This is a genomic window from Lentzea indica (assembly GCF_012184385.1).
Classification (GTDB): Bacteria; Actinomycetota; Actinomycetes; order Mycobacteriales; family Pseudonocardiaceae; genus Lentzea; species Lentzea indica.
Map to the genome: position 1 here is coordinate 1 of NZ_VSRL01000026.1, position 54,752 is coordinate 54,752.

The 54,752-nt window shown below is 68.2% G+C and carries 60 protein-coding genes and 5 pseudogenes (1 of these 65 running past the window's edge); 37 read left to right on the forward strand and 28 right to left on the reverse strand.

The features are described 5' to 3' along the window. Positions 1-69 precede the first annotated feature (69 nt). From FXN61_RS09875 to FXN61_RS09930, 12 genes and pseudogenes are all read left to right on the forward strand, one after another. Positions 70-447 carry an MFS transporter gene (locus FXN61_RS09875; protein WP_312877625.1) on the forward strand — a complete coding sequence of 126 codons (378 nt, stop codon included), beginning with the start codon at positions 70-72 and terminating at the stop codon, positions 445-447. Between the two features lie 64 nt (positions 448-511). Next, entirely contained in the window at positions 512-760 is a 249-nt protein-coding gene (locus FXN61_RS09880; protein ID WP_167972466.1) for a hypothetical protein, read from the forward strand. Positions 761-826: 66 nt separating this feature from the next. Then, the gene (locus FXN61_RS09885; protein ID WP_167972468.1) at positions 827-1,042 is read left to right on the forward strand and encodes a hypothetical protein; all 216 of its coding nucleotides are present in this window, start codon (positions 827-829) and stop codon (positions 1,040-1,042) included. A gap of 42 nt (positions 1,043-1,084) precedes the next feature. After that, positions 1,085-1,513 carry a hypothetical protein gene (locus FXN61_RS09890; RefSeq protein WP_167972470.1) on the forward strand — a complete coding sequence of 143 codons (429 nt, stop codon included), beginning with the start codon at positions 1,085-1,087 and terminating at the stop codon, positions 1,511-1,513. Positions 1,514-2,135: 622 nt separating this feature from the next. Next, on the forward strand, positions 2,136-2,237 hold the full coding sequence (gene kdpF / locus FXN61_RS09895) for a K(+)-transporting ATPase subunit F (protein WP_167972472.1): 102 nt from the start codon (positions 2,136-2,138) through the stop codon (positions 2,235-2,237). Next, positions 2,237-3,859, forward strand: a complete 1,623-nt coding sequence (kdpA, locus tag FXN61_RS09900) for a potassium-transporting ATPase subunit KdpA (protein ID WP_167972474.1) — start codon at positions 2,237-2,239, stop codon at positions 3,857-3,859. Before kdpF ends, kdpA begins: the two co-directional genes overlap by 1 nt. Beyond that, a complete protein-coding gene (gene kdpB, locus FXN61_RS09905) occupies positions 3,856-5,913 on the forward strand; it encodes a potassium-transporting ATPase subunit KdpB (protein ID WP_167972476.1) in 2,058 nt (685 codons plus the stop codon). The genes kdpA and kdpB overlap by 4 nt, the downstream gene beginning before the upstream one ends. Positions 5,914-5,919: 6 nt before the next feature. After that, positions 5,920-6,447, forward strand: coding sequence for a potassium-transporting ATPase subunit C (locus tag FXN61_RS09910; protein WP_167972478.1), 528 nt, complete (start codon positions 5,920-5,922; stop codon positions 6,445-6,447). Then, positions 6,425-8,997: pseudogene (locus tag FXN61_RS09915) on the forward strand (DUF4118 domain-containing protein). Before FXN61_RS09910 ends, FXN61_RS09915 begins: the two are co-directional and overlap by 23 nt. Continuing rightward, a complete protein-coding gene (locus FXN61_RS09920; protein WP_167972480.1) occupies positions 8,994-9,671 on the forward strand; it encodes a response regulator in 678 nt (225 codons plus the stop codon). Before FXN61_RS09915 ends, FXN61_RS09920 begins: the two are co-directional and overlap by 4 nt. Positions 9,672-9,759: 88 nt before the next feature. Beyond that, positions 9,760-9,996, forward strand: coding sequence for a hypothetical protein (locus FXN61_RS09925; RefSeq protein ID WP_167972483.1), 237 nt, complete (start codon positions 9,760-9,762; stop codon positions 9,994-9,996). After that, entirely contained in the window at positions 9,972-10,175 is a 204-nt protein-coding gene (locus FXN61_RS09930) for a hypothetical protein (RefSeq protein ID WP_167972485.1), read from the forward strand. Before FXN61_RS09925 ends, FXN61_RS09930 begins: the two co-directional genes overlap by 25 nt. A gap of 27 nt (positions 10,176-10,202) precedes the next feature. Here the strand turns inward: FXN61_RS09930 and FXN61_RS54190 are convergent, their stop codons facing one another. Then, on the reverse strand, positions 10,203-10,328 hold the full coding sequence (locus FXN61_RS54190; protein WP_281360395.1) for a hypothetical protein: 126 nt from the start codon (positions 10,326-10,328) through the stop codon (positions 10,203-10,205). A 16-nt stretch (positions 10,329-10,344) separates the two neighbouring features. Between FXN61_RS54190 and FXN61_RS09935 the strand changes: the two genes are divergently transcribed. Together FXN61_RS09935 and FXN61_RS51820 are read left to right on the forward strand one after the other, a co-directional pair. Next, complete coding sequence (locus tag FXN61_RS09935; RefSeq protein ID WP_167972487.1) at positions 10,345-10,806, forward strand: CBS domain-containing protein; 462 nt, start codon at positions 10,345-10,347, stop codon at positions 10,804-10,806. Then, positions 10,803-11,471: an SLC13 family permease gene (locus tag FXN61_RS51820; RefSeq protein WP_246291209.1), complete on the forward strand. Its 669-nt coding sequence runs from the start codon at positions 10,803-10,805 to the stop codon at positions 11,469-11,471. The genes FXN61_RS09935 and FXN61_RS51820 overlap by 4 nt, the downstream gene beginning before the upstream one ends. On the opposite strand, the pseudogene FXN61_RS51825 reads toward FXN61_RS51820, so the two are convergent. From FXN61_RS51825 to FXN61_RS09950, 3 genes and pseudogenes are all read right to left on the reverse strand, one after another. Then, positions 11,438-12,229 (reverse strand): annotated as a pseudogene (locus FXN61_RS51825) (TAXI family TRAP transporter solute-binding subunit); the annotation flags it as partial. The gene FXN61_RS51820 and the pseudogene FXN61_RS51825 overlap by 34 nt on opposite strands. Beyond that, a complete protein-coding gene (locus FXN61_RS09945) occupies positions 12,219-14,108 on the reverse strand; it encodes a TRAP transporter permease (RefSeq protein WP_167972563.1) in 1,890 nt (629 codons plus the stop codon). The pseudogene FXN61_RS51825 and the gene FXN61_RS09945, both read right to left, overlap by 11 nt. Before the next feature lie 113 nt (positions 14,109-14,221). Next, a complete protein-coding gene (locus tag FXN61_RS09950) occupies positions 14,222-14,482 on the reverse strand; it encodes a UBP-type zinc finger domain-containing protein (RefSeq protein WP_167972489.1) in 261 nt (86 codons plus the stop codon). Positions 14,483-14,511: 29 nt separating this feature from the next. Here FXN61_RS09950 and FXN61_RS09955 point away from each other — a divergent pair, with 29 nt between their 5' ends. Both FXN61_RS09955 and FXN61_RS09960 read left to right on the forward strand, forming a co-directional pair. Beyond that, positions 14,512-16,059 carry a Na+/H+ antiporter gene (locus tag FXN61_RS09955; protein WP_167972491.1) on the forward strand — a complete coding sequence of 516 codons (1,548 nt, stop codon included), beginning with the start codon at positions 14,512-14,514 and terminating at the stop codon, positions 16,057-16,059. Positions 16,060-16,125: 66 nt separating this feature from the next. Further along, entirely contained in the window at positions 16,126-17,208 is a 1,083-nt protein-coding gene (locus FXN61_RS09960; RefSeq protein ID WP_167972493.1) for a glycerophosphodiester phosphodiesterase, read from the forward strand. On the opposite strand, the gene FXN61_RS09965 is transcribed toward FXN61_RS09960, so the two are convergent. The 5 genes from FXN61_RS09965 to FXN61_RS09980 are packed head-to-tail and all read right to left on the reverse strand — an operon-like array spanning position 17,198 to position 20,708. Continuing rightward, positions 17,198-18,322, reverse strand: coding sequence for an LLM class flavin-dependent oxidoreductase (locus FXN61_RS09965; RefSeq protein WP_167972495.1), 1,125 nt, complete (start codon positions 18,320-18,322; stop codon positions 17,198-17,200). The genes FXN61_RS09960 and FXN61_RS09965 overlap by 11 nt on opposite strands. Next, on the reverse strand, positions 18,319-19,011 hold the full coding sequence (locus FXN61_RS09970) for an ABC transporter substrate-binding protein (RefSeq protein ID WP_376770618.1): 693 nt from the start codon (positions 19,009-19,011) through the stop codon (positions 18,319-18,321). The genes FXN61_RS09965 and FXN61_RS09970 overlap by 4 nt, the downstream gene beginning before the upstream one ends. After that, complete coding sequence (locus FXN61_RS56225; RefSeq protein ID WP_376770617.1) at positions 18,894-19,271, reverse strand: hypothetical protein; 378 nt, start codon at positions 19,269-19,271, stop codon at positions 18,894-18,896. The genes FXN61_RS09970 and FXN61_RS56225 overlap by 118 nt, the downstream gene beginning before the upstream one ends. Further along, a complete protein-coding gene (locus tag FXN61_RS09975) occupies positions 19,255-19,956 on the reverse strand; it encodes an ABC transporter ATP-binding protein (protein WP_167972497.1) in 702 nt (233 codons plus the stop codon). Before FXN61_RS09975 ends, FXN61_RS56225 begins: the two co-directional genes overlap by 17 nt. Further along, a complete protein-coding gene (locus FXN61_RS09980; protein ID WP_312877619.1) occupies positions 19,941-20,708 on the reverse strand; it encodes an ABC transporter permease subunit in 768 nt (255 codons plus the stop codon). The genes FXN61_RS09975 and FXN61_RS09980 overlap by 16 nt, the downstream gene beginning before the upstream one ends. Before the next feature lie 145 nt (positions 20,709-20,853). Between FXN61_RS09980 and FXN61_RS09985 the strand changes: the two genes are divergently transcribed. Further along, a complete protein-coding gene (locus FXN61_RS09985; protein ID WP_167972499.1) occupies positions 20,854-22,926 on the forward strand; it encodes a M48 family metalloprotease in 2,073 nt (690 codons plus the stop codon). 127 nt (positions 22,927-23,053) lie between these two features. Then, positions 23,054-23,293 (forward strand): hypothetical protein, encoded by a 240-nt coding sequence (locus FXN61_RS09990; protein WP_167972501.1) that lies wholly within the window; start codon positions 23,054-23,056, stop codon positions 23,291-23,293. Here FXN61_RS09990 and FXN61_RS09995 read toward each other — a convergent pair. Further along, on the reverse strand, positions 23,286-24,575 hold the full coding sequence (locus FXN61_RS09995) for an adenylosuccinate synthase (RefSeq protein WP_167972503.1): 1,290 nt from the start codon (positions 24,573-24,575) through the stop codon (positions 23,286-23,288). The two genes, FXN61_RS09990 and FXN61_RS09995, sit on opposite strands and share 8 nt — an antisense overlap. Positions 24,576-24,685: 110 nt before the next feature. Between FXN61_RS09995 and FXN61_RS10000 the strand changes: the two genes are divergently transcribed. The 3 genes from FXN61_RS10000 to FXN61_RS51830 all read left to right on the forward strand — a co-directional run bounded on the left by FXN61_RS10000 (position 24,686) and on the right by FXN61_RS51830 (position 26,279). Beyond that, a complete protein-coding gene (locus tag FXN61_RS10000; protein WP_188134880.1) occupies positions 24,686-25,294 on the forward strand; it encodes a hypothetical protein in 609 nt (202 codons plus the stop codon). A 104-nt stretch (positions 25,295-25,398) separates the two neighbouring features. Next, positions 25,399-26,028, forward strand: a complete 630-nt coding sequence (locus FXN61_RS10005) for an HNH endonuclease family protein (protein ID WP_223165380.1) — start codon at positions 25,399-25,401, stop codon at positions 26,026-26,028. Further along, entirely contained in the window at positions 26,028-26,279 is a 252-nt protein-coding gene (locus FXN61_RS51830; RefSeq protein WP_246291201.1) for a hypothetical protein, read from the forward strand. Before FXN61_RS10005 ends, FXN61_RS51830 begins: the two co-directional genes overlap by 1 nt. Here the strand turns inward: FXN61_RS51830 and FXN61_RS10010 are convergent. From FXN61_RS10010 to FXN61_RS10015, 3 genes and pseudogenes are all read right to left on the reverse strand, one after another. Then, positions 26,188-26,928 (reverse strand): hypothetical protein, encoded by a 741-nt coding sequence (locus FXN61_RS10010; protein ID WP_246291219.1) that lies wholly within the window; start codon positions 26,926-26,928, stop codon positions 26,188-26,190. The genes FXN61_RS51830 and FXN61_RS10010 overlap by 92 nt on opposite strands. A gap of 103 nt (positions 26,929-27,031) precedes the next feature. Further along, positions 27,032-27,349, reverse strand: a pseudogene (locus FXN61_RS51835) (FUSC family protein); the annotation flags it as partial. Positions 27,350-27,355: 6 nt separating this feature from the next. Continuing rightward, positions 27,356-27,766 (reverse strand): DUF3151 domain-containing protein, encoded by a 411-nt coding sequence (locus tag FXN61_RS10015; protein ID WP_167972509.1) that lies wholly within the window; start codon positions 27,764-27,766, stop codon positions 27,356-27,358. Positions 27,767-28,016: 250 nt separating this feature from the next. Between FXN61_RS10015 and FXN61_RS10020 the strand changes: the two genes are divergently transcribed. Continuing rightward, entirely contained in the window at positions 28,017-29,132 is a 1,116-nt protein-coding gene (locus FXN61_RS10020; RefSeq protein WP_167972511.1) for a hypothetical protein, read from the forward strand. Between the two features lie 50 nt (positions 29,133-29,182). Here FXN61_RS10020 and fbaA read toward each other — a convergent pair whose 3' ends face one another. Together fbaA and FXN61_RS10030 are read right to left on the reverse strand one after the other, a co-directional pair. Next, on the reverse strand, positions 29,183-30,217 hold the full coding sequence (fbaA, locus tag FXN61_RS10025) for a class II fructose-bisphosphate aldolase (RefSeq protein ID WP_167972513.1): 1,035 nt from the start codon (positions 30,215-30,217) through the stop codon (positions 29,183-29,185). 185 nt (positions 30,218-30,402) lie between these two features. Further along, positions 30,403-31,197 carry a TIGR03620 family F420-dependent LLM class oxidoreductase gene (locus FXN61_RS10030; RefSeq protein ID WP_167972515.1) on the reverse strand — a complete coding sequence of 265 codons (795 nt, stop codon included), beginning with the start codon at positions 31,195-31,197 and terminating at the stop codon, positions 30,403-30,405. Between the two features lie 36 nt (positions 31,198-31,233). Between FXN61_RS10030 and FXN61_RS10035 the strand changes: the two genes are divergently transcribed. Together FXN61_RS10035 and FXN61_RS10040 are read left to right on the forward strand one after the other, a co-directional pair. After that, complete coding sequence (locus FXN61_RS10035; protein WP_167972517.1) at positions 31,234-32,160, forward strand: aldo/keto reductase; 927 nt, start codon at positions 31,234-31,236, stop codon at positions 32,158-32,160. A 44-nt stretch (positions 32,161-32,204) separates the two neighbouring features. After that, positions 32,205-33,056: an SDR family oxidoreductase gene (locus FXN61_RS10040; RefSeq protein ID WP_167972519.1), complete on the forward strand. Its 852-nt coding sequence runs from the start codon at positions 32,205-32,207 to the stop codon at positions 33,054-33,056. Here the strand turns inward: FXN61_RS10040 and FXN61_RS10045 are convergent. Next, complete coding sequence (locus tag FXN61_RS10045; RefSeq protein ID WP_167972521.1) at positions 33,046-33,330, reverse strand: YciI family protein; 285 nt, start codon at positions 33,328-33,330, stop codon at positions 33,046-33,048. The two genes, FXN61_RS10040 and FXN61_RS10045, sit on opposite strands and share 11 nt — an antisense overlap. 40 nt (positions 33,331-33,370) lie before the next feature. Here FXN61_RS10045 and FXN61_RS10050 point away from each other — a divergent pair, with 40 nt between their 5' ends. From FXN61_RS10050 to FXN61_RS10090, 9 genes are all read left to right on the forward strand, one after another. Next, the gene (locus tag FXN61_RS10050; RefSeq protein ID WP_167972523.1) at positions 33,371-33,934 is read left to right on the forward strand and encodes a SigE family RNA polymerase sigma factor; all 564 of its coding nucleotides are present in this window, start codon (positions 33,371-33,373) and stop codon (positions 33,932-33,934) included. A 108-nt stretch (positions 33,935-34,042) separates the two neighbouring features. Continuing rightward, a complete protein-coding gene (locus tag FXN61_RS10055; RefSeq protein ID WP_312877620.1) occupies positions 34,043-34,954 on the forward strand; it encodes an ROK family protein in 912 nt (303 codons plus the stop codon). After that, positions 34,951-36,102, forward strand: coding sequence for an N-acetylglucosamine-6-phosphate deacetylase (nagA, locus tag FXN61_RS10060; RefSeq protein WP_167972525.1), 1,152 nt, complete (start codon positions 34,951-34,953; stop codon positions 36,100-36,102). Before FXN61_RS10055 ends, nagA begins: the two co-directional genes overlap by 4 nt. Before the next feature lie 4 nt (positions 36,103-36,106). Beyond that, positions 36,107-36,301 (forward strand): hypothetical protein, encoded by a 195-nt coding sequence (locus tag FXN61_RS10065; RefSeq protein ID WP_167972527.1) that lies wholly within the window; start codon positions 36,107-36,109, stop codon positions 36,299-36,301. Positions 36,302-36,369: 68 nt separating this feature from the next. After that, positions 36,370-37,005 carry a DedA family protein gene (locus FXN61_RS10070; RefSeq protein WP_167972569.1) on the forward strand — a complete coding sequence of 212 codons (636 nt, stop codon included), beginning with the start codon at positions 36,370-36,372 and terminating at the stop codon, positions 37,003-37,005. Positions 37,006-37,077: 72 nt separating this feature from the next. Continuing rightward, positions 37,078-38,364, forward strand: a complete 1,287-nt coding sequence (locus tag FXN61_RS10075) for an FAD-dependent oxidoreductase (RefSeq protein WP_167972528.1) — start codon at positions 37,078-37,080, stop codon at positions 38,362-38,364. Next, on the forward strand, positions 38,307-38,876 hold the full coding sequence (locus tag FXN61_RS54195) for a TetR/AcrR family transcriptional regulator (protein WP_167972530.1): 570 nt from the start codon (positions 38,307-38,309) through the stop codon (positions 38,874-38,876). Before FXN61_RS10075 ends, FXN61_RS54195 begins: the two co-directional genes overlap by 58 nt. A 38-nt stretch (positions 38,877-38,914) precedes the next feature. After that, the gene (locus FXN61_RS10085; RefSeq protein WP_246291203.1) at positions 38,915-40,060 is read left to right on the forward strand and encodes a glycoside hydrolase family 18 protein; all 1,146 of its coding nucleotides are present in this window, start codon (positions 38,915-38,917) and stop codon (positions 40,058-40,060) included. A 61-nt stretch (positions 40,061-40,121) separates the two neighbouring features. Then, complete coding sequence (locus FXN61_RS10090) at positions 40,122-41,534, forward strand: amidohydrolase family protein (protein ID WP_167972532.1); 1,413 nt, start codon at positions 40,122-40,124, stop codon at positions 41,532-41,534. On the opposite strand, the gene FXN61_RS10095 is transcribed toward FXN61_RS10090, so the two are convergent. Next, positions 41,531-42,907 (reverse strand): FAD-binding oxidoreductase, encoded by a 1,377-nt coding sequence (locus tag FXN61_RS10095; RefSeq protein WP_167972534.1) that lies wholly within the window; start codon positions 42,905-42,907, stop codon positions 41,531-41,533. The two genes, FXN61_RS10090 and FXN61_RS10095, sit on opposite strands and share 4 nt — an antisense overlap. Before the next feature lie 156 nt (positions 42,908-43,063). On the opposite strand from FXN61_RS10095, the gene FXN61_RS10100 reads away from it, so the two are divergent. After that, positions 43,064-43,732, forward strand: a complete 669-nt coding sequence (locus FXN61_RS10100; protein WP_167972536.1) for a DedA family protein — start codon at positions 43,064-43,066, stop codon at positions 43,730-43,732. On the opposite strand, the gene FXN61_RS10105 is transcribed toward FXN61_RS10100, so the two are convergent. Further along, positions 43,729-44,364: a nucleoside/nucleotide kinase family protein gene (locus FXN61_RS10105; RefSeq protein WP_167972538.1), complete on the reverse strand. Its 636-nt coding sequence runs from the start codon at positions 44,362-44,364 to the stop codon at positions 43,729-43,731. The two genes, FXN61_RS10100 and FXN61_RS10105, sit on opposite strands and share 4 nt — an antisense overlap. Beyond that, positions 44,328-45,218 carry a PfkB family carbohydrate kinase gene (locus FXN61_RS10110; RefSeq protein ID WP_312877621.1) on the reverse strand — a complete coding sequence of 297 codons (891 nt, stop codon included), beginning with the start codon at positions 45,216-45,218 and terminating at the stop codon, positions 44,328-44,330. Before FXN61_RS10110 ends, FXN61_RS10105 begins: the two co-directional genes overlap by 37 nt. Between FXN61_RS10110 and FXN61_RS10115 the strand changes: the two genes are divergently transcribed. After that, a complete protein-coding gene (locus FXN61_RS10115) occupies positions 45,208-46,185 on the forward strand; it encodes a LacI family DNA-binding transcriptional regulator (protein ID WP_167972540.1) in 978 nt (325 codons plus the stop codon). The genes FXN61_RS10110 and FXN61_RS10115 overlap by 11 nt on opposite strands. Then, positions 46,179-46,910, forward strand: coding sequence for a sugar phosphate isomerase/epimerase family protein (locus tag FXN61_RS10120; RefSeq protein ID WP_167972542.1), 732 nt, complete (start codon positions 46,179-46,181; stop codon positions 46,908-46,910). The genes FXN61_RS10115 and FXN61_RS10120 overlap by 7 nt, the downstream gene beginning before the upstream one ends. Here the strand turns inward: FXN61_RS10120 and FXN61_RS10125 are convergent. From FXN61_RS10125 to pyrE, 4 genes are read right to left on the reverse strand one after another with little or no spacing between them, the layout of a single operon-like run. Beyond that, on the reverse strand, positions 46,900-47,997 hold the full coding sequence (locus FXN61_RS10125; RefSeq protein WP_167972544.1) for a glycoside hydrolase family 76 protein: 1,098 nt from the start codon (positions 47,995-47,997) through the stop codon (positions 46,900-46,902). The two genes, FXN61_RS10120 and FXN61_RS10125, sit on opposite strands and share 11 nt — an antisense overlap. A 25-nt stretch (positions 47,998-48,022) precedes the next feature. After that, positions 48,023-48,688 carry a TrmH family RNA methyltransferase gene (locus FXN61_RS10130; protein ID WP_312877622.1) on the reverse strand — a complete coding sequence of 222 codons (666 nt, stop codon included), beginning with the start codon at positions 48,686-48,688 and terminating at the stop codon, positions 48,023-48,025. After that, entirely contained in the window at positions 48,660-49,028 is a 369-nt protein-coding gene (locus tag FXN61_RS10135) for a DUF2784 domain-containing protein (RefSeq protein WP_167972548.1), read from the reverse strand. The genes FXN61_RS10130 and FXN61_RS10135 overlap by 29 nt, the downstream gene beginning before the upstream one ends. 58 nt (positions 49,029-49,086) lie before the next feature. Beyond that, a complete protein-coding gene (gene pyrE, locus FXN61_RS10140) occupies positions 49,087-49,641 on the reverse strand; it encodes an orotate phosphoribosyltransferase (protein WP_167972575.1) in 555 nt (184 codons plus the stop codon). A 65-nt stretch (positions 49,642-49,706) separates the two neighbouring features. Here pyrE and FXN61_RS10145 point away from each other — a divergent pair, with 65 nt between their 5' ends. Next, positions 49,707-50,279: a hypothetical protein gene (locus FXN61_RS10145; protein ID WP_167972549.1), complete on the forward strand. Its 573-nt coding sequence runs from the start codon at positions 49,707-49,709 to the stop codon at positions 50,277-50,279. A 43-nt stretch (positions 50,280-50,322) separates the two neighbouring features. On the opposite strand, the gene FXN61_RS10150 is transcribed toward FXN61_RS10145, so the two are convergent. From FXN61_RS10150 to clpB, 5 genes and pseudogenes are all read right to left on the reverse strand, one after another. Then, positions 50,323-51,096, reverse strand: coding sequence for an SDR family NAD(P)-dependent oxidoreductase (locus tag FXN61_RS10150; protein ID WP_167972551.1), 774 nt, complete (start codon positions 51,094-51,096; stop codon positions 50,323-50,325). A gap of 64 nt (positions 51,097-51,160) precedes the next feature. Further along, positions 51,161-51,894 (reverse strand): annotated as a pseudogene (locus FXN61_RS10155) (TtfA family protein). A gap of 81 nt (positions 51,895-51,975) precedes the next feature. After that, positions 51,976-52,119, reverse strand: coding sequence for a hypothetical protein (locus FXN61_RS10160; RefSeq protein WP_167972553.1), 144 nt, complete (start codon positions 52,117-52,119; stop codon positions 51,976-51,978). A 49-nt stretch (positions 52,120-52,168) separates the two neighbouring features. Continuing rightward, a complete protein-coding gene (locus FXN61_RS10165) occupies positions 52,169-52,534 on the reverse strand; it encodes a hypothetical protein (protein ID WP_167972555.1) in 366 nt (121 codons plus the stop codon). Next, positions 52,531-54,752: pseudogene (gene clpB / locus FXN61_RS10170) on the reverse strand (ATP-dependent chaperone ClpB) (it continues 360 nt past the right edge of the window). Before clpB ends, FXN61_RS10165 begins: the two are co-directional and overlap by 4 nt.

Below are 54,752 nucleotides of genomic sequence, written 5' to 3' on the forward strand. Positions count from 1 at the left end.
CCGTCTCGACGCTGGCCGGGCCGGGGTCGGCGTCTGGGGCTGGCGGGGACGATCGGGCTGTTCGCCGCGGTGTCCACCCTCCCGCTCGCCGTCGTCTGTTCCTTCTTGCTGAGCCTCACCGCCGGGTCGCTGGTGACCTCCGGGTTCAACATGGCCTCGACCCTCGCGCCCGCCGAACGACAGGGGGTCGTGTCCAGTCTGGTGATGGTCATGATCGCGATCGGTTCGGTGATCCTGAACTTCGTGGGCGCGGCCGTGCTGAAGTCCACCAGGGTGGACGTCGGCGGCGCGGCGGAGAACTCGGCCACGGGCGTGTTCGGCTACATCGGGATCGGCGCCGGCGCGTTCGTGGCCGCCGGGGTGCTGGCTGTGCTGCTCGTGCGCACACAGCGCCGCGCACCCGTGCCCAGCGCGAAGCGCATCGAGGAAGTCCCTACTCGGTGCTGATGTCGAGCACCGCCGTCGTGCCCTCCACACCGGCCAGCGTGAACACGACGCTCGGCCGCCCGCGGTGCCGATCTTCCCCGTACCGCTCGCGCCGAGCGACATCCGGCTGGACGGGGTGGTGAGCACCAGCCCGCCACCGCGGATCGACACCGCGACCGTCAGGTCGCCCACGGTGATGTCGGCCTTCCCGGTGATCAGCACCTGGCAGGTTCCGGTCTTGCAGGCGGCGAGATCGGTGCCGTTGCGTGCGGTCAGCGGCTGCTTCGGTTTCGCCGCGATGTCGCGCGGGACGCACGACGGCGCGAGGTCGTAGGACGCGGCGAGCGCGGGACCGTGTCCGACGGCGGCGAGCAGCCCTTCGGCCTTCGGCTTGACCGCGATGGCGGCGGCCTTGGCCAGGTTGACGCGGTCCTGCAGGGCGCCGATCGGCCCAGGGGTGCTGAGCGAGTGGTCCTCCGGCAGCTTCCCCGCCTGTTCCCGCAGCGCGGTCAGCAGGGCGTCGCGGAAGGTGTCCGCCTCCTTGACACCCGTCGCCGCCAGCTCGGCGATCTGCGCGGCACCACCGCCGATCGCCGACCTCGTGGTGCTGAGGTAGCTCTCCAGTTCGAACGAGACGAACCGGGGATCGTCGCCCGCGATGTCGGCGGTCTCGGTGCTCAGTCCGGTGATGGAGGTGACGGTGGCGCACATCTTGTCCGCCCACGTCACGAGTTCCCGCGTCGGCGCGGGGTCCGGCAGCGTCACGGCACGCGCGGGCTCGCAGGCGGGCGTCAGGTTGTACGAGGTGAGCAGCTCGGGCGCGTTCTCGACGACACCGGTGAGCTGCTGCCGCATCGGCCCGAGGCCGGAGATCAGCTCCGCGACCTGCTTCTTCTTCGCCTGCGCGTCGGCCTCCGGCGCGGTCATCAGCGAGTTGTCAGCGGCGGACGGCAGCTGTGGCCGGACCCCTTCGAGCGCCTTGACGAGTCCGGCGATGTGCCCGTCCACCGCGGCCACCTCCGACGGCTTCAACTTCTTCAGCGCCTTCGTCGCGTTGTCGACGCCGTCGACCACCGACCGCACGTAGAAGAAGGGGCTGGAGTCCGACGATTTCACGGCATCCTCGAGCGCCTTCACGTGCGAGCACACTGCGGTCGACCACTCGACCAGCTGCCGGGTGGGCTGAGGCGGCGGTGGCGGGGTCGCGGCCGGTTCGGCCGCCGAACACCCGGTGACCACGAGACCGATGGCTACCGCCGAGATGAGCTCACGCATGGGGGCCAGTCTTGGCGCTGGCCGCCAGGATCGGTCCCCGCTGGCAGCTTCCTGCCTCCGCCCGCACCGCGTAGAACGGCAGCCGCGGTGCTCTTTCCCTTCGCGCACCAGCACACTCGGGCTTCCACAGATCGCGCGGGCGTCGGTCAGTCGAGTCACACCGAGTGACCCCGGTGACCCGGTGGGATGAGACCTGGGTCTCCCCGGCATCAAGATTGCGTAAGGGACGTGGCAGCGGGTGTCAAGGAGTCGTCAGACGGCTCAGAACGTCCCCATTTTCTGATGCACCCTTTCCGGCGTCAGGGGTTGTCGACAGTGCCAGCCCTGGTTCGAGGTCGTTGAAGGGAGCGCGCCATGGCCGACTTGGCCTACGCGTTGCTGCTGATCGGGAGTTTCGCCGTGCTGTGTCTGACGGTGCGTGGACTGGAGAAGTTGTGAGTGGCACGGGTCTGCTCGCGAACGTCGTGGGTGGCGTCCTCGCGTTGCTGCTGATCATCTACTTGTTCATCGCTCTCATCAGGCCGGAGAAGTTCTGATGTCACCCCTTGTGGCCGGCCTGCTGCAGGTCGGCATCCTGATCACGGCCCTGGCGGTCGTCTACCGGCCGTTCGGCGACTACATGGCGCGGGTTTTCCGCAGCGAGAAGCACTCCAAGCTGGAGCTGGCGATCTATCGCTTCGGGCGGATCGATCCGAACTCCGAGCAGAAGTGGAGCACCTACGCCTACGGCGTGCTCGGCTTCTCGTTCGTCGGGATCGTGCTTCTCTATGTGCTGCAACGGATCCAGTCGGTGCTGCCGTTCAACTTCGAGCGCGGCAACGTCCCGGAGGGCATGGCGTTCAACACGGCCATCAGTTTCGTGACGAACACGAACTGGCAGTCGTACGTGCCTGAGGCCGTCATGGGTCACACGGTCCAGATGGTCGGGCTGACCGTGCAGAACTTCGTGTCCGCAGCGGTCGGCCTCGCGGTCGCCGTCGCGTTGATCCGCGGGTTCGTGCGGCATCAGACCGACCGGCTCGGCAACTTCTGGGTCGACCTGGTCCGGGGCACGATCCGGATTTTGCTGCCGATCGCGTTCGTCGCGGCGATCGTGCTGATCGCGCTCGGCGTCACGATGAGCATCAAGTCCGGTGTGGACGTTGACGGGCAGGCGATCGCCAACGCGCCGGTTGCCTCTCAGGAAGCCATCAAGGAGCTCGGCACCAACGGTGGCGGTGTGCTGAACGCGAACTCGGCGCACCCGTTCGAGAACCCCAACGAGTGGTCGAACCTGTTCGAGATCTTCCTGCTGCTGGCGATCCCGGTGGCGCTGACCCGTACGTTCGGTCAGCTCGTCGGCGAGAAGAAGCAGGGTTACGTGCTGCTGAGCGTCATGGGCGGTCTCTGGGCCGCGATGCTCGCGGTCATCTGGGGTGCGGAGGCCAGCGGCCTGCGTCCCTTGGAGGGTAAGGAACTGCGGTTCGACGTCGCGGGCAGCGCGATCTTCGCGAACTCCACGACCGGTACGTCGACCGGGGCGGTCAACTCGCTGCACGACAGCTACACCGGGCTCGGTGGCGGCGGAGCGTTGCTGAACATGTTGTTCGGCGAGATGACGCCGGGTGGTGTCGGCACCGGCATTTACAGCATCCTCGTGATGGCGATCATCGCGATGTTCCTCGCGGGGCTGATGGTCGGCCGCACGCCGGAATACCTCGGCAAGAAGCTGGGGCGCAAGGAGGTCACGGCCGCGGCGGTGTCGATTCTGGCGATGCCGACCGTGCTGCTCATCGGCGCTGGGATCGCCGCGATCCTGCCGAGCACGCAGGGTGCGTTGAACAACTCCGGTTCGCACGGACTGTCGGAGATTCTCTACGCCTACGCGTCCGCCTCGAACAACAACGGCTCCGCGTTCGCCGGCATCACGGTGACCAACGACTGGTTCCAGTCGTCGCTGGGGCTGTGCATGCTGTTCGGCCGGTTCCTGCCGATCATCGCGGTGCTCGCGCTCGCCGGATCCCTTGCGGCGCAGAAGAAGGTGCCGGTCACGGCGGGCACGCTGCCCACCACCGGGCCGCTGTTCGCCTCGCTGCTGACCGGCGCGATCGTGCTGGTCGCCGCGCTGACGTTCGTTCCCGCTCTTGCTCTCGGTCCCATCGCGGAGGCCTTGCTGTGACCTCGACACTTCAGCGGACTCCTGAGGAGATCCGCGACCGCCACGCCGAGAACCTCGGCCACAAGGTCGGCAGCGGCGTCTTCAACCCGCGCCAGCTCCTGACGTCGTTCCCGGACGCGTTGCGCAAGTTCGACCCGCGCCACCAGCTGCGCAACCCGGTCATGGTCGTGGTCTGGGTCGGCTCGTTGCTCGTCACGGTCTTCGCGGTCACCGACCCGAGCGTGTTCACGATCGCGGTGACGCTGTGGCTGTGGGGCACCGTGTTGTTCGCGAACCTCGCCGAAGCCGTCGCCGAAGGACGTGGCAAGGCGCAGGCCGACTCGCTGCGCAAGACCAAGAAGGACGCGGTCGCCCGCCGCCTCACCGAGGACGGCAGCGAGGAACGGGTCCCCGGCACGGATCTGCGGATCGGTGACCTGGTCGTCGTCGAGGCGGGCGAGGTCATCCCGGGTGACGGTGACGTCGTCGAGGGCATCGCCACGGTCGACGAGTCGGCGATCACGGGTGAGTCCGCGCCGGTGATCCGCGAGTCCGGCGGTGACCGTTGCGCCGTCACGGGTGGCACGACGGTGCTGTCCGACCGGGTCGTCGTGAAGATCACGACCAAACCTGGCGAGTCCTTTGTGGACCGGATGATCGCGTTGGTCGAGGGTGCGGAACGGCAGAAGACGCCGAACGAGATCGCGCTGACGATCCTGCTGTCCACGCTGACGATCATCTTCATGCTCGCGGTCGTGGCGCTGCAGCCGTTCGCGATCTTCTCCGGCGGTGAGCAGTCGGTGATCGTGCTGACCGCGTTGCTGGTGTGCCTGATTCCGACGACGATCGGGGCGCTGCTGTCCGCGATCGGCATCGCGGGCATGGACCGGCTGGTGCAGCGCAACGTGCTCGCCACGTCCGGCAAGGCCGTCGAGGCGGCCGGGGACATCGACACGTTGCTGCTGGACAAGACCGGCACCATCACGTGGGGCAACCGCCGTGCCACGGAGTTCATCGCGGCCAACGGCACCGACGAACGGCGGCTCGCCGAGGCCGTCCGGCTCTCGAGCCTGGCGGACGGCACACCTGAGGGCCGCAGCATCATCGAACTCTGCGTCGAGAAGTACGGCCTGTCCGCCGAGCCGGCTGACGCTGAGAAGGCGGGCGAGTTCGTGCCGTTCACCGCACAGACGCGGATGAGCGGCATCGACCTGAACGGTCGCAGCATCCGCAAGGGCGCCGCGAGCGGGTTCACCACCTCCGACGAGGTGCGGGGCATCGTCGACAGGATCAGCGAGGACGGCGGCACGCCGCTCGTCGTCGCCGAGAACGACGAGGTCCTGGGCGTCATCCGGCTGAGCGATGTCGTGAAGCCCGGCATGAAGAAGCGTTTCGCCGAGCTGCGGGCGATGGGCATCCGCACGGTCATGGTGACCGGCGACAACCCGTTGACCGCCAAGGCGATCGCGGCCGAGGCGGGCGTGGACGACTTCCTCGCCGAGGCCAAGCCCGAGGACAAGATGGCCCTGATCCGCAAGGAGCAGGAGGGCGGCCGCCTGGTCGCGATGACCGGTGACGGCACCAACGACGCGCCCGCGCTCGCGCAGTCCGACGTCGGCGTCGCCATGAACACCGGCACTTCCGCGGCGAAGGAAGCCGGGAACATGGTGGATCTGGACTCGGATCCCACCAAGCTCATCGAGATCGTGGAGATCGGCAAGCAGCTGCTGATCACCCGCGGTGCGCTGACGACGTTCTCGGTGGCGAACGACCTCGCGAAGTACTTCGCGATCCTGCCTGCGATGTTCGCGGCGATCTACCCGGCGCTGGACAAGCTCAACATCATGCACCTGGCCACGCCGCAGTCCGCGATCCTGTCGGCGGTGATCTTCAACGCGCTGATCATCGTGGCGCTGATCCCGTTGGCGCTCAAGGGCGTGCGCTACCGGCCGTCCAGTGCCTCCGCGCTGCTGCGGCGCAACCTGCTGATCTACGGCCTGGGCGGCATCGTGACGCCGTTCGCCGGGATCTGGCTGATCGACCTGCTTGTCCGTTTGATTCCTGGAATCGGGTGACCTGGCGTGGAGAACTTCTTCAAGCAGGCGTGGGCGGGTCTGCGGATCCTGCTCGTGCTCACGGTGGTGTGCGGGGTGCTGTACCCGATGGCGGTGTGGGGCGTCTCCCGCATCCCCGGTCTGCACGGCAACGCCGAGGCCACGGACACCACGCTGGTCGCGGTCGTCCGCGAGGGCGACCAGTACTTCGTTCCGCGCCCGTCCGCCGCGACGCTGCCCGCCTCGGGTGGCTCGAACAAGGGCGAGCTCAACGAGGACTACACCAAGGTGATCGCCGAGCGGCGTACGGAGATCGCGCAGCGGGAAGGCGTTGCCGAGGACCAGGTGCCGCAGGACGCCGTCACCGCGTCCGCGTCCGGCCTCGACCCGGACATCAGCCAGGAGTACGCCGAGCTGCAGGTGCCACGGGTGGCGCGGGCCAGCGGCCTGTCCGTCGAGAAGGTGCGCGAACTGGTGTCGGCCGGCACCGGCGGCACCTTCACCACCACGGTCAACGTGACGGCGCTCAACCGTGCCATCGACGCAGCACGCTGAGAAGCGCCGCGGCGAGCTGCGCATCTACCTCGGCGCCGCTCCCGGTGTCGGAAAGACCTTCGCCATGCTCGGCGAGGCTCACCGGCGCCGGGAGCGCGGCACCGACGTGGTCGTCGGACTCGTCGAGACGCACGGGCGGCAGAAGACCCAGAGCCTGCTCGACGGCCTGGAGATCCTGTCCCGCAAGGAGATCCACCACCGCGGCGTCGACTTCACCGAGATGGACGTCGATGCTCTGCTGGCCCGCGCGCCCGAGGTCGCGATCGTCGACGAGCTCGCGCACACCAACGTGCCCGGCTCGCGCAACGAGAAGCGCTGGCAGGACGTCGAGGAACTGCTCGACGCCGGCATCGACGTGCTGTCCACCGTCAACGTCCAGCACCTGGAGTCGCTCAACGACGTGGTCGAGCGGATCACCGGTGTCCAGCAACGGGAAACCGTGCCGGACGAGGTGGTCCGCCGTGCCGAACAGGTAGAGCTCGTCGACATCACGCCGGAGGCGCTCAGAAGGCGTCTGGCACACGGCAACGTGTACGCGGCTCACAAGATCGATGCGGCGCTGGGCAACTACTTCCGCGTCGGCAACCTGACAGCGTTGCGGGAACTGGCACTGCTGTGGGTGGCCGATCAGGTGGACGTGGCGCTGCAGCGCTACCGGCACGAGCGGCAGATCACCGACACGTGGGAAACCCGCGAACGCGTGTCGCCGCGATCACCGGCGGCCCGGAGAGTGAAACGTTGATCCGCCGCGCTCGCCGGATCGCTCTGCGTGCCGGCGCGGAACTTCTCGTGGTGCACGTGATGCGCGGTGACGGGCTGACAGGAGCTTCGCCCGACGTGGTCGCCAAGTGCCGCAAGATCGCCGAAGACCTGAACGCGACGTTCCACACGGTCGTCGGCGACGACGTGCCGACCGCGTTGCTGGAGTTCGCCCGCGGCGTCAACGCCACCCAGCTCGTGCTGGGCACCTCACGGCGATCTCGGCTCACGCGAGCGCTCGACGAGGGCATCGGCGCGGCCGTGATTCACGACTCGGGCCCGATCGACGTGCACATGGTCACGCACGACGAGGCACGCCGCGGGCTGCGCTGGAAGATCGGCCGCAATGCGCTCAGTCGCGAACGGCAGCTCGCGGGCTGGCTGGCGTCCGTCATGCTGCCGGGTCTGACCGCTGTGCTGGGCTTGTTCTGGCGCGACGACATCGACTACTCCACGGACCTGGTCGGGTTCCTGCTCGCCACCTGTGTGGTGGCGCTGCTCGGTGGGCTCGGGCCGGCGTTGGTCAGCGCTTTCCTGGGCGCCGGGCTGCTGAACTTCTTCTTCACTCCGCCCTACTACAGCCTGTCCGTCGCCAGCCCGGAGAACGTGATCACGTTGATCGCCATGGTCATCGTGGCGACGATCGTCGCGTTGGTGGTGGACCGGGCAGCCAGGCTGGGAGAGCAGGGCGCTCGGGCTCGGACGGAGGCCGCGTTGCTCGCGTCCTATGCCCGCACGGTGCTCACGAGCCCGTACCCGTTGGCACGGTTGCTGGAGAAGATCCGTGAGAACTTCGGCCTCGAGTCGGTCGCGTTGCTCGAACGCCGCAATGGCGGCTGGGAGCGGGTCGCGTGCGTGGGCCCGAAGCCGTGCGACGACCCCGACTCCGCCGATGCCGACGTCGCCGTCACCACCGACATCCACCTGGCGTTGCGGGGGAGGACGTTGCCCGCGAGCGACCAACGGGTCCTGGAAGCCGCTGCCGGGCAGGCGTTGATGGCGTTGCGGCAACAACGCATGGCCGACGAGACGCGGGACGCCCAACGGAAGGTCGAGACGACCGAGCTTCGCACCGCGCTGCTTTCCGCCGTCGGGCACGACCTGCGCACCCCGTTGACGTCCATCAAGGCCGCGATCGGCAGCCTGCGCGACCGTGAGCTCGAACTGTCCGAAGAGGACACGGACGAACTCATGGCCACCGTGGAGGAATCTGCCGACCGGCTCAACGGCTTGGTGGACAACCTGCTCGACTCGTCCCGTCTCGCCACGGGATCCGTGGCTCCACTGCTGCGCCCGGTCGGCTACTACGAGGTGGTCGCCAGGGCGTTGTCCGGCATCGACGAACGCAACACGATCTCGGTGAGCGTCGACGAACAGCTGCCGCCGGTGCGAGCGGACCTCGGGCTGCTGGAGCGGGTGGTGGCCAACGTCATCGACAACGCCCTGCGGCACGGCCGGATGCACCCGCGCCGGCAGATCGACGTGAACGGCGACGGCCGGGTCGCGAGCGACGAGCCCGAGATCGCGGTGCGGGCGAGCACCCACGGCGACGACGTCGAGCTGCGGGTCGTGGACCACGGGCCCGGCCTGCACAAGAAGGTCGTGGACCGGATCTTCACGCCGTTCCAGCGGCTCGGCGATCGCGACTCGACACCCGGCGTCGGACTGGGCCTCAGCGTGGCCAAGGGATTCACCGAGGCCATGGGCGGTCAGATCAGTGCGGAGGACACACCGGGCGGCGGACTGACGATCGTGATCTCGCTCCCTGTGCACAAGGAGATGTCGGAATGACGTCAGTGCTTGTCGTCGATGACGAGCCGCAGATCGTGAAGGCACTGCGGATCAACCTCAGCGCTCGCGGCTATCACGTCCTGACGGCGTATGACGGGAAGACCGCGCTCAGCGTTGCGGTGGAAGGCAAACCCGATGTCGTCGTGCTGGACCTCGGGTTGCCGGACATCGACGGCGTGGAGGTCATCGCCGGACTGCGCGGCTGGTCGACGGTGCCGATCATCGTGCTGTCCGCGCGCACGGACTCGGCGACGAAGGTCGAGGCGCTGGACGCGGGAGCGGACGACTACGTCACCAAACCGTTCGGAATGGACGAACTGCTCGCCAGGCTGCGGGCCGCGGTGCGCAGGAAGACCAAGCAGGAGGTGGACGAGCCGATCGTGCGGACGTCGACCTTCACCGTCGACCTCACGGTCAAGAAGGTGCACCGCGACGACCGCGAAGTGCACCTGACGCCGACCGAGTGGGGACTGCTGGAGATCCTCGCCCGCAACCCCGACCGTCTGGTGTCGCAGAAGCAGTTGCTGTCCGAGGTGTGGGGACCGACGTCGGTCGGCGAATCGCAGTACCTGCGGGTGTACATGGCGCAGCTGCGGCGCAAGCTGGAGCGCGATCCCGCGCACCCCAAGCACCTGATCACCGAGCCCGGCATGGGATACCGGTTCCAGCTTTGAGCCGCCCGCCGACAAGGTTGCGCAAGGAGGCGTTCTGATCTCATAAGGAGCACTCCCGCGGCCGTGTTTGCGCAGGTGGAATGGAGGTATGCGCACACAGGCACCCGGAGGCATCGGGTTCTTCCTCGGCTTCGTTCTCGCTGCTGCCACGACCTTCTTCGTCATCGCGGCAGGCGCCGCGAGCCAGCCGGTGCTGTCCGTCGTCGCGCTCGTCGCCGTGGTCGACCTCATCGCTCTGATCAGCACGGCGGGCGCGCGCTGGCCACCGCGGTCGTCGGGTGGTGCCTGCACTCGGGATTCGTGCTCGGCAAGCTCGGCGAGCTGACGTTCACCGGTCAGTCCGCGCATGACGCACTGGTCCTCGGCGGGTGCGCGCTCGGCGGCATTCTGCTCGCGTCGACGCTGCGTGCCGCCTCGGCGCCGCTGCACGAACGCGAGTACGACACCAACGTGCCTACGGTTCCGGCGCAACGGGTCCCGCGCGCACTCATACCCGCGAGGTGATTTCGCACAGGCTCGGGTCTACGCGGCCTAGCGCCGTCCGAGCAGCCGCACCACGATCGCGGCCACCAGGAAACCCGCGATGAGCAGCAGTGTCACCGTCAGCCCTGACACGGGTCGATGGTAGCGCCACGAGTTGCGGCGGCCACCTCGCAAGCCGCAAGGTATCGCCGTGCGCGCACGCGATCTCGCTGAGGACTACCCACTGGTGCAGCTGACCGACGACGCGTTGACGGCTGCGCGGCTGATCGCCGAGCAGCGGCGGCCGGGCGTGGTGGTCGTGGACTCCGACGGCAGGCCGGTGACGGTGCTGCCGGGGTCGCAGGTGCTGCGGTTCATCATCCCCGGCTACGTGCAGGAGGACCCGTCGCTGGCCCGCGTCTACGACGAACGCGGCGGCGCCGAGGCCTGCGTCGGCAAGCTCGCCGGCCGCACGGTCAAGGAACTGCTTCCCGTCAAGGACAAGCGCTACGAGCTGCCCAGGGTGTCCGGCGACGCGACGGTGATGGAGTGCGCCGCCACGATGGCCCGGTTGCACTCGCCGTTGCTGCTGGTCAGTGACGGCGACGAGATACACGGGGTGGTGACCACCTCGCACCTGCTCGAGGTGCTCCTGGCAGGTCCGGCGACATGAGCTGGACCGCGCTCCTGTCGGTCGCGGTGTTCGTCGGTGCGTACATCCTCATCGCGACCGAACGCGTCCATCGGGTGGCCGCCGCGCTGGGTGGTGCCGCGCTGATGCTGGCGTTGCGGCTCACCGACGGCGAGACGGCGTTCCACTCGCTCGACGCCGGTGTCGACTGGAACGTGGTGTTCCTGCTGCTCGGCATGATGATCATCGTCGGGGTGATCAAGCAGACCGGTCTGTTCGAGTTCCTCGCGATCGCCGCGGCCAAGCGCGCCAAGGGACGACCGTTCGCGGTGCTGGCGATGTTCGTCGTGATCACCGGGGTGGCGTCGGCGGCACTGGACAACGTCACCACGGTGCTGCTGATCGCGCCCGTGACGTTCCTGGTGTGCGATCGGCTGGCGCTCAACCCGATCCCGTTCCTGATCGCCGAAGTGATGGCGTCGAACATCGGCGGCACGGCGACGTTGATCGGTGACCCGCCGAACATCATCATCGCGAGCCGGTCCGGTCTGTCGTTCAACGACTTCCTGATCCACCTGGCGCCGTTCATCGTCGTGCTGATGATCGTGTTCGTGGTCGTGTGCCGGTACGCGTTGTTGGCCGCGAAGTCCTCGCGCACGAGCAGCAGGTTCGGCACGACGATCGTGGGAACGTCCGAGGTCCCGTAGGTCGCGGCGGGGATGGTCGCCGTGTCGTAGACCGGGCTGACCTTCTTCATCTCCGGCAGCAACGGGGTGATGTCGATGAACTTCACCCTGTCCTTGAGCGACGTCGTGATGTCGGTGATCTGCGGCGTCGGCAGCCCGCCGGACCAGATCAGGCCGTCGATGCTGCCGTCCTTCATCCCGTCCGCGGTCTTGGTCAGGTCCAGGCGCTGAGCGGCGACGTCGGAATCGATGTTGAGGCCCGCCGACTTCAGCAACCGGCCCGCGATCACCTCGGTGCCGGACTTCGGCGACCCGGTGGAGATCCGCTTGCCCTTCATGTCGGCCACCGAGTTGATCCCGGCGTCCGCACGGACGAGCACCTGCGTGTAGTTCGGGTAGATCCGCGTCAGCGCCGCGATCTTCTCCTTCTTGCCGTTGAACGCGCCGGTGCCGTTCACCGCGTCCGCGGCGGTGTCCGCCAGCGAGAACGCGATGTCGTACGTGCCGCCGACGAGCTGCTGGATGTTCTGCACGGACGCGCCCGTCTCGGCGGAGGACGCCTTCAGCTTCGAGTTGTCGCTGATCAGCTTCGCCAGCCCGCCACCGACCACGAAGTACACGCCACCGGAGTTGCCGGTCGCGATCGTGATCCGGCCGTCGGACGCCTCGCACGACGCGCCGCCACCGGACGCGTCAGGAGTTGTGGGTGTGCGCTTGCCGCCACACCCGGAAACCACGAGCGCCAAAGCGATCGCACCGATCGCATACTTACGTAGCATCACGAACCCTCCCACGGGTGACCAGGTGTACCGCCACGGCCACCACGAGGAATCCGGCCCCGATGGCGATCGTCAACGGCTGCAGGTAGAGCAGGAACAACGCGGCCGGCACGCACAGAACACGTTCCGGCCAACGCGCAGGACCGAACAACCAACCGCCCGTGAGAACTGCCAGGGCGGCGACCCCCAGTGCGGACGCGCCGAACGTCCACACCGACTCCAGCAACGACCCCCGCAACAGCAGCGCGGCGCCGGAGTCGGTCAGCACGAAGGCCAGCGGCACCAGGAACGCCGGCAGCGTGTACTTCCACGTCTGCCACATCGTCTTCATGACATCGCCGCCGGTCAGCGCGGCAGCGGCCACCGCGGCGAGCGCCGTCGGCGGCGTCACCTCGGAGAGCACCGCGTAGTAGAAGATGAACATCGCGGTCTCGGCGGGCTCGACGCCCAGAGTGATCAACGCCGGACCGATCACGACCCACGAGATGATGAACGACGCCGTCACCGGCACCGCAAGACCGAGCACCGACACCGCGACGGCCGAGAACACCGCCGTCAGCATCAGGACCACGACCTCGGACGACGCCAGCGCGGAAGCCAGGTCCACCAGGGACCCCGCAAGCGCTTGCCCCAGCCCGGTCTTGGTGATCGTCGACGTGACCACACCGGCCGCCGCGCACACCGCGATCACCGGGAACGCCGAGCGCACGCCGATCGACAGCGCGTCGGCCACCAGCCGGAACCAGTCGCGCCGGTGGTTGATCAACGCGAACAGCGCGGCGACGCCGGTCGCGTACACCACGGCCTTGTAGACCGGGATGTCGAGCGCCAGGAAGACGATGATGATCCCGAGCGACAGGAAGTGGTACCAGCCGAGCTTCAGCACGTCCCAGAACCGCGGCGCGTCCACGTCGACCGGCTTGGCACCGAACCGCCGCGCGTCGGCCTCGACCGCCAGCGCGATGCCCAGGTAGTAGAGCAACGTCGGAATGACCGCCCAGATCAGCACCGACAGGTACGAGACCTGCAGGTACTCGGCGATGATGAACGCCGCCGCGCCCAGTGTCGGCGGCGACAGGATCGCCCCGATGCCGGACGCCGCGAGCAGCCCGCCCGCGTTCTCCTTCGGATAACCGGCCTTCTGCAGCATCGGCCACGTCACGGCTCCCAACGACACCGTCGTCGCGGTACCGGATCCCGACACCGTCCCGAGCAGGAAGCCCGCGGTCGCGGCGGTACGGCCGGGCGCGGTCCGCGACTTCCTGAACGCGGCGAAGCTGATGTCGACGAAGAACGTCCCGGCACCGGAAGCGTTCAGCACCGCGCCGTAGATCGTGAACAGCACGATGTAGGTCGCCGCGACGTCCAGCGGCGTCCCGTAGAACCCGCTGGCGTCGTTGAAGAACCCGTTGATGATCTGCGCGAAGTCGACGCCGGAGTGCGCGATCGACCACGACGGCGGCAGGAACCCGCCGTAGTAGGCGTAAGCGATGAACGCCAGGCACACCACTGGAAGTACCCAGCCCGTCGTGCGCCGGCACGCCTCCAGGATCAGGACGAGCAGCACCGCGCCCGCGGCCACGTCCAAAGAGGTCAGCTGCCCCTGCCGGTTGAGGAACTCGTCAAAGCCCCCGAACAGCGGATACGCTCCGACGACGAACGCAGCCGCTGCCAGCACCCAGTCCCACCAGGGCGGCGCGTGCCCGCGACCGTAGGACAGGAACACCAGCGGCAGCGTGACCGCCAGGAAGATGATCAGGTAGTACTGGCTTCCCTTGGCGAACGGGAAGAAGACCTGCTTGAGCACCAGAAGGGCGATCAGCAGGCCGGCGATCCACAGCGCCCGCTCCCACCTGGGTGAGAGCGAACGCGACGGCATCTCCTCGTCGTGCTCCGCCACGATGCGGGCGAGGTCCGGGTTGGCCACGATCGCACCGTACTGTGGGGCCGATCACAGCGTTAGACGATCAATCCAAAGGGATTGCAAAGACTTCAGACGACGGCACTGTCCACATAGCACCAGCGCCAGTCCTCGCCAGGCTCGAACGAGCGCATGACCGGATGCCGGGACGAGGTGTAGTGCTTGGTCGCGTGCTTGCCAGGACTCGAGTCGCAGCACGCCACGTGCCCGCAGGAAAGGCACATCCGCAGGTGAGCCCAGTTGCGCTCACCCTCAGCAAGGCAGTCGACACAGCCATCGGCCGACTCCGGCGCCACCGACGGGGGCAGCGCTCCCACGTGCGAACAGGTCATGCCGTCCATCTTTACGCAGAATGAGCGGCATGCACGGGCCTGAACTTCTTCTGCTGCTGCTCGGGGCGCTGGTCGTCACGTCCATCGCCCGCCGGCTGAACTGGTCGGCACCACTGGTGCTGGTCGCGGTCGGGCTCGTGGTCTCGTTCATACCGGGGGTGCCGGAGTTCGGGATCGATCCCCATCTGATCCTGGTCCTGGTGCTGCCGCCGCTGCTCTACAGCGCCGCGCTGGACAGCTCGTACCTCAACATCCGCGCGAACCTGCGGCCGATCGGACTGCTGGCGGTCGGGTTGGTGCTGTTCACGACGTTCGTGGTGGGCGTGACGGCGACGTTCGTCTTCCCGGACCTGCCGTTCGCCGCCGCGCTGGTCCTCGGCGCGGTGGTGGCCCCGCCGGACGCCGTCGCGGCCGTCGCGATCGGGCGCAAGCTCGGCCTGCAACGCCGTGCGATGACGCTGCTGGTCGGCGAGAGCCTGATCAACGACGCCACGGCGCTGACCGCGTTCAAGGTCGCGGTGGCGGCCGCGGCAGGCGCTGCCATGCACCCTGCCCAGGGCGTCGGGTTGTTCCTGCTGGTCACGGCGGGTGGTATCGCCATCGGCCTGGTCGTGGGCGTGGTGGTCAGGTTCCTGCGCAAGCGGCTCTGCGAGGGTGTGCTGGAAAGCGCTCTGGGCCTGCTGGTGCCGTTCGGCGCCTACCTGCTCGCCGAAGAGGCCGCGCACGTGTCCGGTGTGCTCGCGGTCGTCGTCGCGGGCCTCTACATCGGCCACCACTCGCCGCGCGGCACCTACGCGACCCGGCTGCAGGACGCGGCGGTGTGGCGGTCGGTGGACGTGCTGCTGGAGTCGTTCGTCTTCGCGCTGATCGGGCTGCAGCTGTCGGCGATCATCAGCGCCGTCGACCTGAACGCCGGTCTGTTGCTGGGCGCTGGGGCCGTGCTGCTGGCCACGATCCTGGCCAGGTTCGTGTGGATGTACCCGGCCTCGTACGTCCCGATGTACCTGTCCAAGCGCCTGCGGGAGCGCGAACGCTGGCCGCACCTCGGCCAGGTCACGGTGATCTCGTGGGCGGGCATGCGCGGTGTCGTGACGCTCGCCGCGGCGGCCGCGATACCGGAGGACGTTCCGGGACGGGACATCATCCTGTTCTGCGCCTTCGTGGTGACGGTCGCCACGCTGCTGCTGCAGGGCACGACGTTGCCGTGGCTGATCAACAAGATCGGGTTCGAGGGCGACGACGTCCGCAAGGACGCGCTCGCGGAAGCCCAGATCCAGCACCGGGCGGCGCAGGCGGCGGTGGACCGGCTGGACCAGGAGATCGCCGACGTGCCCGAGCACGTCGCCGACCAGCTGCGATCCCTCGCCGAGCACAGGGGCAACGCCGCGTGGGAACGGCTCGGGCGTCAGGAGGAGGAGAGCCCAGCTGCCGCGTACCGGCGACTGCGCAGGATGATGCTGAGCGCCGAACGTGACGAGTTCATCAAGGCCAGGGACTCCGGCGAGATCGACGACGAGGTGCTCTTCCGGGTGCTGCGGGAGCTGGACTTGGAGGAAGCCGCACTTTCCCGTGAGTAACCGTTCACCTGCATTTCGTGTTGCGATGCTTGGGTGCGCTCTCAACACCAACTGGGAGGTCGAACGATGTATCGGAGAGGTCTAGCCGCCGTAGTTCTCGTCTTCGCGGGTGCGGTGGTGGCGTCCCTGCCCTCCGCGTCGGCGCACGACGACAAGGGTCCGATCGTGATCGGGCACCGCGGCGCGTCCGCATACCGGCCCGAACACACGCTGGCGGCCTACGAGCTCGCGGCCCGCATGGGCGCCGACTTCGTCGAACCGGACCTGGTGTCCACGAAGGACGGAAAGCTGGTCGCCCGGCACGAGAACGAGATCGGCGGTACCACCGACGTCTCGACCAAGACCCAGTTCGCCGACCGCAAGAAGACCAAGGTCATCGACGGCACGCCGGTCACCGGCTGGTTCACCGAGGACTTCACGCTCGCCGAGCTGAAGACGTTGCGCGCCAAGGAACGCATCCCGGCGATCCGCCCGCGCAACACCCTCTACGACGGCCGGTTCGAGGTGCCGACGCTGCAGGAGGTCATCGACCTCACCAAGCGCCTGTCCCGCGAGCTGCACCGCGAGATCGGCATCTACCCGGAGACCAAGCACCCGACGTACTTCCAGTCGATCGGTCTCGCGCTGGAGCCGAAGCTCGTCGACGTGCTCAACCGCAACGGCCTCAACCGCCGCGGCGCCAAGGTCTACGTGCAGTCGTTCGAGGTCGCGAACCTCAAGGAGCTCAACAAGAGCCTGCGGGTCCCGGTGGTCCAGCTGATCAACGCCTCCGGTGCCCCGTACGACTTCGTCGCCGGCGGTGACAAGCGCACCTACAGCGACATGGTCACCCCTGCCGGGCTGAAGGAGATCGCGACCTACGCGGACGGCATCGGCGCCACGAAGGACCGGATCATCCCGCGCGACGCCGCCGGGTTCCTGCAGCAGCCGACCACACTGGTCCAGGACGCGCACAAGGCTCGGTTGATCGTGCACGCCTGGACGTTCCGCAACGAGAACTCGTTCCTGCCGGCCGACTTCAGGTCCTCGGCCGACCCGGCCGCGTACGGCCGGGCCTTCGAGGAGTACGACCTGTTCTTCAAGCAGGGCCTCGACGGCGTGTTCGCGGACAACCCCGACACGGCGGTCGAAGCCAAGGTCAAGCGCTAGCCAGTGCGAGCGTGCGGTCCCCGTCGAGCAGACCTCGCTGCTTGAGCAGGGGCCGCACGCCCTCGCCGAACCAGTAGGCCTCTTCCAGGTGCGGGTAGCCGGAGAGGATGAACTCGCTGATCCCGATGGAGTGGTACTCCTCGATGAGATCGGCGACCTCGGAGTGCGAGCCCACCAGCGCCGTCCCCGCGCCACCGCGCACCAGCCCGACACCGGCCCACAGGTTCGGGTGGATCTCCAGGCCTCGCACACCACGGCTGAGGTCACCGCCGTGCAGCGCCACGATCCGTTGCTGCCCAACGGATTCCGATGCGCGCAGCTGTTCCTGCGCCTTCGCCACCGCTGCCGGGTCCAGCGCGTCGAGCAGCCGTGACGCCGCCGCCCAAGCCTCAGCCGAGGTGTCCCGGCTGATCGTGTGCAGCCGGATGCCGAACCGGATGGGCCGGTCCGTCAACGCCCGCACCCGTGCGATCTTCGCCGCCACGTCCTGCGGCGGTTCACCCCACGTCAGGTAGACATCCGCGTTGCGGGCCGCCACCGGCAAAGCCGCGTCCGAAGAGCCGCCGAAGTAGATCGGCGGAACCGGGTCCGGCGCGGCCAGCACCGTAGCGCCCTCGACCTGATAGTGCTTGCCCTGGAACGAATACGGCTTGCCGCTCCACACACCGCGCACGATCTGGAGGAACTCGTCGGTGCGCGAGTAGCGCTGGTCGTGGTCGAGCCAGTCGCCGAACCGTTGCTGCTCAACGGAATCGCCACCGGTGACGACGTTCAGCAGCAGCCGGCCGCGTGAGATCCGCTGGTACGTCGAGGCCATCTGCGCGGCGAGAGTCGGCGACAGCACGCCCGGCCGGAACGCCACGAGGAACTTCAGCGTCGTGGTCTGGCTGATCAGCGCGGCCGTGGTCAGCCAGGCGTCCTCGCACCATGTACCGGTCGGCGTGAGCACGCCGGTGAACCCGACCTGCTCGGCCGTGCGCGCGATCTGCGCCAAGTAGTCGATGTCCGGCTCACGACGTGTTCCGGCAGCCGGTGCGCGGTTGGCGTGGAAGTGCTCCACGACCGTGCGCCCGTCACCGGACGTCGGCAGGAACCAGTGCAGCGTGATGCTCATGCCAGATCTCCCTGGAACCTCGTGTCGACGAACTTCGCGAAGTCGACCTTGCCCGGCAACGTCTTGTCCTCGGTGAACGCGTCCGCGAGCTCCTGCTCGGACTTGATCAGCGTGTCGTCGATCTTCACCGGCAGGTCGCCGTTGCGGTTCACCGCGGCGAGCGCGACCTCGTACTTCAGGCCCGTCTCCGCCGCCCACGCCTTCGCCCACTCCTCTCGGTGCGTGTCGGCCCACTTCTGCGCCTTGTAGTAGCGGATCAGGTATTCCTTGAGCGCCGGGTTCTTCCCCTTGTCGTCCAACGCCTTGCGGCCGGCGACCTGGAAGCCGTACCCGTTGGACCTGCCCTCACCGGTGTTCAGCACACGAGCCTTGGCCTCGTGCTGCGCCTGTGCGGTGTACGGGTCCCAGACCGCCCACGCGTCGACCTTGCCCTGGGTGAACGCGCCGTACGCGTCAGAGGGCTGCAGGTAGTTCAGCGTGACGTCCTTGGTCGTCAGACCGTTGGCCCGCAATGTGAGCAGCACCTGGCCGTGTGCCGAACTGCCCTTGGCGACCGCGATGTTCTTGCCCTTCAACTCGCTGACACTCCGAAGAGGCGAGTTCTCCTGCACGAGGATCGCGTCTGCTTCGACCTCTCCCTTCGACGCACCGACCGCGGCGATCTTGGCGTTCGCGGCGGCGGCGAAGATCGGCGGCGTGTTGCCGACACCGCCGAGGTCGATCGCACCGGCGGACGCGCTTCAAGCAGCGGCGGACCTGATGTGAACGTCGACCACTCGATCTTGTACGGGAAGTCGTTCAGCAGACCGGCGGCCGTGAGCAGCGCCTTCGCCCCGCCCTTCTGGTCGCCGACCTTGAGCACGACCTCACCGGCGGGGGAGTCCTGCGCGGTGGCCGAGCACCCGGTGGTGAAGATGATCGCGGCGAGCAGGCTAAGCAGCTTCTTCAACGTGCACTCCCAGATCAGCGAGCACGCGGGTGCGTTGCTCCACAACGGAAGCCCGGCGGCGCGGGCGGGGCAGGTCGACGTGGTGCGTGGCGACGATCCGGCCCTCGTCCAGCACGAGGATCCGGTCGGCCAGCAGCAACGCCTCGTCGACGTCGTGCGTCACGAGCAGCACGGCGGGCCGGTGCCTGGTCCACAGGTCTTCCACCAGGTGGTGCATGGCGAGCCGGGTCAACGCGTCCAGCGCGCCGAAAGGCTCGTCCAGCAGCAGCACGTCGGGTTCGCGCACCAACGCTCGCGCGAGCGAGACCCGTTGTGCCTCACCGCCGGACAACGTCAGCGGCCACGCGTCGACGTGATCGGGCAACCTCACTTCTTCCAGCGCCTTCAAGGCGACTGAGCGGCCGTCCGGTTTGTGGAGGCCCAAAGCGATGTTGCGCCAGACCTTGCGCCACGGCAGCAGACGCGGCTGCTGGAACGCGATCGACACCGTGCCGTGGACGTGCGCCTCCCCTTCGACCTCGCGGTCCAGGCCCGCGAGGATGCGCAGCAACGTCGACTTGCCACAGCCGCTGCGGCCGAGCAGCGCCACGAACTCGCCCGGCGCGATCTCCAGGTCGATCCCGTCCAGCACGGTCCGCGCACCGAAAGCCTTGCGCAGACCTCGAACACTCACCGGGCTCGCCATCGCAGAACCCTCCTCTCCAGCAGGCGCACCAGCGCGTCCGTCGTGAGGCCGAGCAGCGCGTAGACCACGAGGCCGACGACCACGACGTCGGTGCGGAGGAACTCACGGGCGTTGTTGATCAGGAAGCCGAGACCGGCGTCGGCGTTGATCTGCTCGCCGACGATCAGCGACAGCCAGGCGGTGCCGAGCGCGATCCTCAGTCCCACCATGGTTTGCGGTACGGCGGACGGCAGCACGACGTGCACGATCCGTTCAAGACGGCTGTAGCCCAGCACTCGAGCGGCCTCGACCAGGCCGGGATCGGTCTGCCGGATGCCGGCGTGCAGGTTGAGGTACAGCGGGAACGCCACACCGGACGCGACCAGCGCGAGCTTGGGTTCCTCGCCGATCCCGAACCAGAGGATGAACAACGGGATCAGGCCGAGGTGCGGGAGCGTCCGCAACATCTGGACGGGCGGATCCAGCAAGGTCTCGCCCCACCGGGAAAGTCCGGAAACCAGTCCGAGCGCGACACCGACCGTGCCACCGATGAGAAATCCGAAGAAGACACGACCGAGCGAAACGGCGAATGCCTCGCCCAATTGGCCGTCGGCGATCAGCTCACCGGCTGATTCGAGCACGGTGAGCGGTGAGGCCAGTTTCTCGGGCGACAGCACACCCGTTGAGCTGGCCAGTTGCCACAGCAGAACCAGCGCGACAGGGCTGATCCACCGCACCGGCAGCGTCGGTTTTCGAACCAGAGAAAGGGCCACGGCGCAGAAGTACAGGCGAATGCCGGGCGTGCGTCAACGACGCCCAAATCGTGAAAATGCGTCGGACATGGAGATGTTCCCGACCCGGACACATTCCCGCCAACGGCCGAGTGACAGCACGGGTCTCAACGATCAACATTTGGGCATGGATCCAGAGGGGGACAGACCGAGGGTGCCTTCTGGTACCACGCTGAGGTTCGCGTCGCTGGTGCTGCTGGCGATCGCGACCACGTTGCAGATCTTCGGCCTGTACGCGTCCGTGTGGCCGGTGGCCACCTCGTTCGACAACGCCCGTTGCCAGGTGCAGTCGGGCCTCTACCTCACGTCGAGCCTCGAGGTCGATCCCGACGAGTCCAAATGGGACGGTTATCGGGCGTGCATGGCGCCGTTCCTCGGCGGTCGTGCGGTGTGGCTCGCCGGCGGGCTGGTGCTGCTCTTCGCGGTGGCACTGCTGATCTATCTCCTGCGCCCGGTGTGGTTGCGCTACCGGCGCGACCTGGCGCCGGTTCCCGGCGATCTGCAGGAGCCGCTCGCCGCGCTGGTCGCGGAGGCGGGGCTCAAGAAGGCGCCGACGTTCCTCCTCGACCGGACGAATCCCCGCGCGGGTGGCGTGGCGTTCGGCACGCACCGCCGCAAGTACGTCGCGCTCAACGTCGGCATGCTCGCGTTGCGCCGCATCGAGCCCGAGTCGTTCCGTGCGATCGTGCTGCACGAGCTCGCGCACGTCCGCAAAGACGTCACGATCACCTATGCCACGCTGGCGATCTGGCGCGCCTTCGTCATCGTGGTACTGACGCCGTACGTCCTCACGCTGTTCAACCCGCTGCTGTTCCTCACCCCGCTGCGGCTGCCGCGGCTTCCCACCGGCTGGGCCTCCTACGGCGTGCTGTGGCGGCTCGTCGTGCTGGTGCTGCTGGTGTTCGCCGCCCGTGTCGCCGTGCTGCGGGCTCGGGAGAAGCACGCCGACGCGCTGGTCGTGCACTGGACCGGCGATCCCGAGCCGTACCGGCTGGTGCCGGCAAGTCGGCTCCGCCGCTGGCTCGGCCACCACCCGGCGCCCGCCACCCGGATCGCCGTCATGCGGGACCCGAAGTCGTTGCTGCGGCCCGGTTTCTGGGAGACGCTCGGCAGCGCGCTCGCCGTGCAGATCGCCTGGTGGCACACGACGACCGGGTTGCGAGAGCTGACCTGGTACCGCGGCGGCAACGAATCGTTCCTGGTCATGCGGATCGCCTGGGCGGTGCCGGTGGCCGCGCTCATCGGCCTGATCGCCTGGCGCGGTGCCACGTTCGGCCCGCGGCGCGGCACGTTCGCGTGGCCCGGTCTCGCCCTCGGTCTCGGTCTGGTGCTCGGCGACCGGCTGGACTCGCACAACCTCCTCCCGATCACCCCGTACAGCGTCATCGCGGCGATCGCTCTGGCGGGCACCGCGACGCTCGTGACGATCTGGGCCGGATACTGCGCGACGCTCGTGCGCACCCGTTGGCACGGCTGGTTCCTCGGGCTGTCGATCGCTGTGGTCACCTACACGCTGCTGGGCTGGTTCTCCGAGGTCCGCGTGGCCGGAGCGTTGTGGCGCAACAACATCGTGCCGGTGATGGAACTGCTGCACGGCCATGCGCAGACGTTCGTCAACGAGATCGCGCTGAAGGGCGTGGCGATCCCGTTCCTGCTGAACTTCAACCGGGTGCCGACGGTGGTGTCGCTGGCACTGCTGTGGCTGGTGCCGCTGGTGCTGCGCCGGGAGTTCCCCCGGTTCGCCGCTCTGGTCGGCGTGATCGGTGGTGTGGCCGCGGCTGCTGCGGTGGTGTTGCTGGGCTCCGCGGGCCTGCCTCTGGTGGCCACGGCCTGGCAGATCGTGGCGGTCGTGGCCGTGCAGCTGATCACGGTGCTGGTGGGCCGCCTGGACCGCGTGGGCGCGCTGCTCGCGGTGTGGCTGATCGGGCTGGCCGCAACCGTGGCGATCTGGCTGACGCACCTACGCGGCACCGAGGTCGACAGCGTTCTGGCGACGCGCCCGCACCAGGTCCTGCCGGTCCTCGGCACCCTTGTGGCACTGCTCGTGGGTGGTCTCCGTCGTCAGACCGGCGGAACGCGCTCACGACCGATCTGGGCGGCGGGAATCGCGGTGCTGGGCGTCGCGGTGGCGTCGTGGTGGCCGAGCGCGCAACGCACCGCGCCTCCCTGCAGCCGCCCGTGCCCGCCGGGGCCGAGGTGAACACCGACGAAGCCGTGAACACGTGGATCTACGGCGGCGGCTGGGACCGGATGCTGACCGTGGTGCGGGCGAACGACAGGGTGTTCGCCGGGGTGCGGGCCGAGGACCCGGCGGCGATCGCGGCAGGGTGCGAGCGCTGGGACCGGTGCTGCGGGAGCCGTTCCCCGAGCCGCCGGACGCGAAGATCGCCGCCACGTGGGCGGACGCGTTGCGGTCCTTGGAGAACGGCACGCGGTCGTGTCTCGTCGTGTTCCGGGACAAGGGCCAGGACGACGGCTCGATGGCGAAGGAGTTCCTGAAGGGCCTCGACCAGCTGGAGGTCACGCAGACCGCGCTGATCGAGGCCCAGGAACGAGCCGTCAGCTGAGCACGTCGTGGCGGACGATCGTCTGGTCGCGGCCGGGGCCGACACCGATCGCCGAGACGCGGGCGCCGATGATGCCCTCCAGGTACTCGACGTAGGCCTTGGCGTTGGCCGGCAGCTCGTCGAACTCGCGGCAGTGCGAAATGTCCTCGAACCAGCCAGGCAGCTCCTCGTAGACCGGCACGGCGTGGTGCACATCGGTCTGCGTCATCGGCATCTCCTCGACGCGGCGGCCGTCCACTTCGTACGCGACGCAGACCGGCACCTTCTCCAGGCCCGACAGCACGTCGAGCTTGGTGAGGAAGTAGTCGGTGATGCCGTTGACGCGCGAGGCGTAGCGGGCGATCACGGCGTCGAACCAGCCGGTGCGCCGCGAACGCCCGGTGGTGACACCGAACTCGCCGCCCTGCTTGCGCAGGAACTCGCCCATGTCGTCGTTGAGCTCGGTCGGGAACGGACCGGAGCCGACGCGGGTCGTGTACGCCTTCAGGATGCCGATCACGGTGTTGATCCGTGTCGGGCCGACACCAGAGCCGACCGCCGCGCCACCACTCGTGGGGTTCGACGACGTGACGAACGGGTAGGTGCCGTGGTCGACGTCGAGCAGGGTGCCCTGCGAGCCTTCGAGCAGCACGATCTCGCCGCGGTCCAGCGCCTCGTTGAGCAGCAGGCGGGTGTCCGCGATGCGGTGCACGAAGTGCTGACCGCGCTCCAGCACCTGGTCGACGACCTGGTCGGGCTCGAGCGCCTTGCGGTTGTAGACCTTGACCAGCACCTGGTTCTTGAAGTCCAGGGCCGCCTCGACCTTCTGCCGCAGGATCTTCTCGTCCAGCAGGTCCTGCGCGCGGACGCCGACGCGGGCCAGCTTGTCCTGGTAGCACGGGCCGATGCCGCGGCCGGTGGTGCCGATCTTCGCCTTGCCCAGGTAGCGCTCGGTCACCTTGTCGATGGCCACGTGGTACGGCATGATCAAGTGCGCGTCCGACGAGATCAGCAGGCTGCTGGTGTCGACGCCCTTCTCCTCCAGCCCCGCGAGCTCCTCGAGCAGCACGCCGGGATCGACCACGACGCCGTTGCCGATGACGTTGCGCACACCAGGCGTGAGGATGCCGGACGGGATGAGGTGCAGGGCGAACTTCTGACCGTCCGGGAGGACCACGGTGTGACCCGCGTTGTTGCCGCCCTGGTAGCGGACGATCCACTGGACACGCTCACCGAGGATGTCGGTGGCCTTGCCCTTGCCCTCATCGCCCCACTGGGCACCGATCAGCACGACGGCCGGCATGTGAAACTCCAAGCGCTTGGACTGGTTCGAGCGAATGCCGGTAAGCGAGGGTAGACCAGGAGATGACCGTGCGCGGAATCGTGTTGGCCTGCGGAAACACGCAGTTGCCAATGATCACTCAACGTGACGGCGTGCAGGTCGTTCCTGCTCGCCCCGGCAAGGACCACGTTGATCAACATCTGGACGCGGAACGGCTCGTCGTCGTGGGTACCGACGCCGACCTGTCCGCGGTCGCACTGCGGTTGCTGCGCAAGGAAAAACTCGGCTCGGTGGCCCTCGGTTACGTGCCGGTGGGCGATTCGCCCGTTGCCGCGCTTTGGGGGCTTTCGACGGATCCCGGACGCGCCCTGGACATCGCCCTGAACGGTGACGTAGATCCCGTGCCGTTCGTGCGCGACGACGTCGGCGGCGTACTGATGGGGCTCGGCGTGTTGTCGCCGGTTCGTGGCGTTGGTTACAGCGACGCGGACAACGTGCTGCGCGGGCAGGCGTCGCGGATCGAGTGCACACCCGACACCGAGGGCGGCTTGGGCCTCGTCATCCGAATCGTCAACAAACGCCTCATCGGCTCGCGCGTCCGGGAAAGCCGTCCGCGCGCGTTCCAGCTCGGCTGCCTGCCCACCACGGCCGTTCTGGACGGCCACAAGCACCCGCGCCCGGTCGACAAGTGGACCTGGTACCGCCACACCGAGGACTTGAGGCTCGTACGAGGCGTCTAGTCGTGCGCTTGTAGTTCACTTGAGGGTCACCCAAAGGTATTGCCTAATTCCATACTGTCACTAAGGGTATGTCCCGATCACTTCCAACAAGGAAGGTCGGGATGATGTCAAAAGTTAACCGAATCATTGGTGTTTCAGTTGCCACCTTGGCTCTCACCTTTGGTTTCGTTTCCCCTGCACTCGCGACACCCCCAGGAATTCCCAGCGCCGACGTGGCCCGATCCGAGCTGAGCACGCTCACCGTCCGCGCGGAAGGCTCGACCTCGGGCTACTCGCGCGACCTGTTCCCGCACTGGATCACCCAGTCGGGGGCCTGCAACACCCGAGAGACGGTGCTGAAGCGCGACGGCACGAACGTGGTCACCGACTCGTCGTGCGCCGCCACCTCGGGCCGCTGGTTCTCCCCGTACGACGGCGCCACCTGGAGCGCGGCCTCCGACGTGGACATCGACCACGTCGTGGCGCTGGCGGAAGCCTGGCGGTCCGGCGCGTCGTCGTGGACCACGGACCGGCGCCGGTCGTTCGCGAACGACCTGTCCGGCCCGCAGCTGATCGCGGTCACCGACAACGTGAACCAGGCCAAGGGCGACCAGGACCCCGCCGAGTGGAAGCCTCCGCTGACGTCGTACCACTGCACGTACGCGAGGATGTGGGTGCGCACGAAGAAGAACTGGGGGCTCAGCGTCGACAGCGCTGAGAAGTCCGCACTGAACGGGATGCTCGCGACCTGCTGATGACCTCACTCTCCTCGCTTTTCGTGGCCGGTCCCGGTGGCGTGATGACCGACGAGGTCGGCGTCGTCACCGGAGACCTCGAACTCCGCACGGAGCTTTCCGATGACGGCCGGTTCCGCGCGCTGGTCCGCTACGAGGGTGCGGATGAGTGGTACGCCATCACGGGCGGTTCGTGCGCCCTGGCTGATCCTCGTGATCACGAGCCGGTTCACTCGCTGCTGCTGGGCCTGCTGAACCGGCCGGAGGGCTGAGAGGCGGCAACGCCTCCATCGCCTCGCTCCTGCTCAACCCGGTCGCCTGCAACAGGTCCACGGCCACGCTGCGGATCTGCGCCAGCACGACCTTGGACGAGAACCCGTCCCCACCGAGACGCCGCGCGGTGAGATGCCGCGCGGCGTTTCGCACGGCCTCCCTGGTCTGCTTGGGCGTCTTGCCCTTCTCCAGCTCGCCCTTGAGGCAGTCGACGGCGTCCGCGTAGTCCTTCAGCACGTCCGGCACGCCGTCCGGGATCCGCTCGTCCGCCTTGAGCGCCGCCATGCTCCTGCGCGCCAGCACGCGGGTGTTGCGGATCGCGTAGTCCACCGGACCGGCCGCGGTCTGGTACCTGCTGAGCTCGTCCTTGGACCGCCACCGGATGGGCGCGATCCTCGCGATCTCCGACCCGGTCTGCAGCGCCGACTTGTAGTCGTCGATCGTGGACTGGCTGGTCCGCAGCTCCGCGAGCACCCCGGCCGCCTTGACCGCGTCCTTCTCCGTGAGGGCCTCTGCGAGGTTCCGCAACGCACCGCTCAGGGTGTTCGTGAGCACCTTCAGCTGCCGTTGGGCGACGGTGACCGGGTTGGCCGGCAGCAGCGCCGCCACGGCCAGGCCCACGAGACCACCGGTCAGCGCGTCGATCATCCGGTCGAACCCGCCGCCCGCGCTCGGCGGCAGCAGCGTCGCCGACGAGGACGGCGGACGAGCCGGCCTGGAGCGCGATGACCGAGCCGCCGTCCAGCAGCACGGCCGCCGACATGGCGAGACCCACGACCAGCGCGATCTGCCATGGACCGCTGCCGATCCAGCTGATCAACGCGTCGCCGACACCCACGCCGACCGAGACGCCGACGACCAGCTCACCGACGCGCCGCAGTCGTTGCCCGAGAGAGACTCCGAGGCAGACGACGGCGGCGATCGGCGCGAAGAACGGGTGCTGGTGTCCGATGACGACCGTCGCCACGAGCCAGGCGAGGCCCGCGGACAGGGCACTGTGGACGATCGGCAGCGCTGCTCGGCGCCACCGCCTCAGCCCGCGCCCCACCGCTTCCCGGACGGCACCCACGTCAGATCAGGCCAGACCCAGTGCGGCAGGCGCCTTCGGGTCGGAGTCGGCGAGGAACTTGGAGCAGCGATCCCACTCCTCGTCCTCCCCGATCTCCCTGGCGGCACGGGCGAGGGCGGCCAGCGCACGCAGGAAGCCCTGGTTCGGCCGGTGGTCCCACGGCACGGGGCCGAAACCCTTCCAGCCGGAACGACGCAGCTGGTCGAGGCCGCGGTGGTATCCGGTGCGGGCGTAGGCGTAGGCGGCGACGGGGTCGCCGCTGTGCAGCGCGCGTTCGGCCAGCAGTGCCCAGGCCTCGGAGAAGTCCGGGTACGCCCGGACGATCTTGCCTGGATCGGTGCCACCGTCCGCGGCGGCCTGCGCCTCAGGGCGGTCGGGAAGACGAGTCGGCTCTGGCCCGAGGAGGTTCTCAACCATGCGGCCCATCGTGCCGCACGAACGCGCCTTAGGAGACGAACACCCTCATGACAGCGGCCACAACGGCCAGCAGCAACGCGGTGACGAGCACTCCGGCGACGATCTTCTTGCTCATGGCGGTGCACTGTGCCGGGATGGGCCGAAGAGATCAACGACGTTCACCCGGTCGTGCATACGAATTGGAAACATCAGGGTAAAACCAGGGTGGGTCGGCCTTCCTGTCGTCCGGCTGTCAGCTCATGATGTTCGGATGATTGAGGGGGTAAGGCAGTTCCGGGACCAGTACTGGGAGCGGGGCGCGCCAGGCAGGGAGACACCGGCGACGCTCACGAAGCAGCTCTACCAGCTGTGGCTCCTAGGCCTGCTGTTGAAGTTGATCGGGTCGTCGTGGGACGTCTCGTGGCACTTCAAGTGGTTGCGCGACGATCTGGCGCCACCACACCTGATCAACACGGTCGGCACGGTGATCGTGGTCGGGCTGACGTTGTTCCACACGTTCACCGGGTACGGCGCCGACAAACTCACGCTGCGCCTGATGCAGGTCGGGTGCGGGATCTTCCTCGTCGCACTGCCGATCGACGTGATCAACCACCGCATCAACGGGCTCGACATCACGAGCTGGAGCGGGTCGCACGCGCTGCTCTACCTGGGCACGGCCGTCATGCTCGCCGGCGCGATCCGCGGGTGGATGAAGTTCTTCCCCGAAGGCACCATGCGGACGTTCGGGCTCGTCGCGCTGTGGTTCTTCTTCCTGGAGAACGTCTGGTTCCCCAACCAGCACCAGGAGTACGGCGTGCGCGCGCTGCAGGCCTACGACAGCGGTAAGGCCGAAGCCGAGCCGATCCTGCTGCAGTTCGCCGCGGACCAGCTCGGCGTTCCGGTCGGGCGCGAGGCCGTCGTGCACTTCGCGCTGCCCATCGCGGACTGGGTCTACCCGGTGTGGGGCCTGGTCGCGGCGGCCATCGTGCTGGTGATCGCGCGGCGCACGATCGGCAAGCCTTGGGCGGCCACGGCCGTCGCGGGTGGTTACGTCGCGTACCGGTGCCTGATCTGGCCGTTGCTCGCCGGCATCGACTTCCCGAAGTCCGCCGTGCCGTTGTTCCTGATCTTCGTCGCGCTCGCGATCGACGCGGCGCACGTGATCAAGATGCCCACGCCTGCCGCAGCCGTGCTGGGGTCGGCGGCCGTCACGACGGTCGGGTACGTCGGCATCTGGTTCCAGCAGGAGTACCTGTGGGGGCCGCCGATCTCGTTCTCGTCGGCGGCGGTCACCGCCGTACTGCTGGCGGTGCTGTGGACCGTCGGGGACATGATGATCCACCGGCCGGAGAGGCAGATGATCGCCTCGCGGCTGAAACTCAGCTAGCACGCAAAAGGGCCCCGGCGCGCTGCCGGGGCCCTTCTTCGTTCTGCGCGTCAGCCCGCGATCATGCGGCCCGACGACTTGAGGTGCTCGCACGCCTGGGCGATGCGGGCGGCCATGGCCTGCTCGGCTGCCTTGAGGTAGCTGCGCGGGTCGTAGGCCTTCTTGTTGCCGACCTCGCCGTCGACCTTCAGCACGCCGTCGTAGTTCGCGAACATGTGCGCCGCGATCGGGCGGGTGAAGGCGTACTGCGTGTCCGTGTCGATGTTCATCTTGATGACGCCGTACGACACGGCCTCGTGGATCTCCTCGAGCAGCGAGCCGGAGCCGCCGTGGAAGACCAGGTCGAACGGCTTGGAGCCGGCCGGGAGGCCCAGCTTCTCCGCCGCCACGTCCTGGCCCTGCTTGAGGATCTCCGGACGCAGCTTCACGTTGCCCGGCTTGTAGACGCCGTGCACGTTGCCGAACGTCGCGGCGAGAAGGTAGCGGCCCTTCTCACCGGCGCCGAGCGCGTCGACGGTCTTCAGGTAGTCCTCGGCCGTCGTGTAGAGCTTGTCGTTGATCTCGTTGTCGACGCCGTCCTCCTCGCCGCCCACGACGCCGACCTCGATCTCGAGGACGATCTTCGCCTTGGCGGAAAGGTCGAGCAGCTCACTCGCGATCTGGAGGTTCTCCTCCAGAGGCACGGCCGAGCCGTCCCACATGTGCGACTGGAAGAGCGGGTTGCCGCCCTTGTCCACCCGCTCCTGGCTGATCCCGATCAGCGGACGCACGTACCCGTCGAGCTTGTCCTTCGGGCAGTGGTCGGTGTGCAGCGCGATGTTCACCGGGTACTTCGCGGCAACGACGTGCGCGAACTCGGCGAGCGCGACAGCGCCGGTCACCATGTCCTTGACCTTGGTGCCCGAGGCGAACTCGGCACCACCGGTCGAGACCTGGATGATGCCGTCGCTCTCGGCCTCGGCGAATCCGCGCAGAGCCGCGTTGAGAGTCTCCGAAGACGTGACGTTGATCGCGGGGTAGGCGAACTCGTTCGCCTTGGCCCGGTCAAGCATCTCCGCGTAGACCTCGGGAGTTGCGATGGGCATCGGTCGTCCTCCTCAGGTGCCCTGAACGCCGTATCAAGGGCATCCTACGAGGCTGTGTCACGGGGCCAACGCGGCGGCCAACTCGACTTCATGATCGTTCAAGGAGTGGAACGTGCCTGGTCTGGGCTACTGGCCGGTACAGGCATGGTGGATGACATGACAACCGTACGATGGAACGAACAAGATCACCCCTTGAGCTCCAACGCGGCGGCCAGTTCGGCGTAGTGCTCGTTCAACGACTGGATGGCCACGTGGTCGGCGCCCGCGTCGACGTGCGCACGCAACTTCGTGGCCACCTGGTCCGGACTGCCGTGCGCGACCAGGGCGTCGATGAGCCGGTCCGAGCCGGGCGCCGCGACCTCGTCCGCCGAGAAACCCCAGCGCATCCAGTTGTTCGTGTAGTTGGTGAGCGTGAAGTAGTAGGCCAGTTGCTCACGTGCGATCGCGCGCGCCGCCTCCGGGTCCTCCTCGACGACCACCGTGACCTCAGGCGCGAGGATCTTGTCGCCGAGCGCCTTCCGCGCCTCCGCGGTGTGCTCGACCGGCACCAGGTACGGGTGGGCGCCCGCGGTGCGGTCGGCCGCGAGCTTGAGCACCTTCGGGCCGAGTGCCGCGAGCAGCAGCCTGTCGGCGGGCACGTCGAGCCGGTCCAGGTACGACACGAGCTTCGGGTACGGCTTCTCGTAGGCCTGGTCGATCTGCTTGTGGCCGACTCCGACACCGAGCACCAGCCGGTCGCTGCCGATCCGGTGGAACGAGCGGGACACGTCCTCCGGCTCGGTCTGCCACACGTTGACGATGCCGGTCGCGATGGTCATCGACTTCGTGACCCCCAGCAGCCGCTCCGGCAGTGCCAGGTCCGACTCCGGCGAGCTGCCGAGCCAGAACGTGCCGAAGCCGAGCGACTCCAGCTCACCGACCTCGTCGACCCGGTCGGCCCACTGGTACCGCGAGCCCCAGATTCCGAACGTACCCAACATGCAGACCCCTCACGTCGCAACGACTACGTTCGCAGTATGCCGATCTTGAGCAGCACCGACCTGAACGTCTCCCGACTTTGCCTCGGCGGCAACGTCTTCGGCTGGACCGCGGACGAGGAATTCTCGTTCGCCGTGCTGGACGCCTACACCGCCGCGGGTGGGAACTTCCTCGACAGCGCTGACGTGTACTCGGCCTGGGGCGAGGGCAACTCCGGTGGTGAGTCGGAAACGATCATCGGCAAGTGGCTGGCCAAGCGTGGGAACCGCGACGACGTCGTGGTCGCCACCAAGGTCGGCATGCTCGCCGGGTTCAACAACCAGAAGCGCGACACCGTGCTGACGGGCGCCGAGCGGTCGCTGAAGCGGCTCGGTGTCGACCACATCGATCTCTACTACAACCACCTCGACGACCCGAACACGCCGCTCGAGGAGACGCTGGCCGCCTACGACCAGCTCGTCCGCGACGGCAAGGTCCGCCACATCGCGGCGTCCAACTTCTCCGCGGAACGGCTGGCGAAGGCGCTGGAGATCCAGGAGCGCGAGGGTTTCGCGAAGTTCGTGGCGCTGCAGCCCGAGTACAACCTGGTCAGCCGGGCGGCGTTCGAGGGGGACCTGCAGAAGGTCGTCCAGGACAACGGCCTGGCCACCGTGCCGTACTGGTCCCTCGCGAAGGGCTTCCTGACCGGCAAGTACCGGCCGGGCGTCGAGGTTCAGAGCGCGCGGGCCAACGCCGCGTCGAAGTACCTCGACGAGCACGGCCTGCAGGTCCTGGAGGCGCTCGACGAGCTGGCCGAGACGCACGACACCACGGTGGCCTCGGTCGCCCTCGCGTGGCTCGCCCAGCAGCCGACGGTCGCCGCGCCGATCGCGTCCGCGAGGACGTTGGAGCAGCTCAGCGACCTCGTGGCGGTCCTCGACCTCGAACTGACGCAGGCCGAAGTGGACCGCCTGAGTGCAATTTAACTTGCCAGTAGCTTACCGGTAGTAAGTTGCGTTACCGTGACGGCATGGACGTCACGGGCAAGGTGGTACTGATCACCGGCGCGGCCAGGGGCATCGGCGCCGAGGTGGCGAGGCAACTGGCCGCGCGCGGAGCTCGTCTCGCGCTCGTCGGGCTGGAAAAGGCCCAGCTCGAAGAGGTCGCCCAGCAGACAGGCGGCAAGGCGTGGGAAGCCGATGTCACGGACTGGGACGTGCTCGAACGCGTCACGAACGAGGTCGCCGAGCACTTCGGCGGCATCGACGTCGTGGTGGCGAACGCGGGCATCGCGGCCACCGGGTTCGTGCGCTCCATGGACCCGAAGGCGTTCGAACGGGTCATCGAGGTCAACCTGCTCGGCGTGTGGCGCACGGTCCGCACAGCGCTGCCGCACCTGATCAAGAGCCGCGGTTACTGCCTGGTCGTGTCATCGCTGGCCGCGATCGTCCACATCCCCGGCAACGCGGCCTACTCGGCCGCCAAGGCGGGCTGCGAGGCGTTCGCCGACAGCCTGCGTGCCGAGGTCAGGCACCTCGGCGTGGGCGTCGGCACCGCCTACTTCTCGTGGATCTCCACGGACATGGTCAACAGCGCCGACCAGCACCCGGTCTTCGGCAAGCTCCGGCAGGGCATGCCGGGCGTCGCCGGCAAGAAGTACCCCGTCCGCAACGTCGGCAAGGCCGTGGTCAGGGGCATCGAGAAACGTGCGAAGGCGGTCCACGTCCCCGGCTGGGTGGGCGCTTTGAAGTACTTCCGCGCCTTCACGCCGCTGGTCGTGGACCGCCAGGCGGTCGAAGAGGTGGCTGAAGCCGACCGCGAGATGGCCCGCCAGGACACGTCAGGCCTGGTCGGGCCGGGCGGCCAAGCCGCTAGTCGCTGAGCCAGGAGCCGAGCAGCGCGTTCCAGACGCGGATCTCCCACTTCGTGATCACGTTCGCCGGGGTGTACGGGTCCGCGGAGATGATCTCCTTCAACGAGGTCTCGTCCGCGGCCTCGTAGATGATCAACGCGCCGGTGTCGTCCGCGTACGGACCTGCGGCGAGGACCATGCCCTTCTCGGCGAGGGAGGCGATGTACTCGCGGTGTGCGGGGCGCACCGCGAGACGCTTCTCGCGATCGGGACCGAACACCAATTCGACTGCAAAGCGGGCCATGCGACCACCGTAGCGACGGTGACCGGTACCGTCCTACCTTGTGGTTGGCGACGAAACTCCGCGCACCGTGCAGGACACCCTGACCAACCTGCGAATCAAGGACGGCGTCGCAGGACCTCCGACAGGGCCGCTCACGCTCGAAGACCTGTACAAGCAGCACCGCATGCGCCTGGTCAGGCTCGCGCTGCTGCTCGTGGACGAGCCCTCGACGGCCGAGGACGTGGTGCAGGAGGCCTTCGCCGGGCTGCACCGCAACTGGAAGGGCCTGCGCGACGCTCAGGCGGCCGTGGGCTACCTCCGCACGGCCGTGGTCAACGGCTCGCGCAGCGTGCTGCGCCGGCGCAAGACGGCCCGCGACTACACCCCGCCGCACGTGGCGAACGCACGTTCGGCCGAGTCGCTGGCGATGCTGACCGCGGAGCACCAGGCCGTGGTCAAGGCGCTGCAGCAGCTGCCGCCGCGCCAGCGCGAGGTGCTCGTGCTGCGCTACTACGGCGACCTGTCCGAGGCCGAGATCGCCGAGGCGACCGGCATCTCGAAGGGCACCGTGAAGTCGACGGCTTCCAGGGCGCTCGACGCACTTCAGAAGATCATGGCTGGCTGACCGATCTCCGTTTTGCCCGGTGAGAGTGGTTTCAGCTCGTAGGATCACGCCCCCAATCCGGTACTTGGTATAGACCAATAGGGCTCCGATGCCTCAGGATCAGTCCTCGTGGCACGCAGACACGTGGTCGCCGTTGACATCGGTGGCACCGAAACCAAGGCGGCGCTGGTCACCGGCACCTCGGACGCGGTGGCGGCGGAGAAGCACGCACGCAGGGCGACTCCCGGCGAGCTGGAGCCTCTCCTCGGCGTGATCGCCGAGCTCGTCGACGAGCTCAGGCAGGCCTCCGAGCAGGAGATCGACGCCGTCGGGATCGTGGCGCCGGGCATCGTGGACGAGGCCAACGGTGTCGGCGTGTACACGACGAACCTGCCGTGGAACCAGTTCCCGTTCAGCACGGTCCTCACCGAACGGCTGGGCGTCCCCGTCGCGTTCGGACACGACGTGCGCGCCGCCGGCCTGGCCGAATGCCGGATGGGTGCGGCGAAGGACCTGCGCAACGCGGTGATCATGCCCATCGGCACCGGAATCGCCGGCGCGTTGCTGCTCGACGGGAAGATCTTCAGCGGCGACGGCTACGCGGGCGAGATCGGGCACGTGAACGTCGGCCACGGCGTGCCGTGCGCGTGTGGCCAGATCGGCTGCGTGGAGACGGTGGCGTCCTCCGCGGCGATCGCCCGCCGGTACACCGCACGTACCGGTACCCCCGTCAACGGCGCCGCTGACGTCGCCCGAAGGGTTAAGGACGGAGAGCAGGACGCCGTCGCCGTGTGGCACGAGGCCGTGGACGCGCTCGCCAGGGGGATCCTGGTGTTGGCGACGCTTCTCGGCCCGGAGGCCGTTGTGCTCGGCGGCGGGCTCGCGCTGGCAGGAGATCTGCTGGTGGAGCCGTTGCGGGAAAGGCTGGACGGGCTGATCGCCTTCCAGCGCCGACCGGAGCTTCGGCTCGCGGCGCTCGGCGACGAGGCGGGCTTCCTCGGCGCGGCGCTGCTGGCCATCGACATGCTGGAGGCGTCATGAGCACGTGGGGTGGACCTGTCGACGTGACCCTGACCAATGGTCGGGTCGTCACGCCGGACAGGGTGCTCGAGAACGGGTGGGTCAGCGTCAGGGACGGCCGGATCGTCGCGGTCGGGGAGGGCGCCGCACCCGACGGTCCGACCACCGACGTCGGCGGCGGCACGATCGTGCCGGGCTTCGTCGACATCCACTGCCACGGCGGCGGCGGTGACGCGTTCACCAGCAAGGATCCGCAGAAGGTCCGCAAGGCCGCGTCCGCGCACCGCAGGCACGGCACCACGACGTTGCTCGCCTCACTGGTGTCCCGCCCGGTGCCGGAGCTGGCCGACCAGGTGTCCGCACTGGCCGAGCTGGTCCAGGAGGGCGTCGTCGCGGGCATCCACCTCGAAGGCCCGTTCCTCTCGGCTGCCCGTTGTGGCGCGCACGACCCGGCGATCCTGTGCCCGCCGGAGCAGACCGCGGTGACGAAGCTGCTCGACGCGGGCAAGGGCACCGTCCGGATGATCACCATCGCCCCCGAGCTCGAAGGCGCGGTCGCGGCCGTGCGCCAGCTCGTCGACAACAACGTCCTCGCCGCCATCGGCCACACCGACGCGACCGAGGCGCAGGTCCGCCCGGCCGTCGACGCCGGCGCGACCGTGGCGACGCACCTGTTCAACGGCATGCGCCCGTTGCACCACCGCGAGCCCGGCCCGATCGGCGCGCTGCTCGACGACGAACGAGTGACCGTCGAGCTCATCTGCGACCTGGTGCACCTGCACCCGACGGCGGTCCGCCTGGCCGCGCACCACGCCGGTCTCCAGCGCACGGTCCTGATCACCGACGCCATCGCGGCGGCCGGTGTCGGTGACGGCGTGTACGACGTGGGCGGGCTCGAAGTCCGGGTGGTCGACGGCGTTCCGACGCTGGCGGGCGGTGCGGCGCTGGCCGGCAGCACGCTGACGATGGACATGGCGTTCCGCAACGCCGTCAACTCCTGCGGCCTGTCGCTCGTGGAGGCCGCGCACGCCACCTCGACGCGTGGCGCGGAGCTCCTCGGCCTCGACACCGGCAAGCTGCAGCCGGGATGTGCGGCGGACATCGTGGTGCTCGATGCAGAATTGAAGCCGAGGGACGTGATGGTCAGGGGCGAGTGGGTCAAGGAATAGGTGGATGGCGGACGATCCGGAGCGGTTGGTGACCGACGCGTTGCGAGCGCAGGCGACCAGCACGAACGCCGGATTTGCCGTACCCGTCCCGGTTTCCGATGAGCGCCCCGCGCCCATGTCGGTGTGGTGGGTGCTGGGCCTCGCGCTCCTGTTGGGCCTGGCAGCGGGCACGGTGGCCGCAGTGATCACGCTCAGCTGACCTGTACCGTTGTGCCCGTGACGATTGCATTGGGCCCTGACTGGCTGGATCCCGAAAAACTGCTGACGATGCTCGGCCCGTGGATGCTCGTCGGGCTGTGCTTGATCGTCTTCGCCGAGTGCGGGCTGCTCGTCGGGTTCTTCCTGCCGGGCGACTCGCTGCTGTTCACGGCGGGTCTTTTCGTCGCGGCAGGGCACATCTCGACGCCGCTCTGGCTCGTCTGCGCACTGCTGACGGTGTGCGCGTTCATCGGCAACGTCGTCGGCTACTACATCGGCCGCAAGGCCGGTCCGGCACTGTTCAGCAAGCCGGAGTCGAAGATCTTCAAGAAGGAGTACGTCGACAAGACGCAGGAGTTCTTCGACAAGTACGGCCCGCGCGCCATCGTCCTCGCGCGGTTCGTGCCGATCGTCCGCACCTTCATCACGGCCATGGCCGGTGTCGGGCGGATGGATCCGAAGAAGTACTTCACCTACTCCGCGATCGGCGGTGTGGCGTGGGCCGCGGGTCTGACCGTGCTGGGCTACTACCTCGGCCAGATCTCCTTCATCAAGGAGAACCTCGAGATCACGCTGCTCGCCATCGTGTTCCTGTCGGTCGTGCCGATCATCTTCGAGGTGATCAAGGCCCGCAGGGAGAAGAAGGCGCTGCTGCAGTCCGAGGCGGACGACATCACCCAGGTCATGCAAAAGATCGAGGACTGAGGCACTGAGGCCCGTCTCACCGGCGGGCCTTTTTGCTGGCGCAATTTGAATACAGAGCTGTACTGTATTCGTATGGTGACGATCGCGGGGGCGGGTCCGACCGGCATGGCGCTGGCGTGCGGGCTCAGGCAGTTCGGGGTGGACGTGCGGATCGTGGACGCGGCTTCGGGGCCCGCCACGACGTCACGGGCGTTGGGCGTGCAGCCTCGGGGCGTCGAGGTGCTGGCCCGGCTGGGGGCGTTGGGCGACCTGCCGGACAAGGCGATCCGGTTGCGGTCGCTCCGGGTCAACGGTGCGGTGGCACTGGACATGAGCTTCCTGCGCGAGGCGGGTCAGCTGGTCGTGTCGCAGGCGTGGGTGGAGGAACGGCTGCGCGACCGGCTGTCCGCGCTGGGCGTCGAGATCGAGTGGAACACGCCGATCTCGTCGGTTCCGGACTGGGACTGGCTGGTCGGCTGCGACGGTGCGCACTCGGCGGTGCGGAAGATGGCCGGGATCGCGTTCGAGGGCGCGCCGGTGATGGAGAACTTCCTGCTGCGCGACGTGCACGCGGCGTGGGACCTCGATCGCGAGTCGATCCACATCTTCGCCGACGGGCCGTCGATGACGACCCTCTTCCCGTTGCCCGGCGGCATCTGGCGGGTGATGTCACCGGACGGCGGACGCTGGACGCCGGGGCCGATCGAGTCGGTGGAGTGGGAGTCGACGTTCCGGATCCACCGCAGGCAGGCCGCGACCTATCGACGGGGCACCGTGTTCCTGGCAGGCGATGCCGCGCACATCCACAGCCCGGTGGGCGGGCAGGGCATGAACACCGGGCTCGGCGACGCGGAGAACCTCGCGTGGAAGCTCGCGCTGGTGGTGCAGGGCAGGGCTTCCTCGGCGTTGCTCGACACCTACGAGTCCGAGCGCAGGCCGATCGGCGCACGGGTGCTCGCGGCGACAACACCGGCGACACAGCTGGTGCTGGGACCGGGACTGGTGACGCGGACGGTCCGGGACCGGGTGCTGTGGCCACTGCTGAACGCGGGTTTCGTCCAGCAGCGACTCGTCCGGTACACCTCACAGCTGGACGTCAAGTACTCCGGGCCGCTGGCGGTCGGGCGGCGGGGCGGACAGCGCGTGCCGGCGTTCGCTCGGACGGGGCAGTGGGTGCTCGCGGGGCCGGCGACGTGCCTGGAGGTGGCACGAGAGCGGCTCGGGGAGGTCGTGCACCATGAACGCGCCGGCGACACGCTGCTGGTGCGTCCGGACGGACACCTGGCGTGGCGCGGCCCGTCGAACCCCGAAAGGCTTGCCGCGTGGCTGAACGAAGTGCTGGGCGTCCCCGCGACCCCGAGGCGGACAACGCGATCCTGACCGCGGCCTTCGAGCTGTTCCTGGAACGCGGCCTCGACGGCACGTCGATCGAGCAGGTGGCCAAACGCGCGGGCGTGACCCGTGCGACGGTCTACCGCCGTTTCGCCACGAAGGAAGACCTGCTGTTCAGCGTGATCGAGCTGCCGCGCACCGTCGCGGCGCTCGATCCGGAACGGATGGCCGCCGCACCGCCGGAGGAGACGCTGAAGGGCTGGGCGGCACTGATGTCGACCCCGCAGTCCGTTCTGCTGCTGCGCCGGATCGTGGGAGCCTCCGCGGACAACTTCGAGTTGATGCGGCGGTACTGGGAGCTGTTCATCGCGCCACGCCGGGCCGTGCTGTACGACGTGATCCGTCCCGGTTTCCCGCCCGGCACCGACCTCTCGCTCGTGGTGGACATGGTCGGAGGTGCGCTTTTCTACCGCGCGCTCACCCGTCCTGAGCGGAACACGCCCGAAGAACTGGAAACTTACTTGTACAAAGTGTTGCACCAGGTCGGATACCGCCCGTAGGTTGCTTTGGTCTAAACCACCAGCGGTGGAGGCCACTGATGTCGTTGTTCCGCAAGGGATTGGCGGTCGCACTGGCCGCACTTTCCGTCTCACTTGGTGTCGTCGCGGCCGACGCGGCGCCACGCAAGATCGTCGGCGCCTACTACGGCAACTGGTACAGCGGCTCCAAGCCGATCTCGTCGATCCCCACGAACACGCCGATCACGCACCTGTTCTACGCGTTCGCGTTGATCGAGAACGGCAAGTGCGTGATGCCCGCGGCGACCGCGGCCAAGGACTTCGCCGACATCCGTGACCTGAAGAAGCGCAAGCCGTCTCTGAAGGCGCTGATCTCGCTGGGCGGTTGGGGCGCGGGCGGTTTCTCCGACGCGGCGCTGACCGCCGAGTCGCGCAAGACCCTCGTTCGGTCCTGTGTGGACCTGTTCTTCACGGACGGCACGTTCGACGGCATCGACCTCGACTGGGAGTTCCCGGTCTACGGCGGGCCGGTCGAGATCAAGGACCGTCCCGAGGACAAGCGCAACATGACGTTGCTGACCCGCGACTTCCGCAAGGCGCTCGGGTCTCGCAAGCTCGTCACCGCGGCGCTGCCCACCGGCCGCCTGCAGACCGACGGCCCGTACGACCCGGCGAAGTCGTTCGAGCTCCGCGAGCTGTCGAAGATCATGGACTTCATCAACGTCATGACCTACGACATGGGCACCGGTTTCTCGCCCGTGGCCACGTTCAACGCCGGTTTCCGGGAGGTCGCCAACGACCCGATGCCCGCCGCCGACCGCAAGTGGAACAACGTCGTCGGCGCCATCGACTACTACCAGCGGCACGGCGTCTCGCCTCGCAAGATGGTGCTGGGCACGCCGTTCTACGGCCGCGGCTTCAACGTGAAGACCGAGGGCCCGCAGCACGGCCTCTACCAGGCCTACGACAGCGCGTTCTGGGTCGACGGCTACGAGGAGGCCTTGCGGTTGAAGGCTTCTCCTGGCTGGAAGGAGTACTGGCACCCGGTCGCGCAGTCGCCGTGGCTCTACAACGCGGCCGAGAAGAAGTTCGTGTCGTACGAGAACCCGCGGTCGATCGGGATCCGTGCGGACTTCGCCAGGTCGCGTGGGTTGCTCGGCACGTTCATGTGGGAGCTGGGGCACGACGACGCCCAGTACTCGCTGCTGAAGGCGATGTCGCGTTAAGAGGTTGAGTCTGACGTAGCGTCAAGGTGTTGGTTGATCGGCATGACTGACACCACTCGACGTGAAGTGCTGGGATGGCTGGCCGGGCTCGGTGCGGCAGCGGGCATGGGCCTGCTCGCACCGGGCAGGGCCGGCGCCTCCATCGGCGTCACCGCGCTGCGAGGCGTCACGCTCGTCGACTCGGTCCGGCACCCGTTCCAACGCCACGATCGTGCTGGCGGACAACAAGATTCTCGCGGTCGGCGGCTGCGACCTGCCGTTGCCGCGCGGGTCGACGGTGCTGGACCTGGCCGGCAAGTTCGTCATCCCCGGGCTGTGGGACATGCACGTGCACGGCGCGTACCTGGACCGGATCACGTTGCCGTTGTGCCTGGTCAACGGTGTGACCGGCATTCGAGAGATGTGGGGCTTCCCGCCGATCTACGAGCTGCGCGACCGGATCGCGCGCGGCGAGGTGTTCGGGCCCCGGCTGGTCGTCGGCAGCACGATCATCGACGGGCCGAACTCGACACTTCCCGGTGCTTTGATCGTCAGCACGCCCGACGAGGGACGGCAGGCCGTGCGAGACGCGAAGGGCGCCGACTTCGTGAAGGTCTACTCGTACCTGGACCGGGCAACGCTCGCGGCGATCGCGGACGAGTGTTCGAGGCAGGACATCACGTTCGCCGGGCACTGCTCGAACCACGTGTCGCTGGGCGACGCGAGCGATCTGGGGCAGCGCACGTTCGAGCACATGTACGGGCTGCCGCTCGCGACGAGCTTCAAAGAAGCCGAACTGCGCCAAGCGATCGCGGACCTGCCGCTGGACCCGGCGAACTCGTTCGCGTGGTTCAAGCGGGTGCTGGAGTTCGAACGCCAGGCCGCGCTCACCCACAGCCGCACGAAGGCCATCACCCTGGCGAAACGGCTGCGGCGCAACAACTCCGCGTTGTGCCCGACCATGGTCGCGATGCGGGTGTACGCGAGCCCCGCGGACCGGTTCGCGAACGATCCGCGGATGAAGTACATGCCCGCGTTCTACCGGGACTTCTGGCGCGACAGCCTCAAGAACTGGGCGCCCGTCACGCCGGAAGAGATCCGGCAGCAGGCCGAGTTCCTGAAGCGCCGCATGGAACAGGTCGCCGAGATGCACGACCACGGTGTGGAGGTGCTGCTCGGCACGGATGCGGGCAACCCGTACGTGTTCTCAGGTTTCTCGGTGCACGACGAACTGGAGCTGCTGGTCGAGGCAGGTCTGTCACCCAAGGCTGCGCTGAAGGCAGGGACCCGTGGAACCAGGCTCGCGGCGGGAACCGAGGCGAACCTCGTGGTGCTGGACGGCAACCCGCTGGCCGACATCCGCAACACGCAACGGATCCACGCCGTCCTCACGAAGGGCAGGGTCCTCGGGCCTGCCGAGCGGCGGCAGATGCTGGCGGACGTGGAGAAGGCCGCTCAGGAGCCGTTCCCCACGGCCGTGCGGACCTGCTGCTAGAGGCTGAACATCGAGCCGGGGTTGAACAGGTTCTCCGGGTCCAGCGCGCGTTTGATGTCGCGGTGGACCCGGAGGCCGACCGGTCCGATCTCCTTCGCCAGCCACTCGCGCTTGATCTTGCCGATGCCGTGCTCTCCGGTGACCGTTCCGCCCAGCGACAGGCCGACGGCGAGGATGTCGTCGAACGCCTTCTGGGCGCGCGCGAACTGGTCGGCGTTGGTGGGGTCGTAGACGATCGTCGGGTGCATGTTGCCGTCGCCGGCGTGGCCGACCACAGCGATCTTGAGGTCGACGTCCTTGGAGATGTCCTCGCAGCCCTGGATGAGCTCGGCGATGCGGGTGCGCGGCACGCACACGTCGTCGGTCAGCCAGGAGCCGTAGACCTCCAGCGCGGTCAGCACGGCCCGGCGCGCGGTCAGCAGGTCTCGGCCTTCGTTGATGTCGTGGGTCGCGTAGACGAGGTCGGCTTCGCCGCAGATGGCCTCGATCTGCTGCAGTTCGTGACGGGCCTGCTCACCGCCCGCGTCGGACTGGCAGATCAGCAACGCCGCGCAGCCAGGTCCTGCGCCCAACTCGGTCTTCAGGTACTGCTCGACGGCCTCGATCGAGGTGCGGTCCATGATCTCCATCAGCGACGGCACCAGGCCCTCGCGGACGATCCGGCTGACCGCGGCACCCGCGGTGGCGGTGCTGCTGAACGCGGCGACCAGCGTCGCGGGGGCCTGCGGGAGGGGCTTCAACGCCAGCGTGGCCTTGGTGATCACGCCGAGCGTGCCCTCCGAGCCGATGAAGAGCTTCGTCAGGTCGTAGCCCGCGACGCCCTTGACCGTGCGACGGCCGGTTCGCAGCACCTCGCCGTCGGCCAGGACCACCTCGAGGCCCAGGACGGAGTCGGTGGTCACGCCGTACTTCACGCAGCACAGACCGCCCGCGTTGGTGGAGAGGTTGCCGCCGATCGTGCACCAGTCGTAGCTGCTCGGGTCCGGCGGGTAGAACAGGCCGTTCTTCTCGACGGCGTCGCGCAGGTCGAGGTTGATCACGCCCGGTTCGACGACGGCGAGGCGGTTGTCGGCGTCGATCTCGACGATCGCGTTCATCTTGGTCGTGACCAGCACGACGCAGCCGTCGATGGCGTTCGCGGCGCCGGAGAGGCCGCTGCCCGCGCCGCGCGGGACGATGGGGACCTGGTGGCGCGCGCAAGCCCGCACCACCGCCTGGACCTGCTCGGTGTCCAGCGGGAACACCACCGCGAGCGGGCTGCCGTGCGGTGCCAGGGGCATCATGTCGCGCTGGTAGCTCGCGGTGACATCGGCATCGGTCAGCACACCGGCGTCACCCAGCGCGGTACGGAGTTCGGCGAGCAGGGTCTCCATACGACCCACGCTAGTCCGACTCGGCTGGTTCACTCGAGAGTGACCTCGACCGAAGGGAGTTCACGTGGTGACTGAGTGTGCTCAACGCAGATTTCGTCAACCCGTTAGACCGATGTCGCCGTGCCGACGGCGCGGCACAACGTAGGCTGGTTCACCGTGGCGCATGCTTTCGCCTCGCTGGAGACCGCTGGTCCGGTGGCCGTGTGGCTCATCGTGCTGAGCTTCATCTTCTTCGAGTGCGCTTTCATCTTCGGGTTGTTCCTGCCCGGTGACTCGCTGCTGTTCGCCGCCGGCGTGGTGCTGGCGCAGCACAACAGCGAGCTGTCGGCGTGGGCTCTGTCGGGTGTGGCACTGATCGTTGCCGTCGTCGGCAACCAGATCGGGTACTACATCGGCAGGCACACCGGCACGCGCGTGCTCGCGCGCAAGGGCGGCAAGGTGCTGAACCGGCAGAACCTGAAACGAGCGGGCGACTTCCTCGACCGCCGCGGGTTCTGGGCCGTCGTGCTGGCCCGCTGGATCCCGTGGATCCGCACGCTGGCGCCGATGATCGCCGGCGCCGCGCGGATGGACATCCGCCGCTTCACGCTGGCCACGACCATCGGGGCCATCGCGTGGGTGCCGACGCTGGTGCTGGCCGGCTACTACGGCGCCGGCATCCTGCAGGAGCTGCCGTGGCTGGAGACGGCCGCGTTGATCGTGAGCGTCGCGTTCTTCGTCGGCGGCACCGGATGGGGCATCTGGCGCTACCGGCAGGAGATGCGCAAGCCCGTCGACGAGAGCAGCGACGACCTCGAGCACCTCAGCGAGCACCACGCCCGCTAGAGGACCTCGGTGATCAGCAGGTCCGCCGACCCCTTGGACGAGTTGACCATCAACGCGTTGACGTGGTCCGTGCCGTGCAGCACCCGTTCCTCCGCCTCCGACAAGGTGCGCCCGTACCGCAGGTGGCGGTCGATCAGGCGCTGCACGCGCACGTCCTCGTCGATGAACAGGAACCACGCCTCGTCCAGGATGATCCGGACGCGCTTCCACTTGTCGTAGTTGAGAAGCAGGTAGTTGCCCTCGGTGACGACGAGCGGGACGTCCGGGTGCACGGGCACCGCGCAGGCGATCGGTTCCTCGATGTCGCGGCGGAACTCCGGCGCGTAGATCATGTCCGGCCCGCACGCCTTGATCCGGCCGAGCAGGTCGACGTAGCCGGGGATGTCGAACGTGTCCGGCGCGCCCTTGCGCTCGACGAGCCGCAGCCGTTCCAGCTCGCTCTGCGCGAGGTGGAAGCCGTCCATCTCGACGAGCACCGCCTGGCCGTCGAGGGCCTCGACGAGCCGCCGCGCGAGTGTCGACTTGCCGGAACCCGGTGCACCGCCGATGCCGAGAATCTTGCGCTCGCCCTGATCGGTGAGCACACGAGCCCGCTCTAGCAGCTCTTCGAACCTGACCTGCTGTCCTGCCACCGTGCCAGCCTCTCAACCCAGTTCCCTACCGCGCCGACGCGAACGGCTGCCGCCTCCGACGCGAAGCCGATGGCCGCCACCGGGTCCGCACCTGACGCCAGCGCGTAGGCGTACGCGCCGTGCCAGACGTCACCGGCACCGTTCGTGTCCTTCACCTCCACCGCGGGCACGGGCACCTCTCCGGTCGAGCCGTTCCGCGACCAGGTCACCGGTGCCGCACCCTGCGTGCGAATCACCAGAGGCACTCCGTACGAGTGCACCTCGGCCTCGGACAGCTCGAACCCCGAAGCGCAGGCGGCCACGTCCACCAGCGGCAACAGGTGATCGAGGACAGGTTTCCAGCTCCCGGCGTCCAGCACCACAGGCAATCCCAACGCTTTCGCCTGCCGGGCGACGGGGATCACCAGCCCTTCATGGTGTCCGTCCAAGAGCACCACGTCCGCGGCGGCGAGCAGACCGGACAGATCGGGCGCGGTGACGGGCACCGAGGCGTTGCGGGAGACGACGGTGCGCTCCCCATCAGCATCTCTGACGACGACCATGCTCACGGGCGTCGTTCCCGGCACGGCGGTGACTTGGACCGGGTTCAAGGAGGCCCTGACAAATTCACCCAATGCGTCGGCACCCAACGCGGTGAGCAGTGACGACCTCCCGCCCAGTGCCGCGACGGCGCGGGCGGCACTGGCCGCGGGGCCGCCGGGCGACAGCACCGCGTCGAGCGAGCGGACCTTCTGGCCGGGAACCGGGAAGTCGTCCACTCGTTGAGTCACGTCGAGAGTTGTGAGCCCGACACACAGCACGGCTGCCATCTGGGCTTCCTCCAAACGGGTAAGGTCCCGAGCCATGGTCACCATGCGGGATGTCGCGGCTCTCGCGGGGGTCTCCATCACCACGGTGTCACACGTGATCAACGAGACCAGGCCGGTCGCCGAGGACACGCGCGAGCGCGTGCAGAAGGCGATCGACGAAACCGGGTACACGGGTGACGCCATCGCGCGATCGCTGGTCATGGGTGGCACGAAATCGCTGGGCCTCGCGGTGTCGCTGGTGTCCCACCCGTACTTCGCCGAGCTGATCGCCGCCATCGAGTCCGAAGCGACCAGATGCGGCTACTCGCTCGTGCTGATCGACACGAGGGACACCCCCGAATCGGAGCGGACCGCGGTCAGAATGCTGCGTTCACGACGGGTCGACGGGCTGCTGCTGACGCCGTCCGCCGGCACCGGGGGAAGCCTCGTGCTGCCGGAGCTCAAGAAGCTCGGCATCCCGACGGTGCTGGTGGACCGCCTGACCGTGGCCAAGGACATCGACCAGGTCGGTCCGGAGAACGTCCAGGCCACGTCAGGTCTGGTGAAGCACCTCGCAGAACTGGGGCACCGGCGGATCGGCATCGTCTGCGGCAAGGCGGGCGTGGCGACCACGGAGGAACGCATCCTCGGCTACCGGCTCGGCCTCGGCCGAGCGGGCCTGAAGTGGGACGAGGCGCTGGTGTCGCAGAGCGGCTGGCTCGCGCCGCTGCTCGACCAGGACGACCCGGCGACCGCGGTCGTGGCGGCTGATCACCTCGTCACCGTCGGCATGCTGCACGAGGCACGTGCCCGCGGCCTGAAGCTCGGCACCGACCTGGCCGTCGTCGCCTACGACGAGGTCGAGTGGGCGACGTTGATCGAACCGCCGCTCACGACGCTGGCCCAGCCCGTCGAGGAGATCGGCAGGACCGCGGTGAAGCTGCTGCTCTCGCGAATCGCCGACCCGACGAGGCCGCCGGAGACCATCCGGCTCTCGCCCTCGCTGAGGCACAGGCAGTCCTGCGGATGCTGATCCCCGGCCTCGTCTCGGTGACGTTCCGCCAGTTGTCGGTCGAGGAGATCGGTGAGCTGGCGACGGAGTGCGGGCTGCAGGCCGTGGAGTGGGGCGGCGACGTGCACGTGCCGCCCGGCGACTTCGCGGCGGCACGGCGGGCGCTCGACACGGGGCTGAAGGTGGCGGCATACGGGTCGTACTACCGCGCGGGCGTTTCCGACCGCGGTGAGCTGGCGGCGATCCTCGAGACGGCGGCCGAGCTGGACGCACCGTTCGTGCGGGTCTGGGCCGGAACGTCCGGGTCTGCCGAGTGCCCTGACCGCGGGCCGGTGATCGAGGCCTTGCAGCACGCCGTCGAGCACGCCGACGCGATGGGCACGCGAATCGCGTTGGAGTACCACCGGAACACCCTGACGGACACGCTGGACTCGACGGTTCAGCTGCTCGACGAGGTCGACGGTGTGGTGCCGTACTGGCAGCCGCACGGAGGCCAGGACGTGTTCTCCGCCGTGCACGAGGTGCGCACGCTGGAACCGGTGACGGCGCACGTCTTCTCGTGGGGTCCCGGTGGTTTCCAGGACCGGTTGCCGCTCAGCGCGCGCCGTGACATGTGGAAGCCGGTGCTGGGTGAGCTGGCGCGTGACGGCATCGACCGCAACGCCTTGCTGGAGTTCGTGATCGACGACTCGCCCGAGCAGTTCCGCGAGGACGCCAAGACGCTGCTGAGTTACCTCAAGACATAGCGACGTTCACACCGTGACGTTCGAGCAAAGCCGCCGCCTCCAGGCACATCCAGCCGCCGAGCTGGACGGACAGGTCGCGACCCTCGCGCTCGTCCGCCGCGACCGTCCACTCAGGACCGAACAGCGGGCCGCTCACCGCCATCACGCGGTTGAGCCACGCCGCTTCCGCTGACTGGATCACGAGCTCCCTGGCCAGATCCGCTGTCTCGTGCCGGTCAGGATCGAGCTCGGGGATCGTCAGCACGGCCTGGGCGAGATAGCGCGTGAGAATGCCTGCGAACAGGCCGCCGTCACCACCGCCCTGTCCCCTGATCACGCCGTTGGTGGCCAGGTCGTCGTGCACCGCGGTGATCGTGCGGGCCGCCTTGTCGAGCCACTTGTTCTGCTGGCCGTGCTTGGCCAGCTCGACACACGCACCGATCAGAACTCCTTGGCAGTACGTGTAGATGTTCTTCTCGTACTCCCGGATCTCGCCGTTGGGGTGGACGTGCAGGCCGTCCCACGCGAGGCCGCTTCCCTGGTCGATCAGGTTGTTCTCGACCCAGTCCACGGTGGACCGTGCGCGGGCGAGGTCGGTGCGTTCGTTCTGACGGGCCAGGAAGATCGCGGCAGGGCCGTTGGCCGGCACGTTCTTGAAGTCGTCCTTGCGCTTCCACCAGATGCCACCGCCGGCGTGGTCGGTCCAGCCGTCCCGCAGCTGTTCGGCGATGGTGGTGAGCGCCTTGGGTTTCGCAACGCCGACCTCGTTCTGGGCGCGCTGCAGAGCAAGACCGAGCCACGCGATGTCGTCGTAGAAGTCGTTGGTCCAGCCGAGGACGTTGCGCACCCGGATGCCCCGCACGACCTTGGTGATCGCCGTCTTGCGCAGCTCGTTGGGCGAGCGCAGGTAACCGTCGATCATGCAGTCGAGCAGGTGCGCCTGCCACCAGTAGTTGAAGCTGGTGTGCAGCTTGTCCCGGAAGAGCGGGGGCCACACCCGCGCCCCGAGCAGCGTGCCCGGCACACCCCAGACCCGCCGCAGGTGCCTGGAGTACACCGCGCGCTCCGCGACGCCCGCGCGCGCCGCCAGCAGTTTCGCGATCACCACTGGCTCATGGTGAGTGCTTGACCGGTCAAGAAGCTCGGTGAATCACCCAGTGGTAGAGGGCCATCGCCACAGAAGTTGTCAGGTTGTAACTGCTGACCTTCTCGCGCATCGGCAGCCGGACGATCCTGGCGGCCTTCGCACGGACCTCGCCGGAGAGGCCGTGGCGTTCCGAACCGAACGCCAGCACGGCGTTGTCGGGAATCGGCCCCTTGAGAAGATCACCGTCGGCGTCGAACGCGATCAGCTCGCCGGCGAAGTCCAGTGTCGTGGCCTTGGCGACCGGGAGCGCGAAGTGCAGGCCCGCCGAGCCGCGCAGAACGTTGGGATGCCACGGATCGACGTCACCGGTGGAGATCACGCCACCTGCGTCGAGGCCGGCCGCCACCCGGATGGCCGCGCCGAAGTTGCCGAGGTTGCGCGGGTTGTCGAGCAGGACGATCGGGGCGCGCCGGTCGAACGGCAGCTTCGGCTTCTCCGCGAACCCCGCCACGCCGGTGGGGTGCGTGCGGCCGACCCTGAGCACGAAGGCGGCGCGGTCGACCTCGGTGGCGGCCTTGAACTGCTCGAGCAGGTCGGGCGCGTGCGTCTCGGCGAGGCTGATCGCCGCGCTGAGATCCGTGGTGATCAACGGGTGCACGTCGCCGCCGAAGCGCAACGCGTGCTTAACAGCGTGAAAGCCTTCGAGCAGCACGGCCGCCAGCATAGAAGCCGGCCCACGACAGCAGGACGATCGACCCGAGCACCAGTTGCACCAGCATCGAGGCGCTCTCCGGGTACCAGACGCCGTCGATGTAGTGGTCGATGAACCCGGTCTCGAGCAGCGGCATGCCCGCGAGCCCGCGGAAGTGGTTCTCCCACACGGTCAGAGGGCACGTGAGGTCGATCGTCAGGCTGAGGATCGCCCACACACCAGCGACGAGATGCGCGTAGATGACGCCCCGCCAGCGCCACGCGAGGAAGCCTCCCAGCACGATGAACGCCAGGAAGGCGAAGTGCAGAACCACGACCGCTTCGACGAACACCCTGGCCATTCGCACCACCCCGTCCTCCAGACTAGGACGGGGTGGCTCGAAACGCTCTCGATAAACGTCAGGCCAGGCCGAGGTCGTTCAGGTCGAGCAGGTACCGGTACTGCAGACCCTCGGCCTCGATGGCCTCCTGGGCACCCGTACCGCGGTCGACGACCGTGGCAACGCCGACGACCTCGGCACCATGCTCGCGCAGCGCCGTGACGGCCGTCAGCACCGAGCTACCGGTGGTGGAGGTGTCCTCGACGGCGAGCACGCGCTGGCCGCGCACGTCGATGCCCTCGATCTGCCGCTGCATGCCGTGCGCCTTGCTCTCCTTGCGCACCACGAACGCGTCGAGCACGTCGCCAGAGGCGGCGGCGGAGTGCATCATCGCGTAGGCCACGGGGTCGGCACCGAGCGTCAGACCGCCGACGGCGACGAAGTCCCAGTCACTGGTGAGCTGCCGCAGCAGCCTGCCGATCAACGGCGCCGCCGCGTGGTGCAGCGTCGCCCGCCGCAGATCGACGTAGTAGTCGGCTTCCTTGCCGCTGGAGAGAGTCACCTTGCCGTGCACCACGGCCAATTCGCTCACCAGACGAGCGAGTTCCGACTTCGCGTTCGCGTCCAAGACCACTTCAGTTCGCACGGGTCGCTAGCTTCGCACACCTGCGCCGTCGGTGCCTCGTACGCTGCATCACCGTGAGCCTGTTGAGCGCGGATGCCTTCTTCGTGGAGCACCCGTACAACTTCCTGAGCTTGCTGTCCCGGCCCCACTACCGGGTGCAGGTGTTCACCGAGCAGGACGTGCCGCTGGCGTCCGTCAGCGAACGAACCGGACCTGGGCTGCAGCGGCCGTTGCGGCACACCGGCTTCAACGGGTGGACGTCGTTCGACCTCGTGGTCACGGCACCCCACGGCCAACCGCTGATGCACATCCGCAAGCCTTTCGGCCGCAAGCCGCGCATCCGGGTCACCACACCCAACGGCCAGGTCATCGGTTCGCTGCAGCGACAGACGAACAGGCTGCAGGTGCTGCACGACACAGACGGCAGGCAGTTGTGCATGCTCGGTGACGTCGTTCACATCCAGACCGGCCACCGCGCGAAGCGCAACGGCAAGCGAGTGCGCCGGGACGTGGTGCGAATCCGTCCCGGCGTCGCAGAGCCGGTGCGTTCTCTGGCCATCGCCGGAACTCTGATGTTCGACATCGTGCGTGGTGCGGGCACGAGTCGCATCAGTGGTGACTTCGACTGGAGCGCGCTGGGAGGCTGACCACCAGGCGTCCTTGTGGAAGTGGCTCAGGCCGTCGTCCTCATCAGGTGCGGCCCCTGCCGCCCGCGAACCGGGACGCCATCTTGCGCACCAGAGCCCGCGGCAGCACCTTCGTGAAGCTCACGATCGCCTTGTACTGCGCGCCGGGGATCGACAGCACCTTGCCGCGGCGCAGGTCGCGCAGGGCCTCGTGCACCAGCCGGTCGGCGTCGACGTAGAGCCAGTCCGGCGTCTTGGACATGTCGATCTTGGCCCGCTTGTGGAACTCGGTCTTCACGAAACCGGGGCACAGGGCCATGATCCGCACGCCGGAGTGTCCGACCGCCAGCGACATGCCCTCGGAGAACGACGTGACCCACGCCTTGTCGGCGCTGTAACTGGTGCCGCGGCCCGGCAGGAAGCTGGCCACGCTGGACACGTTGATCACGTCGCCCTTGCCGCGCGCCATCATGCCGGGGATCGCGGCCCTGCACAGGCGCAGGACGGTGGCGACGTTGACGTCCAGCTGGGCCTGCAGCTTCTCGACGTCCGCCGCGAAGAACTCGCCGGTGTTGGCGAAGCCCGCGTTGTTGACGAGGAGGTCGACGGGCGACTCGGCCAGGCGTGCCTCGACCTTGGCCCTGTCGCCGTGGTCGCTGAGGTCGGCGGGCAGGACGTCCACGTGTACGCCGTGGCGATCGTGCAGCTGTTGCGCGAGCTCCTCGAGTGCGGACGCGGTGCGCGCGACCAGCACGAGGTCGTATCCCTCTGCGGCGAGCCTGCGGGCGAAGGCGGCCCCGATCCCTACGGTCGATCCGGTCACCAGTGCGGTTGGCATGCCACCGAACGGTAGTCGGAATGTCGCCGCGGAGTGATGTGTGGCGTAGCTCACATCACTCCGGTCACTGCTGCTTCCGCCCGAACGACGGACGGTAGACCTCGCCACCGTCGTCTTCCTCGTCCACGGGCTCCTCGGCCTCGGAGGGGTCCGGGTCGAACGGGTCGATGACGTCCGCGAGCTCGCCGATGTCGCGCAGCAGCCGTTCCAGGCGCGCGGGCGACGAGTTCGGCGGCGCGGCGGCCAGCACCCAGTCGTTCTCCATCCAGACGACCGTGACGTCGCCACCGATCTCCTCGGCGGCGTCGATCAGGTCCGGCGTGATGATCTTCCTGGCGGCCGGGACGTCCGTGACGAACGCGTACCGCGAGCCCACCGGCCCGAGCAGGTCGGGCATCGGCATCTTGTCGTTGTCGCGCTGGAACGGCACCGTCGACAGCCACAGCTCGATCACCACGGACAACGCCCTGCGGCAGCGCACGCCGACCAGCACCGAGTTGACCTTGCCGCCGGTCTCGTGGTCGAGCACGTAGACCTGGCGCCGCCCGTCCGCGGTGAAGGTCAGCCCGCGACGACGTCACGGGCGAGCCCGGTTCCGTAGTACGCGATGGCGCCCGCTTCCCAGCGCGTCGGCAGCACGTGGTCTGTTTCCTCGAACTGCCAGCCGCGCAGGGCAGCCCAACGGCGCCGTTCACGATTACGCGCGGTTCGTTGCGCCCGGTCGGTCGCGAGCAGGGCAAACCCCGCCACGCCCGCCACCGCGGCGACGGTGAACCAGACCCACGCCGGTATACCCACAGCTGAAGCGTAGTGGGTCGGACGCGAGGAACGAAGATCACTTCCGCGCGTCGTGAACTGGGTCCGCCGATTCGACGTGGTTCAGGGCATCTCCGCCACTTTCCCGTTCACCACGCCACGGTCGGTGGACAACGAACCAGAGGCCATCGTCGACTCCCTGCTGGCCTCGTTGTCCACGCCCGCCGCCCTGACGACAAGCTGATCACCGCCCTGGTCACCGCCCACGACGAGACCAACGTCCGCGCGCTGGTCTCCTCGCCCGTGGCCTGGTGAGCTACCACGGCACGACAACGACCTGGTCCGCATCCTTGTAGATGATGCGACCGGGGTCGTCGCTGTCCAGGCGCTCCCACGGCACCGCGTGCGCGTCGAGGATCTCCAGGTACCCGGCGACCCGAGAGACCAGTTGCGGCGAGGTGAGCCGAAACCACGCCACCGCGCCGGGTTGGTCGTACACGGTCGGGTCCACGTCGGTGGGGTTGGTGAAGTTGGCGTCGTACCAGTCGTTGTTCAGCCGCCGGAACACCTGCTGCGCCGGGGTCAGCTGACCCCGGCGCGCCATCATGTTCACCAGGGCGAACACGCCGAGAAAGCGGCCCTGCCGATCAGGCAGGGCCGCTTGGAACCGAACGTAGGTCACGCGGCGCGGCCCACGATCAGGCCCGAGTTGTCGTCCAGAACGTCGACCCTGACCGTGTCGCCGTCGCGCACCTCGCCTGCCAGCAACTCCTTGGCGAGCTGGTCACCGATCGCCGACTGCACCAGCCTGCGCAACGGCCGAGCCCCGTACACCGGGTCGAAGCCGTTGAGCGCCAACCAGTCACGAGCCGACGGCGTGACGTCCAGGGTCAGCCGGCGAGCGGCCAGACGGCCGGCCAGTCGTTCGATCTGGATGTCCACAATGGACGTCAGCTCCTCGGTGGCGAGCGCGTGGAACACCACGACGTCGTCGAGCCGGTTCAGGAACTCCGGCTTGAAGTGGCGCTGCACCACCGACAACACGGCGTCCTTGCGCTCCATCTCGCTCAGTGACGGGTTCGCGATGGCGTGCGAACCCAGGTTCGAGGTGAGCACGAGGATCGTGTTGCGGAAGTCCACGGTGCGGCCCTGGCCATCGGTCAGGCGGCCGTCGTCGAGGACCTGCAGCAGCACGTCGAACACGTCGGGGTGCGCCTTCTCGACCTCGTCCAGCAGCACGACCGAGTACGGGCGGCGGCGGACCGACTCGGTCAGCTGGCCGCCCTGGTCGTATCCGACGTAGCCGGGAGGCGCGCCGACCAGGCGGGCCACCGAGTGCTTCTCGGAGTACTCGCTCATGTCGATGCGGATCATCGCCCGCTCGTCGTCGAACAGGAACGCGGCCAGCGCCTTGGCCAGCTCGGTCTTGCCGACGCCGGTGGGGCCGAGGAACAGGAACGATCCCGTCGGGCGGTCGGGGTCGGCGACGCCGGCACGCGTGCGGCGCACGGCGTCCGAGACGACCCGCACGGCCTCGGCCTGGCCGACGACTCGGCGTCCGAGCTCGTCTCCATCCTCAGCAGCTTGGCGGTCTCGCCCTCCAGCAGGCGCCCGGCGGGGATGCCGGTCCACGCGGAGACAACGTCCGCGACGTCGTCGGGGCCGACCTCCTCCTTGAGCATGGCAGCGTCCTGAGTGGACTCCGAGGCCGCTTCGAGTTCCTTCTCCAGCGCGGGAATCCGGCCGTAGCGCAGCTCCGCGGCACGACCGAGGTCACCGTCGCGCTCAGCCCGTTCCGACTCGCCGCGCAGCGACTCCAGCTGCTCCTTGAGCGTCCTGACCTTGTCGATGGAGCCCTTCTCGTTCTGCCACCTGGCCGTCAGCGCGGACAGCTCCTCGCGCTTCTCGGCCAGCTCGGCGCGCAGCGCGGAAAGCCGCTCCAGGGAAGCCGCGTCGGACTCCTTGGCCAGCGCCATCTCCTCGATCTCGAGGCGACGCACGGCACGTTCGACGGTGTCGATCTCGACGGGACGGGAGTCGATCTCCATGCGCAGCCGGGACGCGGCCTCGTCGACGAGGTCGATCGCCTTGTCCGGCAGGAAGCGCGCGGTGATGTAGCGGTCGGAGAGCGTTGCGGCGGCGACCAGAGCGGCGTCGGTGATGCGCACGCCGTGGTGCACCTCGTAGCGCTCCTTCAAGCCACGCAGGATGCCGACGGTGTCCTCCACCGACGGCTCGCCCACCAGCACCTGCTGGAAGCGACGCTCCAGAGCGGCGTCCTTCTCGATGTGCTCGCGGTACTCGTCCAGCGTCGTGGCACCGACCATGCGCAGCTCACCGCGGGCCAGCATCGGCTTGATCATGTTGCCGGCGTCCATGGCCGACTCGCCGGTCGCGCCGGCACCGACGATCGTGTGCAGCTCGTCGATGAACGTGATGACCTGGCCGGCCGAGTCGGTGATCTCCTTCAGCACGGCCTTGAGCCGCTCCTCGAACTCACCGCGGTACTTGGCGCCCGCGACCATCGAGCCGAGGTCGAGTGCCACGACCCGCTTGCCGCGCAACGACTCCGGCACGTCGCCGGCCACGACGCGCTGCGCAAGGCCCTCGACGATCGCCGTCTTGCCGACGCCGGGCTCACCGATCAGCACGGGGTTGTTCTTGGTGCGCCGCGACAGCACCTGGACGACCCGGCGGATCTCGGCGTCACGGCCGATCACCGGGTCGAGCTCGCCCTTGCGGGCGCGTTCGGTCAGGTCGACGCCGTACTTCTCCAGCGCCTTGTAGGTGCCCTCGGGATCCGGCGACGTCACCCGCGCCGACCCGCGCACCTTCGCGAAGGCCTCGGTCAACGCGTCCGGCGTCGCACCGTGCCGCCGCAGCAGGTCGGCCACCTGACC

Excerpts from the sequence above, each read along its gene's own strand:
- FXN61_RS09920 (WP_167972480.1), top strand. The coding sequence starts at position 8,994 with ATGACGTCAGTGCTTGTCGTCGATGACGAGCCGCAGATCGTGAAGGCA.
- FXN61_RS10085 (WP_246291203.1), top strand. The coding sequence starts at position 38,915 with ATGTCGTTGTTCCGCAAGGGATTGGCGGTCGCACTGGCCGCACTTTCC.
- FXN61_RS09955 (WP_167972491.1), top strand. The coding sequence starts at position 14,512 with ATGCACGGGCCTGAACTTCTTCTGCTGCTGCTCGGGGCGCTGGTCGTC.
- FXN61_RS09945 (WP_167972563.1), bottom strand. The coding sequence starts at position 14,108 with ATGCCGTCGCGTTCGCTCTCACCCAGGTGGGAGCGGGCGCTGTGGATC.
- FXN61_RS10035 (WP_167972517.1), top strand. The coding sequence starts at position 31,234 with ATGCCGATCTTGAGCAGCACCGACCTGAACGTCTCCCGACTTTGCCTC.
- FXN61_RS10110 (WP_312877621.1), bottom strand. The coding sequence starts at position 45,218 with ATGGTGACCATGGCTCGGGACCTTACCCGTTTGGAGGAAGCCCAGATG.
- FXN61_RS10020 (WP_167972511.1), top strand. The coding sequence starts at position 28,017 with ATGATTGAGGGGGTAAGGCAGTTCCGGGACCAGTACTGGGAGCGGGGC.
- FXN61_RS10045 (WP_167972521.1), bottom strand. The coding sequence starts at position 33,330 with ATGGCCCGCTTTGCAGTCGAATTGGTGTTCGGTCCCGATCGCGAGAAG.
- FXN61_RS09985 (WP_167972499.1), top strand. The coding sequence starts at position 20,854 with ATGGATCCAGAGGGGGACAGACCGAGGGTGCCTTCTGGTACCACGCTG.
- FXN61_RS10115 (WP_167972540.1), top strand. The coding sequence starts at position 45,208 with ATGGTCACCATGCGGGATGTCGCGGCTCTCGCGGGGGTCTCCATCACC.
- FXN61_RS09995 (WP_167972503.1), bottom strand. The coding sequence starts at position 24,575 with ATGCCGGCCGTCGTGCTGATCGGTGCCCAGTGGGGCGATGAGGGCAAG.
- FXN61_RS10095 (WP_167972534.1), bottom strand. The coding sequence starts at position 42,907 with ATGGAGACCCTGCTCGCCGAACTCCGTACCGCGCTGGGTGACGCCGGT.
- nagA (WP_167972525.1), top strand. The coding sequence starts at position 34,951 with ATGAGCACGTGGGGTGGACCTGTCGACGTGACCCTGACCAATGGTCGG.
- FXN61_RS10070 (WP_167972569.1), top strand. The coding sequence starts at position 36,370 with ATGCTCGGCCCGTGGATGCTCGTCGGGCTGTGCTTGATCGTCTTCGCC.
- FXN61_RS10005 (WP_223165380.1), top strand. The coding sequence starts at position 25,399 with ATGTCAAAAGTTAACCGAATCATTGGTGTTTCAGTTGCCACCTTGGCT.
- FXN61_RS51830 (WP_246291201.1), top strand. The coding sequence starts at position 26,028 with ATGACCTCACTCTCCTCGCTTTTCGTGGCCGGTCCCGGTGGCGTGATG.
- kdpA (WP_167972474.1), top strand. The coding sequence starts at position 2,237 with ATGTCACCCCTTGTGGCCGGCCTGCTGCAGGTCGGCATCCTGATCACG.
- FXN61_RS10150 (WP_167972551.1), bottom strand. The coding sequence starts at position 51,096 with ATGCCAACCGCACTGGTGACCGGATCGACCGTAGGGATCGGGGCCGCC.
- FXN61_RS10000 (WP_188134880.1), top strand. The coding sequence starts at position 24,686 with ATGATCACTCAACGTGACGGCGTGCAGGTCGTTCCTGCTCGCCCCGGC.
- FXN61_RS09975 (WP_167972497.1), bottom strand. The coding sequence starts at position 19,956 with ATGGCGAGCCCGGTGAGTGTTCGAGGTCTGCGCAAGGCTTTCGGTGCG.
- FXN61_RS09965 (WP_167972495.1), bottom strand. The coding sequence starts at position 18,322 with ATGAGCATCACGCTGCACTGGTTCCTGCCGACGTCCGGTGACGGGCGC.
- FXN61_RS09885 (WP_167972468.1), top strand. The coding sequence starts at position 827 with ATGGCGGCGGCCTTGGCCAGGTTGACGCGGTCCTGCAGGGCGCCGATC.
- FXN61_RS09960 (WP_167972493.1), top strand. The coding sequence starts at position 16,126 with ATGTATCGGAGAGGTCTAGCCGCCGTAGTTCTCGTCTTCGCGGGTGCG.
- fbaA (WP_167972513.1), bottom strand. The coding sequence starts at position 30,217 with ATGCCCATCGCAACTCCCGAGGTCTACGCGGAGATGCTTGACCGGGCC.
- FXN61_RS10065 (WP_167972527.1), top strand. The coding sequence starts at position 36,107 with ATGGCGGACGATCCGGAGCGGTTGGTGACCGACGCGTTGCGAGCGCAG.
- FXN61_RS09890 (WP_167972470.1), top strand. The coding sequence starts at position 1,085 with ATGTCGGCGGTCTCGGTGCTCAGTCCGGTGATGGAGGTGACGGTGGCG.
- FXN61_RS10075 (WP_167972528.1), top strand. The coding sequence starts at position 37,078 with ATGGTGACGATCGCGGGGGCGGGTCCGACCGGCATGGCGCTGGCGTGC.
- FXN61_RS10040 (WP_167972519.1), top strand. The coding sequence starts at position 32,205 with ATGGACGTCACGGGCAAGGTGGTACTGATCACCGGCGCGGCCAGGGGC.
- FXN61_RS10030 (WP_167972515.1), bottom strand. The coding sequence starts at position 31,197 with ATGTTGGGTACGTTCGGAATCTGGGGCTCGCGGTACCAGTGGGCCGAC.
- FXN61_RS51820 (WP_246291209.1), top strand. The coding sequence starts at position 10,803 with ATGAGCTGGACCGCGCTCCTGTCGGTCGCGGTGTTCGTCGGTGCGTAC.
- FXN61_RS10135 (WP_167972548.1), bottom strand. The coding sequence starts at position 49,028 with ATGGCCAGGGTGTTCGTCGAAGCGGTCGTGGTTCTGCACTTCGCCTTC.
- FXN61_RS10010 (WP_246291219.1), bottom strand. The coding sequence starts at position 26,928 with ATGATCGACGCGCTGACCGGTGGTCTCGTGGGCCTGGCCGTGGCGGCG.
- FXN61_RS10120 (WP_167972542.1), top strand. The coding sequence starts at position 46,179 with ATGCTGATCCCCGGCCTCGTCTCGGTGACGTTCCGCCAGTTGTCGGTC.
- FXN61_RS10015 (WP_167972509.1), bottom strand. The coding sequence starts at position 27,766 with ATGGTTGAGAACCTCCTCGGGCCAGAGCCGACTCGTCTTCCCGACCGC.
- FXN61_RS09950 (WP_167972489.1), bottom strand. The coding sequence starts at position 14,482 with ATGACCTGTTCGCACGTGGGAGCGCTGCCCCCGTCGGTGGCGCCGGAG.
- FXN61_RS09925 (WP_167972483.1), top strand. The coding sequence starts at position 9,760 with ATGCGCACACAGGCACCCGGAGGCATCGGGTTCTTCCTCGGCTTCGTT.